The organism is Pectobacterium peruviense (assembly GCF_003312355.2).
In the GTDB taxonomy this organism is placed as follows: domain Bacteria; phylum Pseudomonadota; class Gammaproteobacteria; order Enterobacterales; family Enterobacteriaceae; genus Pectobacterium; species Pectobacterium peruviense.
Genome location: NZ_CP161826.1, coordinates 1,786,160 through 1,843,830, shown reverse-complemented (window position 1 = coordinate 1,843,830; position 57,671 = coordinate 1,786,160). Strand labels below are relative to the sequence as shown.

Below are 57,671 nucleotides of genomic sequence, written 5' to 3'. Positions count from 1 at the left end.
GCTGCATGTGCGTTGGTTGCGTTCACTCACCCGAATCACTTACTTGTGTAAGCTCATCGGGATTCTTTTTCTTGCCGCCTTCCTGCAACTCGAATTATTTGAGGTATAGACTTAATCAAAATGCATTAATAGTCTTTATGTTCAGTTAATCTATTTCCCTGCCTCCTTTTATCTCGACATGTTTAACTTATTGAAGTCATGCATCTCGTATAATTATTTCAGACATAATATTTGTGGAAAATGATAAATTCATATTTATCCGCCTGACCATTGATCGTCGTCATGCTTTCACGCTCGGACAAGTCCCGGAGTAACGCAGTGTTTATTTATCTTATAGACTGGTTTTATGCGTATGATCGACTAAAGTTAACTAACCATTTCTTCATGTCTGGCGGACAGCGAATTTGTCCTGTCTGGCAGTGTGTGCATTAACCATGTCAGAAAGCGCGAAAGGGAGGAGAAACAATGCATTCAGAGGTGCCCCAGAACGAGCTTCCGATATCTGATGTCCTTGCCCTAGACTCTCAGGTCAGCGATATGGAAATGCTCGGCAACATCGTAGAAGAGATCATCCAATCCGGCCATTCCGTCAGCAACAAGGCCATCATTGCTAAATTAATTCACAAAATTGAAACAGAGGCCAATACGGCGTTTCAGGAAAAGTATCGCACATTGCTGGATTTGATAGTTTATAAAACTCAGGATGACTTCCTGATTTAATACCTCGTAAATACATTCGACCATCACCTCGGTAAGATCTTTGTATTGCCGGAATACGCTTTTATTTAAAGAACGATGCCGTCGATAATGAATAGCATGGTGCATAATAATGAAAAGACACGCATTACTATGCTTTGGTTATCCATTACGAATGAATGTATTTAAAACCCGGCATGATATATATTTATTTTTTGCTAATCGTTAGTATTCATTTCTAAATGAATACGCGATGAAAAATTCCCGCATGACACTCGCGCAGCGTTAAGCCACTTAGTACATTCCGACTCAAACAGAAGTAAAAACACCACAATGCAAAACGCGATGTTGGATTCAACAGCAGAAACGAAAACGGGCTAGCCTAAGCTAACCCGTTGAATTTTTTTGGCGGAGGAGTAGAGATTCGAACTCTAGAACACTTTCGCGTCGCCGGTTTTCAAGACCGGTGCCTTCAACCACTCGGCCACTCCTCCGCAATGACGCGAACTATAAACAGTGTGTGGGATCTTGTAAAGCATCACAGCGCTCAATTGCCTGAAAAACAACCTAACGCAACGCAATTGAACGCAAAATCGTCACGCGATGCATGAAATAGAGCAATTTCCCTCCACCATCATATGAATTGCAGGACAAAACACGAGCACTGGCACGGAGTATGACGAATTTGCAGCGTAAAGAAGGGTAAACCATCTTTAATAACGTCCTGCAACTATTTATTCTTTGACATTGGATAATAGCACCCTGAAGAGAGAGTCGCTGATATGGATCGTATTGTTGTTTCCTCTACCCGTGAAAGTTCGCTACTCAGCACTCACAAAGTGCTGCGTAATACGTATTTCCTGCTGTCGCTGACGCTGGGTTTTTCCGCCGTTACCGCAACGGCAAGTACTGTACTTAACCTGCCCGCTCCTGGCTTAATTCTGATGCTAGTTGGGTTTTATGGTCTGATGTTCCTGACGCATAAACTGGCGAACAGCCCAGCGGGTATTTTAGCCGCATTCGCACTGACCGGATTTATGGGTTATACGCTGGGCCCGATTTTAAGCTCGCTGATTTCTTCCGGCGCAGGCGACATTGTCATGTTAGCGCTGGGCGGTACGGCAGTGGTGTTCTTCTGCTGTTCAGCCTATGTATTAACGACACGTAAGGACATGTCCTTCTTATCTGGCATGATGATGGCTGGGTTTGTTGTACTGATTGTTGCCGTCATTGCCAATCTGTTCCTACAGATTCCAGCGTTGCATCTGGCGATCAGCGCTCTGTTTATTCTGTTCTCTGCGGGTGCCATCCTGTGGGAAACCAGTAACATTATTCACGGTGGCGAAACCAACTACATCCGGGCGACGGTTAGCCTGTATGTCGCGATATACAATACCTTCGTTAGCCTGTTAAGTATTCTGGGCATCATGCGTAACGACTAAGTCTCGTTGAGTACCGCACTGAGAAAGCCCCAATTTGGGGCTTTTTTTATTCCGGCGCAGACAAAAAAATTTGTTAAACTGCGGGCTGAGATATTGCAGGCGGAGAGAAGATGTTGGAGTTTGAAGGGCGAACGATCGCCACAGACGCACAGGGTTACCTGATGGACAGTACCGCGTGGAGCGAAGCGTTGGCTACCGTGCTCGCTGAGCAGGAAGGCATTGCGCTGACAGAACCGCATTGGGAAGTCGTCCGGTTTGTGCGAAATTTTTATCAGGAGTTCAACACCTCACCCGCTATACGTATGTTAGTTAAAGCGATGGCGCAAAAGTACGGTGAAGAGAAAGGAAATAGCCGCTACCTGTATAAACTGTTTCCGAAAGGTCCAGCAAAACAGGCAACCAAAATCGCCGGCTTACCCAAGCCAGTGAAATGCATCTAACTCAACAGTTTCAATAGCGGATCGTAAACCCTTTATAGTCCGTCTTGCCATGTGGCTCAATAAGCACCTTATCAACCCTGGCGCTTCGTGGGCCACCTTGCTTCAGCCACTCAATCAACATCTCCACCGCATGAGGCTCGCCACTTGCCACGACTTCTACGCTGCCATCATCACAATTACGCGCATACCCACTGAGTCCCAGTAGCGCAGCTTGACGTTGCGTACTGTAACGAAAGCCCACTCCCTGAACCACACCGTAGACATAAGCCGCTGTCGCTATCTTTTCCATATTTTCCCCTTCTCGGCACAAGCAGCCAAACAACATTTCATTAGCCGGACTGTATCTTCTAAAAATTTACACCATACTGTTAATAATGTGTTCAGCCAGCGCTCAACGAGCACATACGTCATCGCTTGAAAAACCTCTGTACGCTACAAGACGTTATCGGATGCGGTTGTCCTCTCTCAGAAAAATCCGCAGCGAGTAGAAAGTGTTATCAACTTCCAGGGGGCTATATGATCATTAGTAAATTTGGCATCGGACAACAGATTCGTCATAGACTCCTAGGGTTCCCAGGCGTCATTATCGATATCGATCCCGAATACTCATTAGAAACGCCCACCTGGGAAGAAATCAGCGGCAATGACACGCCGCGCTCCGAACCGTGGTACCACGTTGTGATGGAAGATGACGAAGGCCAACCAATACACACTTATCTGGCGGAGGCACAGTTGATGAAGGAAGAGCTTTCTGAGCACGACCACCCTTCACTAAACGAATTGGCTGAAGTCATACAACGCCGCGCCCCACAGTTGCGCCACTAACATTCACCAACGTAGATACGGTTCACCACAGTCAAGCATTGGCGATGCTGTGATATTCAGCATCGCCCTGCGTCTACGACTTATTTACCCAAACCCAGTCGTGGGATTTCAATTTTCGGGCAGCGATCCATCACGACTTTCAGCCCTGCATCGTGAGCCAAAATTGCCGCCTGCTCATTAATAACGCCGATCTGCAACCACAGTACGGAAGCACCGATGGCGATAGCCTCTTTGGCGACCTCATAAGCCGCTTCCGGCTGACGAAAGACATCGACCATATCAACGGGTTTAGGAATATCCGCTAAGCTGGCATAGGCTTTTTGGCCCAAGAGTGTCTGACCAGCCAGCTTGGGGCTGACGGGGATAACGTCGTAGCCTTGCTCAAGTAAATACGCCATTACGCCATAACTTGGACGAGATAAGTTATCGCTAGCGCCCACCAATGCAATGGTTTTTACCGTTTTCAGCACAGACTCAATATCACTGTCATGCATGCTATTCAGCCTCTTTTACGTGATTTATTTGAGTGTATCGCACATTCCAGAAATAGCGGGAAATGGTGTAGAAAATCCGCAGTCGGATGCCGCACGGAACGAAAAATGCCATAACAGCCTGTTTCAAATTGAAACCTTTGACACATTCAGACAATTCCTCAACAATACTCGAATTACGTACCATCTGGGAAAATTATGAAATTCGGCTTCATCACTGTTTGCCTGTTTATTGCGGGTTTAAGCACCTCAGCAATTGCGGCAACAACGTTGAAATTAGATCAGAAGATCGATCTCCTTATGGTTGACGGGCAGAGAATGTCAGGCTCGTGGCTGAAAGGTGCCGATAGCCTCGAACTTGGCAGTGGGCAACACCAAATTCTGTTTAAAGTTGTTGATACTGTCGATGCCCAAACGGGTGCACCAGCGACCTATTTCCCTTCGACATTTATTGCGGCCTTTAACACAGAAAAAGTAGCATCGGTGTCATTTAAGCTGCCGCCGCTGCAAACCCCTCAAGATCGCCAAAACTTTACTGCCCTTCCCCAATATCAATTGCTTGATGAAAAAAATCAGATTATCCCCACGCGTACCGATGCGCTTGTCATTGCTGATAATGAGTTGCTCGATATAGAGCGAAAAATGTCGGAATACAACGCAGCGGCGAAAGGTGCTTCTGTTGCAGGTTTTGCTAGTGCACTGAATGAATCGGTAACCTGGTGATTTTACGCGCAGTCACATCAGATTTTTGATACCCGTTCGCCTTTTCCCGCTTTTATCGCTTTGCACTGAAACAGCGTTTCCGTAATCTGTCCTTACCCTAGCGTCAGCTTTACTACACCAGATTGAAGGACGTAACCATGGAGTTCACCACCCGTACCATCGCCGCGCAAAAACATATTGCGCTGGTAGCACACGACCACTGCAAACAATCTTTGCTGGATTGGGTTGGTACGAATAAACAACAGCTCACAGAGCACACGCTTTACGCCACCGGAACTACCGGAAACCTGATTCAGTCAAACACGGGTCTGCCCGTAAAAAGCATGCTGAGCGGGCCGATGGGGGGTGACCAGCAGGTCGGCGCACTCATCTCCGAAGGGAAAATCGATTTGATGATCTTCTTCTGGGATCCACTTAACGCAGTACCCCACGATCCTGATGTCAAGGCGCTGCTGAGACTCGCGACAGTTTGGAACATTCCTGTTGCAACCAACCGTGCAACGGCGGATTTCCTGGTCAATTCTGCGCTATTTAAAGAACCGGTTCAGATAGCCATCCCTGATTATCAACGCTACCTGCAAGACCGTCTGAAATAATCTCAGCACATCAAAATGGGCCAGCGGCGTGCGGTACATCCGACGCTGGTCTCAGCGGTTAAATGGCATTGTTCCGTTTTAGCTATCCTAGCCGAGTTATCCCAGCAGAATTATCACAGCTTAGCTATCCTGGCTTACGCTGCGTCGGGACGCCTAAACGATGAAGATGTTCAACAAACACCGACGGATTTGTCACGTCCTGTAGCAACCAGACGCGATGTTTCGCCCTCGTCAATGCCACATACAATAAGCGACGTTCCTCTGCATCAGGGAAATCCTCAGGCTCAGGTAGCAGCACCGCTTCAATCACAGACTCTCTTGTCGGAGCCGGGAAACCATCTTTTCCCTCATGCATACCCACGATAATGACGTATTCCGCCTGCTGCCCTTTGCTGGCATGTACTGTCATGAAATCAATGTGCAAGTTCGGCCATTTGGTTGCTGCCTTTTCTAACATCGCTGGGCGCAAATGGTGGTAACGGGCAAGCACAAGAATGCGTTCATCAGCCTTAACAAAGCCGCTCAGTTTATCCAGAAGTGGCTCAAGTTGATCCTGAGGCAGAATGGTTACCGCTTTTTTATCCCCTTTGCTCAGGCTATTCAGGGGTTTCTTTAACTGGTACGGATTCTGCTGTATGAACGTATTGGCAATGTCACCGATGCGTTCATTAAAGCGATAAGTCGTATCCAACGCGCACTGTTCACCTACGCCGAAATGCTGTTCAAACGCCGTTGTCAACGCCAGCTCAGCGCCACTAAAACGGTAAATTGCCTGCCAGTCATCCCCTACAGCAAAAAGACAGGTACGACTATTTTGTCGACGCAGTGCCGCTAACAAACTCGCACGCTGTGGCGAGATATCCTGAAATTCATCCACCAGAATGTGTTTCCAAGGGCTCACAAAGCGCCCTTTATCCAGCAAATTCACCGCCTGATGGATGAGGCCAGAGAAGTCGACCGCGTTTTCGTCCTTAAGCGCTTTTTTCCAGGCTTTCAACAACGGCGCCATTAGGCGAATGCGTTGCTGAAACTCCGCTCGAATGGATTCTGGTGCTTGTTCAACCATTTCACTTTGGCTGCCACCGTGCATACGCATCAACCCTAACCAGCGCTCAAGCCGCCCCGCCAGCCGCCCCGCCAGCTTCGGATCGTTCCAGAAATCACCGTCTGGCACATCCCACTCAAGCTCTTCCGTTAACCAGCGTCGCCATCCGTTAGCCTGTGTTTTTTTCTCAGCACATTGCTGTTGCCAGTGAGAAATCAGTAGTTCACGACGCTGTTTTGCATCACTTTCTAGCTGGCTTATCATCGGAGCTTTACGACTAGCCTGCTGAATGATGTGCAGTGCCAAAGCATGGAACGTCTTAGCTTGAATGTCATCCGTGTGGAGCCGCTCATGGATACGCTCATTCATCTCTTCTGCCGCTTTACGACCAAATGCCAGCAGCAAGATCTGATCGGGCGTCGCCTCTTGTCGATGTATTAACCACGCCGCCCGAGCCACCAGCACGGAAGTCTTCCCACTGCCAGCTCCCGCCAGCACCAATACACCGTCTTCACCATTAATCACAGCTCTACTCTGCGACATATTTAATGGCGAACTCTCCACCGTATCAAAGAAAGGCTGCTCTGCCGCCAGCGTGCGATCCATCCATGCCTGATTCGCCGCAGTGCGCATGTCATCGCCCTGCTCAAGCCAGCGTAAGCAGTGCTGGTAGTTATCACGGCAGTTATCGAAGGTTTCTAATCGGGAAACCGGCAGAGGCAGTGCCGCCAGCGAATCGCGGATGGCACTCTGCAAAATTGACAGAGCCTGACGACTGAACCATTTATCCTGCTGCATCAGTGTTTGAATACTGTCCGTTTGACGCTGTAAAACCTCAGCGCCGATCAGACTCATCTCCTCGCTCCAGTCAAGCCAGGATTTGAGAAGATGCCGGTAGAAAGCCTGCGTTTCCTGCCACTCCGTGCCGTGCAAACGCACTACTTTTCCAGCTGGCAACTCAAACTCCAGCTCTCCCCACACCAGGCCTCTTTTACAGTGAATACTCAGCAGTTGATTAAAGGGGATCAGGTATTCATGCTTATCGCCACTCACTTCGACACCGGCATTCAGTAACCGCACCCGATTGTAAGGATGTTGGGCCAGATGTTTACCTAACGAGGTAGATTTCAGTTCCATGATGTTCGCGCCATGACTATGTGAGAGGATATTTGTCTATGCTTTGTCGTTTCTCTGTTACCTAGTTTACCCGTTATCGGACTTCACGCTCTAGCCTTAAAAACAGGTTAGGATATCCTGATGCTTAATGTGATAATTCTTTTACCATCAGCAAGTTTGGTTACCTTATAAGTGCAGGAGAGACTATGCGTACTGTGTTGAACATCCTTAATTTCGTACTGGGTGGTTTTTTCACCACATTAGCCTGGCTTCTGGCTACCGTGGTCAGCGTGCTGCTGATTTTTACCTTACCGCTAACGCGTTCATGCTGGGAAATCACCAAGCTGTCGTTCTTGCCTTATGGCAATGAAGCCATTCATGTTGATGAGCTACGTCCGGATGAAAAGAGCGCAATTCTGAGTGCTGGCGGTTCTCTGCTGAATATCTTCTGGTTCATTTTCTTTGGCTGGTGGCTTTGCCTGTCGCACATCATTACCGGCATCGCTCAGTGCATTACCATCATTGGCATTCCTGTTGGCATCGCCAATTTTAAAATTGCCGCCATCGCGCTGTGGCCAGTAGGCCGTCGTGTAGTTTCCGTCGAGCTGGCGCAGGCCGCGCGGGAAAATAATGCTCGCCGCCACTACCGCTAACGGCACCTAAGGATATTACGTTGCTCACCTTTGCCCCAGGAATTCGTCGCTATGTGTATAACAGCAGTTGGCTGTATACCATCCGCATTCTCATTGCACTCAGTGGTGCAGCAGCCATTCCCTGGTGGTTAGGTCAGCCAACATCAACCATTCCTGTGACGCTTGGCGTCGTCGCGGCCGCCCTCACCGACCTTGACGATCGCCTCACTGGACGTCTGCGTAATTTGTTCATTACGCTGACGTGTTTTTTTGTCGCTTCCGTTTCAATCGAACTGCTTTTTCCCTATCCCTGGCTGTTCGGCCTTGGCCTCGCAGTATCGACCTGTGGCTTTATCCTGCTCGGGGCATTGGGGCAGCGCTATGCAACTATCGCATTCGGCGCACTGCTGATCGCGATTTATACCATGCTAGGCATTTCGCTTTACGACAATTGGTATCAGCAACCCATCATGCTGCTGGTCGGGGCATTGTGGTATAATTTGCTTACGCTGTTTGGTCACCTGATATTCCCAATCCGCCCGCTACAGGACAACCTCGCGCAGTGCTATCAGCAGTTGGCTCGCTACTTAGATGCAAAAGCCAACCTATTCGATCCTGATATTGAAGAAGAAACCGACAAGCCGCTTATTGACGTCGCGATGGCAAACAGCCAACTGGTTGCGACACTCAATCAGACTAAATCATCGCTGTTAACACGTCTGCGTGGCGATCGCGGCCAGCGTGGGACGCGCCAAACTCTGCATTACTATTTTGTCGCGCAAGATATTCACGAACGAGCCAGCTCATCGCATGTTTACTATCCGCAATTGCGTGAAAAATTGCGCTATAGCGACGTCTTATTTCGCTTTCAGCGCCTGCTGAGCATGCAGGCCAAATCCTGTCAGCAACTGTCACAATCCATTCTGTTGCACCAAAAATATCAGCATGACAGCCGTATTGAGCGGGCTTTTGTGCATCTCGAATCCGCTATTGCGCGTATTGCCGCCAACAAAATGGCGGATTCCGCACAAATCAAAGCACTGACGTATCTATTGAACAATCTGCGCGCCATTGATGCTCAGCTATCAACCATCGAATCCGAGCAAGCTATTGAGCAAGAAAACAACCCTGAAAACACATTGGCAGATGACAAAATCACGGGTTGGAGCGATATCCGCTTACGCATTAGCCGCCATCTGACGCCTCAGTCGGCGCTGTTTCGTCATGCCATCCGTATGTCAGTACTGCTTTGTAGCGGCTACGCGTTGATTCAGATAACGGGTTTGCAACACGGTTATTGGATTCTGCTGACCAGTTTGTTCGTTTGCCAGCCCAACTATAACGCCACTCGGCGGCGGCTGACGTTGAGGGTTATCGGGACATTGACCGGTATTTTGCTCGGCCTGCCCATCCTGTACTTCGTCCCTTCACTGGAAGGACAACTCACGCTGATCGTCATTAGCGGCGTACTGTTTTTCGCCTTTCGCAACGTGCAATACGCGCATGCGACCATGTTTATTACGTTGCTTGTCCTGCTCTGTTTCAACCTATTGGGTGAAGGCTTTGAGGTCGCAGTACCACGTATTATTGATACATTGTTAGGGTGTGCGATTGCGTGGGCAGCGGTGAGTTTTATCTGGCCAGACTGGCATTTCCGCGGTTTACCAACCGTTATCAATAAGACATTGAATGCCAATTGCCGTTATCTTGATGCGATCATGATTCAGTATCATCAGGGGAAAGATAATAGCTTGCCTTATCGCATTGCCCGCCGCGATGCACATAACTGCGACGCAGAACTGGCGTCTGTTGTGTCAAATATGTCTTCTGAACCTCATGCCATCAAAAATAAGCTGGACGGTGCATTCCGCTTCATGTGCCTGAACCATACATTGTTAAGTTATATCTCAACACTCGGCGCACACCGTGGAAAAATCACCTCATCGGAAACATTGCAATTGTTGGATGATGCCGTGTGTCATGTTGATGACGCGCTACACGGCGGAGAAGAGGACAGTTGGCGTATCAATCAGGGATTGAAAACCATTACCACCAGCATTCAATCCCTTTCACCCGAGTCAGACAGCAAAGAATCATTAATTACTCAGCAAATCGGCCTGCTGATCGGCCTCTTACCTGAACTCGTACAGCTAAAAAATGACATGATGACACAGTAAAAACATGCTGTGTTTCTTAGTGCTTTGGTCCTTTGGATACCGCATTGTTTTTATACCATTCCAGTAGTTCGTTGCGGATACCGCGAGGAAGTGCCGCCTGATGCGTGCCACAAATGGCACCAGCGAGCGCCAATAACACATTAACGCTCAGATTAGCCCGGACTTTCCGCAACTCAAGATAGCTGTTTTTCGCGCCATGATGCTGTAATTCATCAACATTCTTTATCCCCGCTTTCCACAGCAGGCGTTCAATATCATGATTAAGATTCGGAAGATCCTTTAATCGCCCGTTTGTGCTTCTGACGGCTTTATCGTACTGGGCGCCCAGCAGCGCCATACGGGCAAAATATAATAGCAGCACAGGTTCTTGCCATAAGGTTTCGTCGACAAGAAAGTAGTTCAACGGGACCGGCATCCCGCGTTTGGTATAAATCAGATTAGGCATATCGCGCTGCTGAAAATATTCTTCATCTTTCTTACTAGCACGAAGATAAAGTTCCCCTTCCGACACCAGTCCAAAAATCATTTTATTTGCTGCGATGCTGTAGCCACCAAATTGGGAACGTGAAGTAATATCCCCCAAAGATGAAAAAGATTGCTGAGATTGCAAAATCCTTTTTTTGCATAATTGCTTCATTGCCGTAATCCTTAGTATTGAAATGATCTCTTCCTGAACAATTAAAATATTCGTAGCAGGAACAAATAATTAAACACAGCCCCGAGGTGGCTTCAAACATAAAATGTGTTTACTGTCTCTTGCATAAGGAATATGCGAAGCGCTTTCAAAAAAATCAGGTTGATTTTCACGCACACAGCGGATACTGTATGTTCATACAGTGTCACTATGGGTAGGACTCATTATGCGTACGCAATCAATCAGCTCTCACAACATCGAGTTGTCATCTTTTTCTGCAAATCAACACGCTGCGGAACCCTCGGTTGCCACGGGCGGAATTATCAGCGAAATCGTGTACAACGCCGATCAGCCCATAGTCACACACCTGTTATTACCGCTCTTACAGCAGTTGGGCACACAGTCTCGTTGGCTGCTGTGGCTTTCTCCTCAGCAAAGATTGAGCCGTCCATGGGTCCAGCAATCTGGGTTACCACTGGATAAAATGGTGCAACTCCACCACATCAACCCTCTATTTACGGTAGATGCCATGGAAAAGGCTTTGCTGACAGGAAATTACAGCGCCGTTTTGTGCTGGCTGCCGCACGAATTGACGGAAGAAGAGAAGGTTCGGTTACGGCACGCGGCGCAGGCGGGAAATACGTACGGCTTTATTATGCGGCCAGAAAATGCTGCAGGGGATGCCTATAGACTGTTTCCTAGCCTTAAAATTCATTCGACATTGTATCATTAAGTAAATTAAGAATTTTCTCAGCTCATCCAAACTATATGTCTTGGCGATCGCCGCAGAGCGGTATTCTGCGGGCTTTTTGGGTATATTTAATACAATCAAAAGGCGTAAGATCTGTCAAAAGCATCTACTATTTGTTAGCAAGTATGTATGAATCGTGCGGTTTTCTTATGACACAAATCACATCATACTTGTAACTTTCTCATCAGGTTGTAGACTTTAACTCGCTGGAGTTGCTCTTTTATAACGTCAGTTGACTGACAGTGAGTCATAAATAAGGGCAAAGTCTCCGACTAAAGGATTTTAACCAAAGGTTTATTAGCCCTCCAGGTTAATTGCCGATTTGGATGATAATGAGGCGTAAAATGAAAAAAACAGCTATCGCAGTTGCAGTGGCACTGGCTAGCTTCGCGACCATCGCGCAAGCAGCTCCTAAAGACAATACCTGGTACACCGGTGGTAAACTGGGTGTGTCTCAATTCCATGATACTGGCTTCTACGGCAATGGTTACACTGGTGTCGTTAACAACCCAATCAAAAGCAAGTTAGGCGCTGGTGCGTTTGTTGGTTATCAAGCCAACCCGTACTTGGGCTTTGAGCTGGGCTACGATTGGCTGGGCCGCATGAAATATGCAGGCTCAACTGCATCAAACGATGACAGTGCTAGCTTCAAGGCACAGGGCATCCAACTGGCAGCTAAATTGAGCTACCCAGTTATGCCAGATCTGGACGTTTATACTCGCCTGGGTGGTATGGTATGGCGCGCTGACAGCCATGCGGCCACATCTGTAAACACGGGTACAAGAGCTGACATCAACAACGACGACACTGGTGTTTCTCCGCTGGCTGCGATCGGTGTTGAATACGCTATCGACAAAAACTGGGCTACCCGCGTTGACTACCAGTGGGTAAGCAACATTGGTGATGCTGGTACCGTTGGTGCCCGTCCAGACAACCTGTTGATGAGTGTTGGCCTGTCTTACCGTTTCGGCCAAGATGATCGCGTAGCACCTGTTGTTGCTCCGGCTCCGACCCCAGCGCCAGCTCCAGTTGTTGAAACCAAGCGTTTCACCCTGAAATCTGACGTCCTGTTCAACTTCAACAAAGCAACGCTGAAACCAGAAGGCCAGCAATCACTGGATCAACTGTACACCCAGCTGAGCTCTCTGGATCCGAAAGACGGTTCCGTTGTTGTTCTGGGCTTCACTGACCGTTTAGGTTCAGAGCAATACAACCAAGCGCTGTCTGAAAAACGCGCACAGAGCGTAGTTGATTACCTGGTTTCTAAAGGTATCCCTGCGAACAAAGTCTCTGCTCGTGGCTTGGGTAAATCTCAACCAGTTACTGGTTCTACCTGTGACAACGTGAAACCTCGTGCTGCGCTGATTGACTGCCTGGCACCGGATCGTCGCGTAGAGATCGAAGTTAAAGGCATCAAAGACGTTGTAACTCAGCCTCAGGCTTAAGTTATTAACGAAAAAAACCTCGCTTCGGCGAGGTTTTTTTATGCTTTTTTACCAGTGGGATAGATGACAAAAATCGATCAGTTTTCGTCATTATTCAGAATGGCTTTAAGATCCTGTTTAAGCAGCGACATCTGGCTGGCATACTTCTCTTTGTGCTCAGCATCTTCGATTAACTGCACAATCGTTTCTGACAAGGTAACTCCACGCCTCTGAGCAAGAGCAGCAAGACGCTGCCAGACCAGATATTCCAGATCGATCGATTTCTTGCGAGTATGCTGGTGCTCCGCATTGAAATGACGCTTACGCCGTGCGCGAATCGTTTGCTTCATCCGATTTTCTAAGGTGAGATTCATACATTGCGCAATCCACTCCAGCACTTTTATCGGCTGGTTTTCCATTTTAAGCAATGCCTGTACGGCATCATCCGCAGCACTTTGCTCCAGAAAACGCGTAATTTCCTCTCCCTCCCGATGCTTCTTCACCAGGTATTTCCATTTCCATCCGCACTCAAGATTTTCTAGTTGTTGATATTTCATATTAAATTCTTCAGTGACCGCGTAACGTTACTTTAAGCATAACAGTTTTCCCTGATTTTGACCGCTTTCTGGCGGCTTTCGGGCAGCTTTTAAGACGATTAACCAAACACGGTTTGAGCTTCAACGTGTGAAAGATGACGGAGAGATGACTCTCCTTATGCGCAGTCCGCATTATTCTTGTATAATCACGCTTTTCCTTTAGACGATTACATTGATACTTTGACCAGTAACCGACTCTCATGGCAGCATTTACTGCCCAATAATACGCCTTATCAAACGCTATTCACTCAGGCAGCTCAACTTGCTCCTGCTGAATTCTCCGCTATTCAGTCGCGTCTGGCAGACAGTCTGACGCTCTTTTGCCACCCTCGTTCCCCTTCCCGCTTTATGCTGTTGAAAGCGCAAGAGAACGATGAATATATGGCATTGATCGCCCGTGCGCTGAGCGCCATCAGGCTAGACTCCGGGGCGATACATGGCAGTAAATATATCATTGAGGGTCGTCATATCCGGGTCGAACCCGCCACGCAGCCTTCGGATAACTTTGCTGCGCAGCAATCCTGTGGCTATCAGGAATGGATTGAACCCGAACAACTCTTCGGCTGTGTACGCAATTTTCACGATGAAATCACCTTGCATCCAGGGCTGATTCATCAGGTTAATGGCGGCACATTGATCCTGTCTGCCAGAGCGTTGCTGGCTCAGCCTTTGATGTGGCTGCGTCTGAAACAGATTATGGCAGAGGGGCTCTATCGTTGGTTGTCTCCAGATGAGCGCAAACCACTTCCTGTTGATGTGCCACCGATGCCGCTTGATATTCGCCTGATTATTCTCGGTGACCGGGAAAGCCTGGCAGATATTCATGATATGGAGCCGGACTTAGGCGAACACGCGATTTACGGTGAGTTCGAAGCGCAACTGCAGTTGATTGAAACAGATGATATGGCGCGCTGGTGTACCTACATCAATGCACTATGCAGCGAGAATCAACTGCCGCTACTGGACGCGGATGCCTGGCCGGCATTAGTCAACATTGCCGTACGCTACAGCGGCGATCAGGGTAATTTACCATTATGCCCACGCTGGTTAATCAGCCAGTTAAAATACGCATCGCTGTACGCCAGAGATGGTCAGATTACCGAGCAGGCGCTGATTGACGCGATTGCCGCTCGCCAATGGCGTGAAGGCTATCTTCGTGAGCGCATGCAGGATGAAATAGAACTGGGCCAGATTCTGATCGAAACAGAAGGCGAAGTCGTCGGTCAGGTTAACGGGCTTTCCGTGCTGGAATTCCCAGGCTACCCCGTTGCCTTTGGTGAGCCGACACGCATCACCTGCGTGGTTCACGCTGGCGACGGCGAATTTACTGACGTCGAGCGCAAAGCCGAACTTGCTGGCAATTTACACGCTAAAGGCATGATGATCATGCAGGCGTTCCTGATTACCGAGCTAGAGCTTGATCAACAGCTTCCTTTCTCAGCGTCCATGGTCTTCGAGCAATCGTATAGCGAAGTTGATGGTGACAGCGCCTCACTGGCAGAGTTGTGCGCACTGATCAGTGCCCTCTCCTTGCGACCAATCAACCAGCAGTTCGCCGTTACCGGCTCCGTCGATCAATTTGGTCGTGTTCAGCCAATTGGCGGCGTGAATGAGAAAATCGAAGGCTTCTTCGAGGTTTGCCAGCGTCGTGGGCTGACGGGTACCCAAGGTGTGATTTTACCTGCGACTAACTTACGCCACCTCTGTTTACAGGAAGATGTCGTTGAGGCTGTACGCGAAGGGAAATTCCACTTATTCCCAGTAGAAACCGCGCCGGAAGCAGTGTCATTACTGACCAATTTCGCTTACGACGATGAGCAGCAGCCAAACCTGTTAGCGGAGATTCGTGAGCGAATTGGGCAACTTTTACCGCAAGAGCGTCGACGTTTCCCTTGGTTTTTCCGTTAAACCAACTGGTTCAACCAGATGCAACAGACTTGCTCAGCGTACAGGTGTACGCTAATCTGCGTGCTTCATTAAAACAAGGCTTACAGAGACCATGGTAGATAAACGCGAATCCTATACAAAAGAAGACCTCCTTGCCTCCAGTCGTGGTGAGCTGTTCGGCCCGCAAGGCCCTCAGTTGCCCGCTCCTAACATGCTAATGATGGACCGCGTCGTTAAAATGACAGAAGACGGCGGTAAATATGGCAAAGGCTTCGTGGAAGCCGAATTGGATATCTCGCCTGACCTGTGGTTCTTCGGTTGCCATTTCATCGGCGACCCGGTGATGCCAGGCTGCCTTGGTCTGGATGCCATGTGGCAGCTAGTCGGCTTCTATCTGGGCTGGTTGGGTGGCGAAGGTAAAGGCCGTGCACTCGGCGTGGGTGAAGTTAAATTCACCGGACAAGTACTGCCAACCGCGAAGAAAGTGACTTACCGCATTCACTTCAAACGCGTAATCAATCGCCGTCTGGTGATGGGGATTGCTGATGGTGAAGTGCTGGTTGACGGTCAACAGATCTATACCGCTGACGAACTGAAAGTGGGTCTGTTCAAAGACACCAGCTCTTTCTAAGCGCCAGACGACACTGCGGGCGAAAAATTTTCGCCCGCGTTATCCCTTCCATTTGTTCGATCGCACCTAACTGCAACCTAAACCACTCGACCTATTATGATGGACTTTTAAGTTCATTGGTGATCGACTGCCGCACATCTTGCGGTATCTTCAATTCCGTCGCTAACGCATCCAAATAACTTTTTTCCATGAAGTGATCGACATCGATTACAGCACAGCTCAGGAAGTAGACCTCAAGTGCTTCTTCTTCATTCTTTACGCCTTTCGCCAGCAAAATCGGGTCAAGCGGTTGTTCTATCGCTTCCTGTACCCAGCGGTGCGCGTCACTTCCTAATTGCAGTTGCTGAATATTGTCATCAATACGTTGTTTCTCGGTCGCATCAATATGACCGTCACTCTTGGCAGCAAAAACCAGAGCCTGAATCAGACGTCGGGCGCGAATATTATCAGCAGAGGATTGGGTACCAAACTGAGGATCATCCTGATGTGTGTCGCGAACGCGTTTCTTATACTGGTTCCACAACACCACGCCAGCCGCCGCACTCCCACCGATGATCAATGCATTTTTACCCAATGAACCCATAATTTTCCGCGCGGACTTATTCGATAGCAACACACCCGCCAAACCGCCCAGCGCCGCAGGCTTCAACATATCGCCAAAATTGCCTTTTTTACCGCCTTGCTGATGATTATCCTCCTTACTACCGGAGCCTAATAAGCCCTGAATTTGTTGCAGCCAATTATTCATTTTCATTCCTCAAGGAAAAGTGACATCACTGATGTGTTGTCACCCATAGTAATGGTGCGGAAGGCGTTTGTTTGTCAGATTGTGTATAACAATGAAAAGTATGGACCGCGGTTTCTACGCGGTCCATTTGAGCGGTTTATCTGACTCTGGCGATGCAGAGAACGTCAGGAGGCAGGTTTCAACGGCGCTTTTCTCACTGGCGTGTTTCCAGCGACATAATAGCGTGCTTTGCTGCGTGGCAGCGGCTGACGGCGGCGGATTCGATCGGCAATTTTCTCAGCGATCATGATAGTCGTCGCATTCAGGTTACCGGTAATAATCTGCGGCATGATGGAAGCATCGACAACACGCAAGCCTTCCATGCCGTGGACACGGCCTTGCCCATCGACGACTGCCATTTCATCCTCTCCCATCTTGCAGGAACAGGAGGGATGGAACGCCGTCTCAGCATGAGTGCGGATAAACTCATCCAGTTCCTCATCCGTCTGAACCTCTAGGCCAGGACTGATCTCTCGCCCACGATATTTGTCCAGCGCGGGCTGCGCCATAATTTCACGCGTAATGCGGATCGCGTCACGAAACTCCTGCCAATCTTGTTCCGTCGACATGTAGTTGAACAGGATGCTGGGGTGCTCGCGGGCATCTTTAGATCGTACCTGAACACGCCCCCGGCTGAGTGAGCGCATAGAACCGACGTGCGCCTGAAACCCGTGTTCTTTCACCGCATTACTGCCGTTGTAATTAATCGCGACGGGTAGGAAATGGTATTGAATATTCGGCCAGGTGAATGCGTCCCGACTACGAATAAAACCGCCTGCCTCAAACTGGTTACTAGCACCAATGCCCGTGCCGTTGAACAACCATTCCGCGCCGATTTTCGGCTGATTAAACCATTGCAACGCCGGATATAGCGATACCGGTTCTTTGCAGGCATATTGCAAATACATTTCCAGGTGATCTTGTAAATTCTCACCGACACCGGGCAGATCGTGTACCACGGGAATATCGAGTCCCTGGAGCAAATCTTTCGGCCCCACACCGGAACGTTGCAGGATTTGCGGTGAGGCAATTGCGCCAGCGCATAGCAGCACTTCGCGACGGGCCTTCGCCGTCTGGGCATTTTCGCCTTTAAAGTAGGCGACACCAACGGCACGTTTTCCGTCAAAGAGAATTTTGTCGGTTAAGGCGTGCGTCACGATAGTCAGATTCTTACGGCTTTTCGCCTGATCCAAATAGCCACGCGCGGTGCTGGCACGACGCCCCTTCGGCGTGACGGTTCTGTCCATTGGCCCAAAACCTTCCTGCTGATACCCGTTGAGATCGTCCGTACGCGGATAACCCGCCTGCACGCCCGCTTCTACCATCGCGTGGAATAGTTCGTTGTTTCCCATCTTCGGTGTTGTCACCGAAACAGGGCCAGCCGCCCCATGGTAGTCATTCGATCCCACATCCCGCGTTTCCGCTTTGCGGAAATACGGCAGGCAGTCGAGGTAACTCCAATCTTCCAGACCCGGCATGGTCGCCCAATTATCAAAATCCATCGCATTACCACGGATGTAACACATGCCGTTAATCAGCGACGAGCCACCCAATCCTTTTCCTCGGCCACATTCCATCCGGCGATTATTCATATGCGGTTCGGGATCGGTTTCATAGGCCCAGTTATAGCGTTTCCCCTGTAATGGGAAAGCTAACGCGGCAGGCATCTGTGTACGAAAATCCAGCCGATAGTCAGGACCACCCGCTTCAAGCAGCAGCACGCTCACATCGCTTTCTTCTGTTAAACGCGCAGCCAACACATTGCCAGCGGAACCGGCTCCGATAATGATGTAATCATATTCCATTAGGCTTTCTCCCCTTCGTTTAAAATACCGAGCGGAATTCACCCAGTTCAACCTGTACAGATTTAATTTGCGTGTAGTGTTCCAATGTTGTTATGCCGTTTTCACGCCCGACACCCGAATGTTTGTAGCCGCCCACAGGCATTTCAGCCGGAGATTCTCCCCAGGTGTTGATCCAGCAAATCCCCGCGTCCAGTTGATGAATAACCCGATGTGCCCGATTCAGATCTTGGGTCACAATGCCAGCCGCCAGCCCGTACTCACTATCATTAGCGCGGCGGATAACTTCATCCTCGTTCTGATACGTCAGAATACTCATGACTGGACCGAAGATTTCTTCTCGGACAATCTTCATGTCGTCTCGACAGTCAGTGAACACCGTAGGAGCAACGTATGCGCCCTGTGCATAATCACCGTCTGTTATAGGTTCACCGCCCACCAGCACGCGAGCGCCCTCTCGTTTTCCGCTTTCGATATAACGCAGTACGGATTCCCTGTGCGAGAAGCTAGCCAGCGGACCAAAATTCACCAGCTCGTCAGTCGGATCGCCGATACGGATCCGCTGAACGCGCGCTAGAATTTTTTCCTCAAACTGCGTCTGCAATACCAGTGGTACGAAGACACGCGTGCCGTTGGTACACACCTGCCCTGAACTGAAAAAGTTCGCCATCATGGCGATATCCGCCGCCTTATCCAGATCGGCATCATCAAAAATGATCAACGGCGATTTCCCGCCCAGCTCCATCGTGACCTCTTTTAGCGTCGAACCTGCGGCATTGGCCATGACCGTTTTCCCACTGGCGATCCCTCCAGTGAAAGAGACTTTGGCAATACCTGGGTGAGTGGTCAGCGCCTGACCAACGGATTTCCCGGTTCCGGTCAGCACGTTAAATACGCCTGCCGGTAACCCAGCCTCAGTGTAGATTTCCGCCAGTTTCAGCGCGGTGAGCGATGTGACTTCACTGGGTTTGAAGATCATCGCGTTGCCTGCCGCTAGCGCGGGTGCAGATTTCCACAACGCAATCTGAATGGGATAGTTCCAGGCACCGATGCCAGCGACAACACCAAGCGGTTCACGGCGGGTGTAGGCAAACGAGGTATCGCGTAGGGGGATCTGCTGGCCTTCCAGCATAGGAATCAACCCCGCGTAGTACTCCAGAACATCGGCACCGGTCACGATATCGACGGTACGCGTTTCCGAGAGCGGCTTACCAGTGTCATGCGTTTCAAGCAACGCGAGCTCATCATTGCGCTCACGCAGGATATCAACGGCGCGGCGTAAAATGCGCGAACGCTCCATCGCCGTCATCGCCGCCCATACCTTCTGCCCTGCGGTAGCGGCGCTGACCGCGCGATCAACGTCAGCAGCAGTGGCCGACTGGATGCAGGCAATAATGTCACCATTCGCGGGGTTCACCGCATCAAACGTATCGTTACCCGTGCTATCGACATAGGTGCCGTTGATATAAAGTTGTTGTAAACCGTAGCGAGACATAAATTCTCCTGTCTGATGACTGCCCGATCACACCTCCGGGCAGAGAAGGCAAAATAATAAGGAAGGATTACGCGCGAGTGGGCTGCCGATCGATAGTAAGTTGTTGATCAATATAGTCGTAGGTAATACTCAGTGCTTCTTCGCAGTTGAAGGCGTTATGACTTAGCGCTCCGCGCAGCCACAAGCCATCGATCAACCCCGCTAGCCCTTTTGCCGCAATGCGTGCGTTATTTTTCGGCAAACAGCGGCTGAACTCGACACTCAAGTTGGAATAAAGCCGCCGATCGTTGACCTGCTGCAGTCGATGGAGCATGGGGGAATGCAGACTACTAGCCCAGAACGCCAGCCAGGTTTTCATCGCCGCGCTGTTTGTCTGGCTATCATCAAAATTCCCCTGAACAATCGCCCGCAAACGAGCACGAGGCGTATTTTCTGCCAGGTTCAGCAATCTTGATTTCACCGCCAGCCCCAGATGGCTAATCAGATAACGCATCGTCGCTTCCAGTAAGCCATTTTTATCGCGGAAGTAATGGCTGATGATCCCATTCGACACCCCCGCGCGTCGGGCAATCTGTACGATCGAGGCGTCATGCATCCCAACATCGTTAATCGCTGCCAGCGTCGCTTCGATGAGTTGCTGCCGTCTGATGGGCTGCATTCCGACTTTAGGCACCGCGTTCTCCCTTCATTTTTTGTGTTATGAATCACGGTAAAAGACGATGATTCGTGATCCGATTTATCCTATTAAACTTTTTTTTGATTGAACGTTCAATAAAAAATGAATATCTTTTATTGCTGAAAGGTTAAAAATTCGTATCAATTATCACAAAAAGTGGCTTTAGTTCAGACGATAACGCCGCCTTAAAATAAACGACTTATTTTTTGTTCTGACAACCATCTTCAACGGAAAGCGTACTCAGCGGATGTCCTGCGCCTTGTTATTGGTATGGGATAAGCTCTTGATATGCGCTAAGCGCGCTTCGTGGAGAGAGGAGTCAGAGTATCGATTCACATAACGCAAGGGATAACGATGCCAGCCTCAGAAACCACCACCCAGCAGGATCGCCTGAATCCTGTCGTGTTCTATACATCAGCGGGATTAATACTGACCTTCTCGCTGATGACAATGCTGTTTAACAAAGAAGCGAATGAATGGATTACCCACGCACTCAACTGGGTTTCTGCCACATTTGGTTGGTATTACCTGCTAGCCGCCACGCTCTACATCGTTTTCGTCATCTTCATCGCCTCGTCTCGGTTTGGTTCAATCAAGCTCGGGCCGGAACAATCGAAACCTGAATTTAGCCTGATGAGCTGGGCGGCAATGCTGTTTGCAGCGGGGATCGGCATCGATTTAATGTTCTTTTCCGTCGCGGAACCTATCACGCAATACATGATGCCGCCGGAAGGACAAGGCCAAACGATGGAAGCAGCGCGACAGGCCATGGTCTGGACGTTGTTTCACTATGGGCTGACGGGCTGGTCAATGTACGCCCTGATGGGAATCGCGCTGGGTTACTTCAGCTACCGGTATAATTTGCCGCTGACTATTCGCTCTGCCCTGTACCCTATCTTTGGTAAACGCATCAATGGCCCGATTGGGCACAGCGTCGATATTGCAGCCGTACTCGGCACCATTTTCGGTATCGCGACCACGTTGGGTATCGGCGTCGTTCAGCTTAACTATGGGCTGAAAGTCCTGTTCCAAATCCCAGAGAATCTCACCGTTCAGGCTTCTCTGATCCTGCTTTCCGTGATCATGGCGACCGTTTCCGTGACGTCCGGTGTCAATCGCGGCATTCGCTTCCTCTCCGAGCTTAACGTTCTGCTCGCGCTGGGTTTAATTCTCTTTCTGCTCTTTTGGGGCGATACCGAGTTTCTGCTAAACGCGCTGGTACTTAACGTCGGGGATTACATCAATCGCTTTACCGGTATGACGCTCAACAGTTTTGCGTTCGATAGACCGACAGAATGGATGAATAGCTGGACGCTGTTTTTCTGGGCATGGTGGGTCGCATGGGCACCGTTTGTCGGGCTATTTCTGGCACGTATCTCACGCGGCAGAACGATTCGCCAGTTCGTCGTCGGTACGCTGATCATTCCATTTGTTTTTACGCTGCTGTGGCTCTCCATTTTCGGCAACAGCGCGCTTTATCAGGTGATCCACGGTAATCTGGACTTTGCGAATGAAGTCATGCAGCACCCGGAACGCGGATTCTACAGTCTGCTGGCACAGTACCCAGGTTTCAGCCTGAGTGCCTCTGTCGCCACCATTACCGGCCTGCTGTTTTATGTCACGTCTGCCGATTCTGGTTCACTGGTGCTGGGCAACTTTACCTCTCGCCTTGCCGACATCAATAATGATGCACCAAACTGGCTGCGCGTTTTCTGGTCAGTCGCTATTGGTCTGCTGACACTGGGTATGCTGATGACAAACGGCGTTTCAGCATTACAGAACACCACCGTCATCATGGGGTTACCGTTTAGCTTTGTGATGTTCTTTATTATGGCAGGCTTATATAAATCACTTCGGGTCGAGGACTACCGTAAAGCCAGCTCCTTACAAACGTCGGCACCTATGCCAATATCCGGTGACGATCGCTTGAACTGGAAACAGCGTCTCTCGCGCGTCATGAATTTCCCCGGTACGACGCATACACAGAAAATGCTGGATAACGTCTGTAAAGTCGCGATGGATGATGTTGCGCGTGAACTACGTCTACGAGGCACCAGCGTTGAAGTCAACGAATTGCCTCCTGTCGAAGATGAGCGCTTGAACCATCTCGAACTGTTGGTTGATTTGGGCGATGAACAGAACTTTCTTTATCAGATTTGGCCACAGCGTTATAGCGTCCCGGCTTTTACCTACCGTGCGCGGTCAGGCAAATCAGATTATTACCGGCTTGAAACCTTCTTATTAGAAGGAAGTCAGGGGAATGACTTGATGGATTACAGCAAAGAACAGGTGATTAACGACATTTTGGATCAGTACGAACGACACCTGAATTTTCTTCATCTTAATCGAGAAGCACCGGGCAATACGCTCACCTTCCCCGACGCGTAATCATCAACCCAATGGCGCTGAAATACAGCGCCATTTTTCAATCACTTACCCTCTAGTTACTCATTTTCTCTGCATCGTGTTTTTCCCGAATTTATGGGCTGTGCCGCATTCTTTGCTTCCACGATTTGCGCTTTATTTTTGAAACGGTATACTGCACACATCAAATTGAAATACAGTTTTAAAAAATGTATTTGTCCGTCACAGAAAAGGAACGAACATGAAAATTGCACTGATTAACGAGAACAGCCAGGCTGCCAAAAACGCCATCATCGCCGAGTCTCTGACCAAAGCTGTTGCACCGTTGGGCCACACTGTACACAACTACGGCCAATACGCAGTTGAAGATGCAGCACAGCTGACCTACATCCAGAACGGTATTCTGGCAGCTATCCTGCTGAACTCTGGCGCAGCTGATTTCGTCGTAACCGGTTGCGGTACTGGCCAAGGCGCAATGTTGGCTTGTAACTCCTTCCCAGGCGTAATCTGCGGTCTGGTTGTTGACCCATCTGATGCTTACCTGTTCTCTCAGATCAACAACGGTAACGCGGTATCCGTTCCTTACGCTAAAGGCTTTGGCTGGGGCGCTGAACTGAACCTGGAAAACCTGTTTACCCAGTTGTTCAAAGAAGAAGGCGGCAGAGGCTATCCAAGCGATCGCGTTGCTCCTCAACAACGTAACAAGAAAATCCTGGATGCCGTGAAAGCTGTGACCTACAACGATCTGATCACAATCCTGAAAGGTCTCGATCAGGATCTGGTTAAAGGTGCAATTGCTGGTCCTAAATTCCAGGAATACTTCTTCGCTAACAGCAAAGACGAAGCACTGACCAGCTACATCAAAACGCTGCTGGCGTAATCGTCCAATCGCTGCAAAAAAACCACAGGTCATTGCGATCTGTGGTTTTTTTATGCGTTTTTTTCACTGATTTTGTCTACATGTTGACGACACGGTTACGCAGACTATCCGTTACCGTTCAATGCTTAGCCAGACGCACTGATAGCGCTAAATACTGCTTGACCGGAGCTAAGTGACTCCCTATAGTAGCGCCCCGTTGCCCCTTGTAGGCAACCCCCGGTGAGGTGTCCGAGAGGCTGAAGGAGCACGCCTGGAAAGTGTGTATACGTGAAAACGTATCAAGGGTTCGAATCCCTTCCTCACCGCCATATAAAAGAAAACGCCCTTGACGCAAGTCAGGGGCGTTTTCTTTTATGGTGTTGGCGCGAGAATTTTCATTCCCGCGCCACACAAACATCAGCCATAGGCATGGAGCGTACGCTGGCACAGTGCCGAACGAACGCAGTCCTCTTTACCGAAAGAGACCACGCCAATCATGTCATCGTCAACAAAACGCTCCAGTGCATCGCGCAGGCCGGATTTAACCCCAGCAGGCAAGTCACACTGCGTCACATCACCATTCACGATAACGGTAACATTCTCGCCTAAACGCGTCAGGAACATTTTCATTTGGTTCACCGTCACGTTTTGCGCTTCATCCAGAATCACAACTGCATTTTCAAACGTCCGCCCGCGCATATAAGCAAAAGGCGCGATTTCAACTTTGCCTATTTCCGGCCGTAAGCAATACTGCATAAAAGATGATCCCAGCCGACGCAGGAGTATGTCGTAAACTGGGCGGAAATAAGGCGCAAACTTCTCCGAAATATCACCGGGTAAAAAGCCAAGATCCTCATCAGCCTGTAATACTGGCCGCGTAACAATAATGCGCTCAACCTCTTTATGGATTAGTGCCTCCGCCGCTTTCGCAGCGCTCAGATACGTTTTGCCGCAGCCAGCTTCGCCTGTGGCAAAAATCAACTGTTTGTTTTCTATCGCAGACAAGTAATGTTCCTGGGCGGCGGTACGAGCTTGAATAACAGAATTATCACGATTCTCACGCGCCATTCCGATTGCTTCAATCCCGCCCATCTGTACCAGAGAAGTGACCGATTCTTCTTCACGCTGACGATGGCTACGCGAATCACGACGGATAACGCGTTTTGCTTCACGACGAGCTTTGATCACTGCTTTTTGTCTTCCCATAGTGGCACCTTACAGTTTGTTTCACTTACCGCACTGCTTTGCAGCGCGTGACGTTTAACTCACTAACGAGGTTAGGCTTCCTTATTAAGCCAATAGCGGACAGAAAATACACATGAGTCATCCACGAACCGTGTAAAAAACGGGCCGAACATTCATGGATAGGAAAAGAAAATAAATGGGGAACTTGGGTAAAGAGAGAATGGAGCAGTGTTGAAAATAAGTGGGAGGAAAATCCCTCGCATCGGCGAGTCAGCAGCGTAGAATCTTGACATCGATTACAAAGTCCACAAGCGGACATTACCATGCGCGTTCCTCACTGTGACAACAACTATTCCACTGAATAATGATTGATCGCATCGTAGAACTACTGCTAACCATTCCCTAAAAATTAGTGCCGAATGATTTCAGTAGTATGACAGTGCAATAATTTGCCCCTACAACGCAAGCATTTTTTACACTGTCATAACATTTACGTATAGTCAGTATCCCATGGATTAGCAATGTCAGCCTGAGAAATACGCACTATGCGCGTTAAAAATGCCGCTGCCAGTCCAGGTATTGATCGTATTTTCGTAGGGCGCTGCGGTAGATATTTTGCTCAATGTCAGGAAGGTAGTCGCATACACGCTGCTGTACCCCATCACGGTGCCCGGAAAAAGTTTCTGCAGGATAATTATTTGCGACCAGCAGTTCATCCAACCGCCGCAGACGAATGACATACTCGCGCATCGTGCTATGACGAACTTCGGTTTGTTCGATCAGATATTGTGTGAAAGCTTTAATATCGAAATAGCTAGCAGTGGTATTGCATAATATTTCGCTACAAAAGCGGCAAAGTGGGATTAATTCCTGTTGCAGACCAGACCATATTTCGTCATCGATAAGCCTGTCGATGCTGCCAATTGATTTTTTATTGATAAGCTGATTGCGAAACACCAGTGAAACGCGGTCAAGTTCTTTATCACACTGGGAACAGTTGGTCTGTCTATGTTTGAAGTCTTTCAGATAACGGCTTAGCAGCTGTTTCTTCCGAATTGATGGGTGCATGAATCCATTCCATGACAATATATAACTTCAATGTGAAGCCATAGCACCTCTCATTACGCTAGAGGATCCGGTGCTACAAAACAGACAGTATTGACTATTCAGATACTGAGGCAAAATGCTCATCAATATTCAAAAAAATTGTCATGGTCCTGCTGCTGCTTCAGTGGCTGAAGATATATTTTGATAACAGTATTCCTACGCAGCGCAATTAAACATCGTTCATTAATTTCACGCGCAGGCGCTTTATCGCCTGGCTATGCAACTGACTGACTCTTGATTCTCCAACCTCAAGAACGGCACCGATTTCTTTCAGGTTCAACTCTTCCTGATAGTAGAGCGTCAACACCAACTTCTCACGTTCTGGCAGGTTTTCAATGGCGTCCATCACACGATGGCGCAAATTGCCTTCCATCAATTGATGCAATGGGTTGGCATCTTCGTTGCCTTCCAGTAACGCCTCTGCGCTATCGCCATGTTCTTCACGCCATTCATCGTAAGAGAAAAGCTGGCTATTGTTCGTATCCAGCAATATCTGACGATAATCCTCAAGCGTGATGTTCAAGGTCTGCGCAACTTCCTGCTCCGTTGGAGTACGACCGAGTTGTTGTTCAGTCTGTTGCATTGCTTGTGCCACTTCCCGCGCATTACGCCGTACACTGCGTGGAGCCCAATCACGACTGCGTAATTCATCCAGCATCGAGCCACGAATTCGTTGAACGGCATAGGTGGTAAACGCCGTGCCTTGCAACGAATCATAACGTTCAACTGCGCTTAGCAAGCCAATACCGCCAGCTTGTAGCAAATCGTCAAGTTCAACACTCGCGGGGAGACGAACCTGTAAACGCAAGGCTTCATGGCGCACTAGTGGGACATAGCGCTTCCAGAGGGAATTTTTATCCATTGTGCCTTCGGCGGTATACAAATCGCTCACAGTGACAAATACCTACGATGATAATGTTATCGACACTATTATGCTTTTAGGTAGGGTAGCCAATCGCCTGAATAGCGTCAAAAAAGAAGGGTTATTCCTGCCATGTATGACAAGATTAGGTAAAGAATATGCGGTTAGAAGCAAAAATGCCAGTCGCATGGAATGCAATGAGACACTAAATTTGTGATGTACATCTCTTTCGAGGGGGATGATTCTAGCGCAGGTTCTACGCAGAGAAAAGGATGTTTTATGGGCGAGAAAACCATTTTCAATACATGGCCCCCTGTGCCTAAAATCAGGCTAAAGATCGGACTTATGTACTTTTACTACCACTTAACCAAATGACTCAGTGGCTTTACGTGTTTCCTTTATAAGGATCTAGCACCGAGTCTTGCAATCTCAGTGGTTCACTATCAAAAGTGATTGGATTGAACGACACGGCTTACATATCTCAATTTCTAGTACAGATAAAAACACACTGCGGCCTCAGTATTTAAACGATGGAAAATGATATTAATCATTCACCACAGATTAAACTTTCACACCATAAACAGCCAAAATTGATCTCGGATTGATGCTACTAAAAGTTTGGTATAATATCTTGTAACATCTACATTTTCAAAACCCGGTGCACAATGATATCAGTCTGCATGATCGTGAAAAATGAAGCTTTGCACTTGAGTAGCTCGCTGAAAGAAATTGCAAAATATTTTGATGATATTATTGTTGTTGATACTGGATCCAGCGATGACTCAAAGAATATTGCTAGGGATTTTACTGACAAAATTTATGATTTTGAGTGGATATCAGATTTCTCAGCTGCGAGAAATTACTCACTACAATTCGCTAAGTATGATTGGGTTTTAGTGGTGGACGCTGATGAAATAATTAATAAATTTGATATCGAGCTACTCTCTGAACTGATTAACGCTCACCCTACGCAGGTCGGTACCGTAGAGGTCGCAAGTATCACCAATGATGAAAGCTCGGAAGACATAGATTTAATCCAAGAACGAATAAGCCGAATTTTCAACAAAAAATATTATGAGTTTTTCGGTATTATCCATGAGCAAATTTGCAAGAAAAATACTGGAGAAGCGCCTGATGGACGTTTTGATACTCCATTATCATTCACGCACAGTGGTTACACGAAAGAAACGATAGAAAGCAAAAATAAGATCGCCCGCAATATTACATTACTCGAGAATGCTATCGATAAAACGAGCGATGATCCCTATCTGCATTATCAGTTAGGAAAAAGTCACTACTTAGGAAAAAATTACGAGCAAGCAGCACAAAGTTTTGAAACATCATTACGTCTGCAAAAAGATATGCACCAGGATTACAATGAAGTTCTGATTGAATGTTACGGTTATTGCTTAATTAATACCGAGAAATATGAAAAAGCCTTAGGTATTTTACAATATGAAAATCTCTGTCACTCTACTGATTTTATGTTTTTAAAAGCATTAATACTCATGAATAACGCTGATTTTCAGAATGCGATTGATACATTTCAGTTATGCACAAAAATGGGACCAGGTCGAAAACAAGGCGTTGGGACGTATAAGGCCAATTACAACATAGCGGTTATACTTGAGTGTTTTGGTATGAAGTCTGAAGCTCTCGACTATTACCAACGATGCGGGAATTATAAGCTAGCGCTTGACGGAATAATAAGAGTTAAAACATAATTTTTTATGACAAGATAATGGAATACCTGCACATTACTAAAAATGATATTCCATTTAAATAATATTTAATTTAAAAATTCATATATTCATCATTTAGAAGGTTATAGTAATTTGAGCTAATTAATGCTTTCGTCAGATCAGCTCGACTATGCTTATCAAAAAATGAATAATTAATTTTGCAAGCAAGCGGCAATCCAGAATCCCTCATCATATAATAACTTTCATCGCCACTACCAAGTCTAGGTGCTCTATAATTACTCAGTAACTCTTGGCCATTAAGATTAAAACTTTCATGGACACCAAACGTATTAAGATGTATTGACTCAAACAATAAACTTAAATGTTTATTACTCGGATGGCTAACCGTTGAAAAACAGTCTTGATCTTGGGACAAAGAAGATAAATAGTAATCTGAGAAATCAAAAATCAACTTTCCTGAATTATATAATCTTTTGTATTTATCAGCATCCTCGATCAGAGCAGCATGTTTTTTATCTTGGGATAAACTTACATTGTGATATTGAAAAATAGCATCCTGATAATTAAAGCCTGAGAGATACAAATGCAGAAACCGGTAGTCTACATAAACCATAAGGTCAGGTAGATCTTTATCTATGTAGGCTAATTGCGGACTAGATATTCGAGACTCCATTGTAGGCAGCATTTTTATATCAAAATATCGTTCCAATGAGGAAGTAGAGAACCGCCCCCATCGTTCAGAGTGATACTGCATAAAGATAACATCACAAGACTCTAATTCATGGTAGAAGTTTATAACATCAGTTTTTTCATTTAATTTATATATTGGCGTATTAAAAATATAATCATACTGATTTCCGCTTATATTTTTATTACCTTTCAATAACTCACCAATTATTTCAAGCTGGCAATTTCCAACTAAGGCGACTCTCATAAAATACCTATGTAAAATATATGAAAATAACGAATAACTTATTAAATCATTGAATGGGGCTATTTCTAAAAACTCATCAAATCTATATTATTCTTAGTGAAGGTAGAATTAACCACGCCTACCTACCGCTATTATTTATTGGGAAGGATAGAAAAATAACTATAAAAAAAAGCATAAAATTATGGTTTTCTTTTAGATATTTCAATTAGAAAATCTTTCTCTAACTTGAGTAATTCCTTATTTCTTTCTTTTATTTTCTTTACTGGGCTACCAAAATAAACCCCCCATTCAGAAAGGCTTTTTGTTACAAGGGAGAGAGCCCCCACAGAGGTGCCTTCACCAATAGTCAACTTGGGTAAAATTACTGTTCCTGAACCGATAATTGAATGTCTTCCTAAAATCACCTCACCTGAAGTGACTCCTGTATACTCTGGGCTTACAGTAGGATTAGTCAAATACTTCCCAGTATAATCATCTGTTTTACTATAAATTTTAACACCTTGAGATATACCACTGAAATCATTCATTGTTATACCTGCACCTGCAGATAATAGTGAATAACCACCTATATGTATAAATGATCCTAAGTTCAAAAAACCATTATCGCTTGCGATTATCGTCGTATATCCATCGATTCTCACATTACTTCCAATTGATATATTCTCTAAACCTAAGATAGTGCAATTTTTTGCAATGCATACATTTTTGCCTAATGATTTAAAACCAAAATTAATCAGTTCATTTTCTGTAAAGAAACCAACATTAAAAGGATTCATAAAGAACCTACCTACGTTAGGTTAAACTAATAAAAAGCCACTCTCTTAGCAGAATTACTTAAATAACCACTCGATATTAATTCTCATTACTCAGGAAAGCATTGGTCATTTAAGTAAAACTAATCTGCTTGACAAGCTATGCTATGAATTAAGTCAATAATTCCCCTTTGCTCATTTTCTTGTAAGTCTGCATAAATGGGTAAACAAAGTACAGATTCAGCAACAATGTGAGACTCAGGTAAATTTTCGGTTTTCGCACTATCCAAACCACGATACATTGGGAATGTACTAATTAAGGGATAAAAATAACGTTGTGTAAATATACCTGCCACTTTCATTAAGAGATACAGCTCATCTCTACTACAGGGAAAACCCTCCCCAACAAAGATAGGACAATAGGCATAATAGCAGAAGTATTTGACGTAATAGCTTGCTCAATCTTATCAGGATCGAGGTTACAAGTCAGAGGATCAATATCTACAAATACGGGTTTTAGCCCATTCCACAAAATTGAGTGTGAGGTAGCCACAAAGGAATACGGAGTCGTGATAACTTCACCAGCAATGCGTAATGTCTGTAATGCCGTCAATAGTGCTAAGGTGCCATTTGAAAAAAGACTGATATCCTTAACTCCTAAGTATTTTGCCAGTTCTTCTTCAAATTGCTCATTTAAAGGCCCACCATTTGTTAATCTTTTATTTTCCCATATCTTTCCAAATAAAGGATAAATTCTTCAAGTGGAGGAAGCAGTGGACTGGTAACATATATTTAATTTTTCACAAACAGCCCTTAATATAATAAATTAGCGAGGCAGCCAAGTTTTCTTTATAATTTCTAGATTTTTTTGATTAAGCATCCAGTTCTCCTGAACCTCACTTTTCAACACAGCACCAACCGTTCTGGCCGAATCAACATCATGGATATATTGACTCATTGCAGCAGACCAGTCTTTATATCTATTTTTCGCAAAGTTAACGGAAAGATTACCTTTGTAACATAGAACATCGCTGCATATAACTGGTATACCACATATACAAAACTCTAATAGGCGAATATTACTGCGAACTCGATTAGCATTATTATCAACCAGCGGTGCTATTGCAAAATCGAGATTGAGCGAAGCTAGCTGTTGAGGGTAATGAGTAAAACCGTGATAGCGATGATATTCGTGAATAAACGGTTTCAGTTTAGGAGGGTAAGTCCCTAGGAATACCCATGTAACGAGGTGAGAAAAATCGCGGATAACGTTAGAGACTAACTCAATATCTTCATCATTGAGATCAAGCGTTACACATCCAACCCGTGGTTTTTCGCTAGCCCTTCCGGTCAAGACCAGCTCATTCCAAAAATGAGGTAAATATGTAGGCAAAATTTTAATATCGTGATGCATTCTGCCATATTGCTCAGCTAACACTTCAGAACCTACAATCACTCTATCAAAAGGAGCTAAATCTTCTTTTATTTTTTTCAAGTGCTCTTTTTTATTTTTAATATCATCAAATTTACTTGATTCATAATAGTTCATATCATAAATAGAAAAACAATCTTTTATCGATTTGAAATCGGTTATTTTCCCACTTTGAATACAGTTCTGTGTGATAATTACATCAGGTTCTATTTGTAAAAAATCAGATATAACGAGAGATTCTGAAGCAACGGCTCCGTCAACCATTCCATGGTATCGCATGTTATAAAAAGGTTCTTCTAAACGATATCTCTCCATCGAATTGCTACCGCCAGAAAACACCATTGCACGAGACAGTCGTTGAGGCTCTGGCGATAACTCACATGGTCTGAGATTTTTTTCTATTCTATAACATTGAGTTAATGACAAGTTCTTATTATATGCAGGATCATTAGCAATGACCCCTCCCCACTTGTGGTAGATAACTCTCTCTTGTTCTGAGCAAGTTTCTTTGCTTTTATAATTTTTTTCTGGAGATAAATCAGTCGCAACAATAGAGTAAGGCGTCCAAACAGAAAGATAACCCGCTTCACGAATTTTTAGACATAAATCGATATCAGTAAGATATCCTTCTGTCAGCGACTCATCTACGCCACCAACATCGTGATAAATAGAGCGCCTTATAAGTAAGCACAATGAGGGAAGCGCACTATAGTTTTGTTCTATGGCCAAACGGTTCATATAACCCGAATCTGCATAGTGACTCCCAACGAAAGGCGTTTCCGCTACACCATTGAGCCCAAGAACCATACCTGCGGAATAAATTTTCTCATTTAGATTAATAACCTTGCTGCCAACACACCCAACATCATCACGCAGACAATGATTAACTAAATTTTCCAGCCATTCATCGTGCGCTGGAAAAACTGCGACATCAAGCAAGAGAAGATAATCACCCGATGCTTGATTAGCAGCAATATTGTTGAGCTTAGCGCGACTTTCCTGATGTGGAAATATAATAGTCTTTATTCTATTAGGATCAATTTTACTTACTTCTTCCAACCAGTAACGATTCTCTTCAATCTCAGCATAGCAACTCAGAATTAAAATTTCATAATTGGTATATTTAGATTTTTCCAGCAATCCCATCACACAGCGTTGCAATACATTGACATCACCGTTATCGATGATAAAGATACTAATTTTAGGTAAATCTTTGTTATGGCCATAAACAACCCGACACCCACCTGATGAATTAGGTAAAATTAAGCTATTCACATAACCTTTTGCGTTTAAGTAGTTACTAATCAGTTGCTCTACTTTGCTATTATCTAATTCTTTTTTTGATTCACTGATTAATAATGGCTCAGGAAAATGACCGATATTCCCCTTTCCTTTCTCTGTAATCAAACGCATCAGAACATCGAAATCAAAAAACTCAGGGGAAATATCATTGTAATAATTCGTATCTATAAAAATACTTTGATGGAAGAAACAGCCAACAAAAAATGCGCTTGGGAAACCAAGAAAGTAATCAATACTAAAATCTGGTAAAAAAGCCGATTCTAATTCACCACAATCATTAATGAATATTTTGTCAGGATAGACTGCGCTATAGTCACTTTCTTTATTTAAGAAGCATATTACAGAAAAAAAGCTGTCTGCGATGAATGTGACTCCCGCTCTCACATACTGAAACCAGTTAACACACTGCTGCATCGCTATATTTTTTATAGTAGAGTGTAGTTTTTCTGTTTCGCACAATGAAACCCAAGACTCAAAATCTTTAGAAAGAGTATATTCCCCATCAGTAAAAACAATACAGCGTAATCTTGAATACATCCCCTTTACAGGTAATAAAGATTCTAATGTAGTTAAAACCTCATGCCAAGATTCCGAACGATCATAGATGCAAACATAAATAGCTTGGGGTGATACTAATTCATCAATATTCCTAGAAGCTAGGGCAACTCTTTCCGGAGAAAGCGTCCTCTGTTCAACCCATTTCACTATGTTTTCTTTACAGTTATTATAATAACTCTGCGCTTTATCTTGCGTAATATCTAAAAAATTGGAAAGTTGCTGATTTGATACACTCTCCAACCCTTCATAAAACTCTTTATATTTATAAAGGTTTTCCTTTGCTCGCTCCAATTCATACGGGGAATCATCCCAAGCGACATCAGCATTACCTACATCTTTAGATGTCTTCTCCGTAATAGCATATTTTTCATATCCTTCAGCAACTCTGGCCACCACAGGACAGCCACACAATCCTGCTAAAACACAGGTGCCAGATGCTTCATAAGAATACATAACGCGCCCACGCTTAAGGACTTTAGCAAGCTCATTCAACGATAATGGCTGCTCCATCGATAAAATTTTTATATTCTCGGGCAACGTTGAAAAGTCGACAGAACTTCGTGGAACTCGATTTAAATATAAAATATCAAGATCTTTTTCTGTAAAATCGTCACAAAATACTGATAAATCATAAGTTGATATTGTCAGTAAATCCACATTCGCTTCATTTTCAGCAAACTCTTGTCGATAAAAGAAAAAGAGATCATCCTCACCAGCATTAATACTATTGCCGTTCAGGACACCCTCTCTATTCAGCATATACCTGACACAGAGAGGCGCTTCCAGAGGGTTGCCTGACTCTATTTCAGGGTAAACCGCGATGAATATTTCTCCAGAGTCTTTATATTCGTTAAATTTACCAGACGTTAATTGCGGTGTATTCCATTCAGGGTTGGTTATAGGAGAAACAATATATGCCTCTCCCCCGTGTTGGTTAATAAGATGGCAAAGGCGATGCATAACCTGAATCCCAAGAGAGGATTCAATATAACCTGGAACAGTAATTACATAAGGATATTTAAATTTTTTACTCATCGTTTATCCTAAAAATCAAACACTCATATATGCAGTTCACAAAAAATCTATTGTTACTATCTAAAGCGGGGAAAGCTACCGCCCTTGGCTCTTCAGCAACCAATGCGCTATCACACCTTCATGTTGTGTTACTACGTTATCTCGCTACTTTGGCAACCAGGCCTGCAACCAATCAGTCAACCCATCACCTTCTAGCATCCAATCTTTATACACAGCATCTCTGAGCTCATCACCCATTCTTGCAGTTGCATCCATATCCGAGATGTGCGTACGTATCGCATCTATCCAATCTTTAAAACGATTATCAACCCGCGTTACTGGCAGACCACAGCGGTAAGGCTCTATGTCAGTACAAATTACAGGTACCCCACAAGCACCTAGCTCCATGAGTCGTAAATTACTTTTGCATTCATTGAACAGGTTATGTTCTAACGGCACCAGTGCCAAATCGAGATTCAGGCTCGCTGTTTTTTGTGGGTAATATTCGATAGGGACACCAGCATGAAATTCACATTTCACACCTTCAGGTTTCATGCCCATGAAAACCCAGTCAACTTCATCCTCCAACGCTTTCACTACCGAACGGAGAATAGCCAAATCGCCTTTATGACTACTTCCCCCAGCCCAACCAACCCGAGGTTTACGTCCTTGCTGGCGTAGGCTCGTTAACCCTTTCCACCAAGATGCAGGCAATCGGTTGTAAGCGACACGAATATCTGAGTGGTAAGCTGAATAAGCTTCGGCCAATGCTGGCGTAGAAACCACGACCCAATCAACAGATTCCAAAGAACGGCGAAAATTTTTAATTAATTGTTGTGAGAATGATTTTCTATTACCGCTATTGATCGGAACATTAAGGATATAGTCATCGAATTCCGCAACAATCGATGAACGTGTATATTTGCGATACTGTGCCACCATCTCTGGCGTCTGGGCTCCCGCGGCAGATTGAACAATCACAACATCAGGTTCCATATCAACAGCATCGACCAATTTTGGCACGCCGTGTTTCAGCCCCCCCTCTATATGCATCTCTCGTTCTAATGCCTGAAAAGGAAAAATAACACGATAGTGTCCACACCCATGCCAATCACTATGACTCCCAATAACCACAGGCAACGGTCGCCCTGGTAATGCACGCTGACACCTAGCCATTTCTGGCGTTAAAGAAAAGCCTGGAGCATGTTTGCCATAGGCAGGGTGATAGCATGGATCGTTCGCTAACTGCGGTAGCCAGCGATCATAAAGTGAGTCAATCTCTGATTTTTGCGGTAATGGTGGTAGCTTGAAATACTGCTGTAATAAGCGCGATGCACCACCTAAATGCATCACTTGTGCATCTGGCGTCCACACAACCAGATATCCTTGTTGTCGTGCTTTAAGCGCAAGATCAACATCACCAAAATAGGTAGGATATTGCTGCTCATCAAACCCACCGAGTTCAACATAAACGTCACGCCGCATCATCATACAAGCCGCGCTAACCGCACTTACGTTATGAGTCGTGCGTAAACGACTCATATAACCTTTAGATTCCGCCCCCATCCCCTGAAACGCAATCGCGGCACTATCATTCATACCTAATACGATGCCGCCATGCTGAATTCGGCCATCATCAAACACCAGCTTAGCCCCAACAATACCCACCTCAGGACGTAGTGCATGATTTAAGAGGGCATTCAACCAATCTCCATTCGTGATTTCAGTGTCATTATTAAGGAAAAGCAGCATATCGCCTTTCGCTTTTTGAGCAGCAAAATTATTAATGGCGGAAAAATTAAATGGATGTGGCCACGACAAAACCTGAACTTGTGTTAACTTCATTGCAGAAAGTTGTCTTAAATATTGACAAGCGCCAGCCTCTGTCGACTGGTTATCTACAATTAACAATTCATAGTTGAGGTATTGCGTACGTTCCATAAGCGTTTCGATGCACCGGCTAATAACAGGCAGATGATCGCGCGTAGGAATAATAATAGAAACAAGCGGCTTACTTAGGTGCTGATATTGAATGTGGCATATCCCATCGTCATCGTTTGCTGAAACAACAGCATCAACATGACAACGAGCAAGATGGCGTTGAATAATATCAGGGTAGTATTGCGCCACACCATCACTGTGCAACCAATCGAACAATGAATTTGTGGTATAAACCAGTACTTCCGGAATGTGGCCAATAGCCTGCGGCCCTTCTTGCTCTATCAGTTGCCAAATGACATCGTGCAACTCAAGAGATTCACCAATAGAAGGAATTATGCCTTGCTGGCGCAAAGTTGATGCATCAACAGCCAAGTTTCGACCTATGTAAGGGAAACTACGCAACATATCAATATTACATTCAGGCTTAAGCATTGGGTTTTCTGCTTTACCCTCTTTCATAATCGCTTCGTCAAAATAGAATGCTTTTGCCGAAGGAAAACGCAGGCGATGCTCAGCTAATAATAATGACGCATGTGGCAGTAAACGTTCACCGGCACGTAAAACTAACAGGTAGGATGCTGATGTTTGAGCCAGTACAACATTCAGTGGGCTTTCTTCAACCGAGTCAGATGATAGCCATGTGACTGACCTGTCAGCATCAGCATAAGTGAAATCATTAGAGGTCAATACATAGACCTCACTGGCTGCATAAAATTGTTCATGAATACTAGCTAATGACACATTTATGGCGTCTTTATCATTAGATTGTGCCAGTATTGCAATACCTATATTGCCAATTTCTGGATAGGCCTGAATAAACGCTTGCAATAAATCACGACGCGCAGGGCTAATCAAGCGCTCACTTAACCACTTATCGACAGAATAAAAGGGCTTCGTTTTATCCTGTAAGGTTAAATTATGAAGAGCAAGTCGTTGCAGTTCTTGATCGGTTATCGTTTTAAGCGTCGGTTCTGGCAAACTGCCAAGCAGTGATAGTAACGTATTTGATAACCGCCAGGATTCATTATAATAACCTGAGCGTTTCTGGGTATATTTAGCCGCTTGCTCATAACCCTTATAAATGTTTTCTGCTACTTCCTCTGAAGAAAGAGCTTTACCGGCCGTTTCATTACGAAATACATTTCCTTCAATCAACTCGTCGGTAATATATCCGATGAAAAAATTGTCTTGATACAAATAGGCAGGTTTTCCTGCACATAGTGCATATTGTGCAATAATTCCACTAGCAACAATAGCATCAAAATCAGTCACCACATTATTATGAACCCATTGGTCTCGACTCATAATTTCGCAGGCTATTGAAAACTTCTCCAGTTCACTTATCAATGCCTTGAGCATCGGTGTTGTTTCTTCCACGACAATAAGTATCTTTTTTAGGCTATTGTCATTTTCCGGTGAAGAGTGATTGAAATAAAAATCAGGAGCAGAATGAGGAAACACGGATATCAGCGAACTAGTTATCCCACTCTCATTCAAAAAATCAGTCAAACGCGGCAATGTAACTAACGCTCGATCGCATAAGCGATTTTCAAGCAAAATATCAGCCGATGCGGCCTCTCGGCTATCCAATGACTGGTGATCGAATATGATATTCGTTGTAACGCCACCATTCAGAAATCTATCTAATATACTTGTATTTAATGAAAAATACTGAATCCAGAATAGATCATAATGCTCGTTAAAAATATAACTGGTGTCGTCAGTGGCGAAAATGTCTTTACCTGCAAATTTTTTCTCTATCAGAGTTTTTATGCGAACATCATATTGATGGCAATAGACATCTACACTCCAGCCGTTATCGATGAATCCACCAATCAGATCCAAAATGGCCAGTGTTTCATCTCTGTAGTCGATAAGTTGAAGTGTGCTGATAAAGACGCGTGGCATAGAAAGGAGCCTTGTAGACAAAACAGATATATAAATACTTCCATTTTAAGGCTAGAAAATCAAACTAAACGATAAATAAACCAATCAATTACCATGCTATTTAAAGCATTAGAATCAAAACTGCAGCTTCCTCTCCTGACAACTTTACTGGAATCTACTCTTTTATTGCCTGCTTACCTAATCGCATGATAAATAATCATTTATAGCTATTTTTAAAACCAGAAACAGGAAAAAACTTGCTCAAAAGGTACATATACCAAATTGAAAGGCAAAAAACGGAGGAAATTAAGATAGAAGAATCATGAAGATACTATTAAAAACTCAAGAAAGTACCGAGACGTTGGAGCGACTGATAAATTTAACCCGGCACATGGCCGGGTTAAATTTCATGCCATATTGCTTACGATTAACGTAGCAGAGACAGAACGGTCTGAGGAACCTGGTTCGCCTGAGACAGCACTGATGTACCAGCCTGTTGCAGAATGTTCGCCTTGGTCATGTTCGACACTTCCACCGCATAATCCGCATCCTGAATTCGGCCACGGGCGTTAGACAGGTTGTTGATGGTGTTGTTCACGTTAGTGATCGTGGATTCGAAACGGTTCTGGATCGCACCCAGGTTACTACGCGCGGTGTCTACCGCTTTCAGTGCAGTATCAACGCTGCTAATAATTGTTGCAGCCAGACCACCTGACCCACCGATAGTACCAGTACCACCACTGATTGCAGCAACGGCAGTTGATACGCCTGAAGCCAGACCGCCAGAAGTTTTAGCGTTAACCAGCGCGCCAGAGTCAATTTTAATGACTTCATTTGCACCAGTGTTTGCACCAACCTGAATGTTGATACCGCCGCTTGCCGTACCGTCCAGCAGGTTCGTGCCGTTGAAAGAAGCGGCGCCAGCAACACGGTCGATTTCGTCCAGACGTTGCTTCATTTCAGTGTAGATTGAAGTACGGTCAGTACTGCCATTGGTGTCACTTGCTGCCTGAACCGCCAGCTCACGAACACGCTGCAAGTTGTTGTTGATTTCGTTCAGGTTACCTTCTGCGGTCTGAGTCAGAGAGATACCGTCGTTCGCGTTACGCGCAGCCTGCGTCAGGCCTTTAACCTGTGCAGTCATACGGTTGGCAATCGCCTGACCAGCAGCATCGTCTTTTGCACTATTGATACGCAGACCAGAAGACAGACGCTCAATAGCGGTGCCCAGAGAAGATTGTGACTTGTTCAGGTTGTTCTGGGTAACCAGAGACATGATGTTAGTATTAATCGATGCCATGATAATCGTTCCTTTATCAATGAGATGTTAACTGTCGGGTTCAGCTCATTGGCTCATCCCGTCCTTATTAATTATCGGAACTTTTTTTAAAATCTTTAATTTTTTGTCTATGTATATTTTTTATTCAAAAACATCTGATTCAGAACGAAAAAAACCCAGCACTTGGCTGGGTTTAACATCATACTGTGTTGCTTACGATTAACGCAGCAGAGACAGAACGGTCTGAGGAACCTGGTTCGCCTGAGACAGCACTGATGTACCAGCCTGTTGCAGAATGTTCGCCTTGGTCATGTTCGACACTTCCACCGCATAATCCGCATCCTGAATTCGGCCACGGGCGTTAGACAGGTTGTTGATGGTGTTGTTCACGTTGGTGATCGTGGATTCGAAACGGTTCTGGATCGCACCCAGGTTACTACGCGCGGTATCTACCGATTTCAGCGCAGTATCAACGGCATCAACAATTTTCTGAGCCAGACCATTGTCACCACCAATGCCGCTTACTGCGCCACTTGCAGTCGTTCCGCTGATTGCAGCAACAGCCGTCGATACACCAGATGACAGACCGCCAGAGGTTTTAGCGTTAACCAGCGCGCCAGAGTCAATTTTAATGACTTCATTTGCACCGGTGTTTGCACCAACCTGAATGTTGATACCGCCACTTGCCGTACCGTCCAGCAGGTTCGTGCCGTTGAAAGAAGCGGAGCCAGCAACACGGTCGATTTCGTCCAGACGTTGCTTCATTTCAGTGTAGATTGAACCACGGTCAGTCTGACCATTGGTGTCACTTGCTGCCTGAACCGCCAGCTCACGAACACGCTGCAAGTTGTTGTTGATTTCGTTCAGGTTACCTTCTGCGGTCTGAGTCAGAGAGATACCGTCGTTCGCGTTACGCGCAGCCTGCGTCAGGCCTTTAACCTGTGCAGTCATACGGTTGGCAATCGCCTGACCAGCAGCATCGTCTTTTGCACTATTGATACGCAGGCCAGAAGACAGACGCTCAATAGCGGTGCCCAGAGAAGATTGTGACTTGTTCAGGTTGTTCTGGGTAACCAGAGACATGATGTTAGTATTAATCGATGCCATGATAAGCGTTCCTTAATCAATGAGATGTTAAGTGTCGGGTTCAGCTCATTGGCTCATCCCCGTCCTTACTAATTATCGGAACCTTTTTTAAAATCTTTAATTTTTTGTCTATGTATATTTTTTATATAAAAGCATTTGTTTCAGAAAGAAAAAACCCAGCACTTGGCTGGGTTTAACATCATACTGTATTGCTTACGATTAACGCAGCAGAGACAGAACGGTCTGAGGAACCTGGTTCGCCTGAGACAGCACTGATGTACCAGCCTGTTGCAGAATGTTCGCCTTGGTCATGTTCGACACTTCCACCGCATAATCCGCATCCTGAATTCGGCCACGGGCGTTAGACAGGTTGTTGATGGTGTTGTTCACGTTGGTGATCGTGGATTCGAAACGGTTCTGGATCGCACCCAGGTTACTACGCGCGGTATCTACCGCTTTCAGTGCAGTATCCACGCTGCTAATAATTGTTGCAGCCAGACCACCTGACCCACCGATAGTACCAGTACCACCACTGATTGCAGCAACGGCAGTCGACACACCAGAAGCCAAGCCTGCACCAGAAGTTGTCGTTGCGTTAACCAGTGCGCCAGAGTCAATTTTAATGACTTCATTTGCACCGGTGTTTGCACCAACCTGAATGTTGATACCGCCGCTTGCCGTACCGTCCAGCAGGCTTGTGCCGTTGAAAGATGCTGCTTTAGCAACACGGTCGATTTCGTCCAGACGTTGCTTCATTTCAGTGTAGATTGAAGTACGGTCAGTACTGCCGTTGGTGTCACTTGCTGCCTGAACCGCCAGCTCACGAACACGCTGCAAGTTGTTGTTGATTTCGTTCAGGTTACCTTCTGCGGTCTGAGTCAGAGAGATACCGTCGTTCGCGTTACGCGCAGCCTGCGTCAGGCCTTTAACCTGTGCAGTCATACGGTTGGCAATCGCCTGACCAGCAGCATCGTCTTTTGCACTATTGATACGCAGACCAGAAGACAAACGCTCAATAGCGGTGCCCAGAGAAGATTGTGACTTGTTCAGGTTGTTCTGGGTAACCAGAGACATGATGTTAGTATTAATCGATGCCATGATAAGCGTTCCTTAATCAATGAGACGTAAATTCGGGTTAGACCCACGGGGTCATCCCCGTTGTACTTCTTTATCGGAAGGCTTTTCAAAAGCTTTAATTTTTACTGAAGTAAGTTTTATGGCCATCAAAACGTTCTGATACGCCATTTCGGGCGAAGTTCTCCACACAGGTCAACAACGTCTACCTTTAGTAGATAGGACTAAAACAATCTCAATTGCAGTGCTCGGCAATAACACAGACTTAAAATGCTAAACTTATTATTCGTACTGCCGATAATCGTCATATAGACCATTGGCTCTGGACAAATAAAGGATTCGATCATGGCAAGCATTTCTTCATTAGGTGTAGGTTCAGGTTTAGATTTGGCCGGTTTGTTGACACAATTGAGAACGGCTGAAAACCAACGTTTGACGCCCATTACAACACAACAATCCAGTTACAAAGCCCAACTGACCGGTGTCAGCGCACTGAAGAGCTCACTCGACAGGCTCAATACTGCTACCAATACCTTAGCCAAATCTCAATCATTCGGTGTTGTCACTGGCTCTATTGATGGAATCACCAACACAAAAGTATCCAGCACTAATAAGGCATTTACTGCAACAACCAACAGCAAGGCCGTCGCAGGCAGCTACAGTATTGAGGTACAGCAGTTAGCTCAAGCTCACTCCATTACTTCCAGCGCTAAAACGAGTGCCACAACAGCGCTAAGTTCAGCAGATAGCTCTCTCACTATCGCTCAGGCAGATGGTAAGTCATTGACGGTTGATATCAAAGGCGGAGAAACCTCGCTGAACGACGTCCGTGACGCTATCAATAAAGCAAACGGTGGTGTAAGCGCCAGCGTAGTCAAAGCCAAAGATAACGAATATTACCTGATGCTAACAGCCAGAAACAGTGGCGAAAAAGGTGAAATTACGCTAACTGACGGCGGTAATGTTCTGGGCTCAACAACCGAGAAAGTGGCAGCGCAGAATGCTGTAATCATTGCAAACGGCATCACCATTGAGCGCCAAAGCAATACGATTGATGATGCATTTGAAGGTGTCAGCTTAACACTACAAGCTAAAACAGAAGCGAGTAAACCAGAAACACTAACCGTTGATCAAGACATCACGGGCATGAAAGATGCTATAAAAGCATGGGTTGATGCTTATAACGGCCTTCAAGATACTATCGCGTCACAAACCAAATACACCGCAGTTAAAAAAGGGGAAGATCAATCCAGCACAAACGGTGCATTAATCGGTGACTCAACTGTCCGTGGTATACAGAACAAACTTAAAGGCCAACTCACCACAGTACAAAGCGACAATGGTCAATTTAATATTCTCGCCGATTTAGGCATCAAGCAAAATTTTAAGACAGGCAAACTTGAAATAGACAACACTGTCTTGGATAAAGCGCTTAAAGAAGAACCAGGAAAAGTTCAAGCCTTTTTCGTGGGTGATAATGACAAAACTGGTTTTGCGACACAAACCCGTGGTTATCTGAAAGAACTCCTTGATACCGTCGATGGTACTATCAAAACGAAAGAAGATAGTATTAATCAAACGATTAAAAGTCTGGATACCCAATCTCAGCGAATCAAAGACGGTATTGAAGAAACAATTGCTCGCTACCAGAAACAATTTACAGATCTAGATAAAGCGATGTCTCAGATGAGTTCAACAGCTGCTAGTTTAACCAGTATGTTCTCCAAGCTCTAAAATTTGCTGATTAAGTAGATAGGTAGCGTGATGTACAATATGAAAGGTAGTCAGGCCTATGCTCAGGTAGGCCTTGAAAGCAGTGTGATGAGCGCCAGCCCCCACCAGCTTATCGTCATGCTGTTTGATGGTGCGCGCAGTGCGATGGTGCGCGCGCGCATTCTCATGGAGCAAGGCGACATCCCAGGTAAAGGTATGGCGTTATCTAAAGCAATCGACATTATCAATAACGGACTAAAAGCCGGGTTGGATATGGAAAGAGGGGGTGAGTTGGTTGAAAACCTGTCCGCTCTCTACGACTACATGTCTCAGCGTTTGTTGATTGCCAATTTACATAACGATGCAAAAGCGATAGAAGACGTTGAAGCGTTGCTAGAAAATATCGCTGATGCCTGGCGGCAAATCGGCCCTAATTACAAACCAGAGCAGGAAGTACGTTAATGGTCTCCCCCCATCGGCTTCTAAAAGATTACCAACAGCTTTTGTCTCTGAGTCAAAAAATTCTTCACTTGGCCGTAGGTGGTCAATGGGATACGTTGGTTGAGCAAGAGATTGTTTATGTTCAGTCCGTCGAAGGCTTGGTCAACACGCCAATTCCTGACGAAATCGACAGTATGATGCGACTGCACCTACGACAGATTTTGCAGGAAGTGATGGATAATGAAGCGAAAGTAAAACAACTACTGCAGAAGCGGATGGATGAGTTAAGTTCGTTAATGGGGCAATCACTAAAGCAAAAGTCAATTAATACGACTTATAGCGAATTTGCAGGACAGCGACTGCTGCCTGGAGAACCGTTGCCTGACGAAACACGTTCATAGCGTTCTATGAATTACATCGATCTCGACGCGCTTCTTTTTTATACGAGGCGCGTTTTTTATCCATCGTTGAAATTTTTAATACACTTATTCAATGATGAGTACAACGAGAAGTCAGTACAAAACGAAGGAAAGGAATTGCAAGGCAGGCTATAGAGATAAAGATTGTGCCTAGCCTCATTGAGTTAACAATGAGGCTAGGCACAATACTTTACTAATTACAGTTTGATGCCATCAGGCAACATCAAACGGACATATTCATCACTTCCTGATACGCAGATACCAGTTTATTACGCACCTGAATGCCCATCTGCATTGAAATTGATGATTTCTGTAAATCCACCATCACATCATTCAATGCAACACCTGGTACACCCATGGTAAATTTTTCGCCCTGCGTACGAGCAGCCTGCTGCGTGTCGCTGATCTTATCGATCGCGGCTTTCAACTCACTGGCAAAACCAGGCTCTACGGATGGTCTGGCTATAGGCGTGTCGGCAGCCTGCAGAGCCTTGACTTGCATTTGCTGTAGAACGCCATCAATACCTTGAATCGACATAATACCTCACTAAACCATACTGCTTAGGTTTTCACATACATTTATGACAGCGATAACCTATCACACCCCATTTAGTCTAAATGGGGTAATTAGCGTGAAAAATGCTACCTTATCGACCCATCGATTTTTCTTTTACGGAAAATAATGACATGCCGATAAACCTAGGCGAAATGTTTTATTGATTGCGCAATCAGGGAGTTCTGTTTTGTCACGTAACAATGCTAAGTATATCGTTCAACAACCAAGCAGAGATAGAGTATGAACGCCTCATTAACCGGTTCCGCTACCGGTAAAAACAGCTTTGGCGAAATACTCAACCGGTTACGCGCCAATCCGAAGATTCCGCTCCTGATCGCTGCAGCCGCAACGATTGCGATTGTTGTCGCATTAACGCTATGGGCCAAAGGCCCAGATTATCGGGTTCTTTATAGCAATATAAATGATCGTGATGGCGGTGCGATTGTCAGCGAGTTAACAAAGCTGAATATCCCTTACCGCTTTGCGGAAAACGGCGGCGCTATAATGATTCCCGCCGAGAATGTCTATGAAACTCGGCTACGACTTGCCCAATTGGGACTACCCAAAGGCGGTGCCGTTGGCTTTGAATTGCTCGACAAGGAAAAATTTGGCATCAGCCAATTCAGCGAGCAAATTAATTACCAGCGTGCGCTGGAAGGCGAGCTATCCAGAACGATAGAAACACTAGGTCCGGTCCAGAATGCGCGAGTTCACCTTGCCATACCGAAGCCTTCATTGTTCGTACGTGAGCAAAAGTCCCCCTCATCTTCTGTCACTCTGACATTACAGCCGGGCCGTGCATTAGATGAAGGTCAAATCAACTCTATCGTTTACATGGTTTCCAGCAGCGTTGCTGGCCTGCCACCGGATAATATTACTGTCGTCGATCAAACTGGGCGTCTGTTAACTCAAGCGGGTAGCAGCAGCCGCGACCTGAATGCTGCGCAGCTTAAGTACAGCAACGAAGTCGAGGCAATGTACCAACGCCGAATAGAATCAATCATTGCCCCAATGGTTGGTATGGGCAACGTACATGCTCAGGTTACCGCACAAATCGATTTCTCAGCTCGCGAACAAACTGACGAACAGTATCAACCTAACCAGCCGCCGGATAAAGCGGCCGTTCGCTCTCAACAAACCAGCCAGAGTGAGCAGAAAGGGGGCCCGAACGTAGGTGGCGTCCCTGGTGCATTGACCAACCAACCCGCACCCGCACCGACAGCACCTATCGCGACTCCGCCAAATAATGCCAACGCTAATGCGAATAATCAGGCAGGCCAGCAGAACCAAAACAATGCGGCTGGCACGCAAGCGAATGCAGCGAATGCCAATACCGTCGTTCAGACCTCGAACGTCCGCAATGATGCAACGACAAACTATGAAGTCGACAAGACTATTTTACACACCAAGCACAGCACGGGTGGTGTGAAGCGCTTGTCTGCAGCCATTATCGTTAACTATCAGGCTCCTGGTGAGGATGGTAAACCGGTTGCGCTGACAGAAGATCAGATCAAACAAATTGAAACAGTAGCGCGTGAAGCAATGGGCTTCTCTGCTGAACGTGGCGATACATTAAATGTCGTTAACACGCCATTTATGGATACCACCGACAGTTCTGGCGAACTCCCCTTCTGGCAAAAACAGGCATTTCTCGATCTCCTGATGGAAGCCGGTCGTTGGCTGTTGGTCCTGATCGTTGCCTGGATCTTGTGGCGTAAATTGGTCCGTCCACAATTGCAGAGAAAAGCGCAGCAACAAGAAGCGGCACTGGCAGCTGCCACCCTTTCTCAAGGTGCAGATAACGATGTTATGGTCAATCTGAGTAGCTCGGAAGTTGAGCAGCAGCGGAAATCGCAACAACGTGTCAATGCAGAAATGCAAAGTAACCGTATACGTGAAATGGCAGAGAACGATCCACGCGTCGTCGCTCTGGTCATTCGCCAATGGATGAGTACTGAACTATGAGCCTGACAGGAACAGAAAAAAGCGCCATCTTATTGATGACCATTGGTGAAGACCGTGCTGCGGAAGTGTTTACTCACCTTTCGACCAAAGAAGTACAGCATCTCAGTTCTGCAATGGCAAACATGAGACAGGTATCGCAACAGCAACTACTCGAAATCCTGAGAGAGTTTGAATCTGACTCTGAGCAATATGCTGCTCTCAGCGTGAATGCTGGCGACTACCTTCGTTCAGTGCTTGTCAAAGCCCTTGGTGAAGAGCGAGCGTCTAGCCTGCTGGAAGATATTCTTGAGAGCCGCGACTCCACAAGTGGAATGGAAACACTCAACTTTATGGAACCGCAGATTGCCGCAGACCTTATTCGCGACGAACATCCGCAGATTATCGCCACAATCTTGGTGCACCTGAAGCGTGCCCAAGCTGCCGATATCTTAGCCCTGTTTGATGAACGTCTTCGTCATGACGTCATGCTGCGTATTGCGACCTTCGGTGGCGTTCAGCCTTCTGCATTGGCAGAGTTGACAGATGTTCTGAATGGCTTGTTGGATGGTCAGAACCTCAAACGCAGCAAAATGGGTGGTGTTCGTACTGCGGCTGAGATTATCAACCTGATGAAAACCCAGCAGGAAGAGGCCGTTATCGATGCTGTACGCGAATTCGATGGCGAATTGGCACAGAAAATCATCGACGAAATGTTCCTGTTCGAAAATCTGGTGGACGTGGACGACCGCAGCATCCAGCGTCTTCTGCAGGAAGTCGAGTCCGAATCTCTGCTGTTGGCATTGAAAGGCGCCGAAGAACCGTTACGCGAGAAATTCCTGCGCAACATGTCTCAGCGTGCGGCAGAAATTCTTCGCGACGACCTATCAACTCGTGGTCCGGTACGTATGTCGCAGGTCGAAAACGAACAGAAAGCGATTCTGCTTATCGTTCGTCGACTGGCAGACAGTGGCGAGATGATTATCGGTGGCGGCGAGGATGCATATGTCTAATGCCCCCAAAAATCTGGCTTGGCAGCCCTGGAAGCTCAATGACCTGGCTGAACCAGTTTCAAAGTCCGTATCCGCATATCAGGTAAATGATGAACCTGAAGTGCCTGCGCTGGAGCGTTTCAACGAAGAGAACGCCGTCCCCACTTTAGAGGATGAACTCGCGTCTCTGCGTGAAAGTACGATGCAACAGGCGCGAGAAACAGGTTTTGCTCAAGGCCACCAACAAGGCTATGACGCAGGTTATCAGGAAGGTTTAGCAAAGGGGCAACAGCAGGGGTTGCAAAATTCCTTACAGCAGCAGCAGCCGATCATCGAACAGATGCAGCAAATGGTCACCGAATTCCAACAGACGTTGGATACGCTCGACAGCGTGATCCCTGCTCGCCTGATGCAGTTGGCTTTGACTGCGGCCAAGCAGATCCTGGGGCAGCCTCCGGTGTGCGACGGTAATGCCCTGCTTGGTCAAATACAGCAATTGATCCAGCAGGAACCGATGTTTTCAGGTAAGACTCAATTGCGCGTTCATCCTTCAGATCTGGAACGCGTTGAACAATATTTGGGCCCAACACTCAGCTTACATGGTTGGAGATTGCTTGCTGATAGCCAGCTCCATCCTGGTGGTTGCAAGGTGAGTGCAGAAGAAGGCGATCTGGATGCCAGCCTGGCAACACGCTGGCATGAGCTTTGCCGTTTAGCCGCCCCAGGAGAATTATAATGACTTCACGCCTCGGACGCTGGCTCTCTTCTCTCGATTCATTTGAGAAGCGAATTGACGACACACCTTCAGTGCGTCGTTACGGCCGCTTAACCCGGGCGACAGGTTTGGTATTGGAAGCAACGGGGTTGCACATGCCGCTGGGCGCAACCTGCCTCATCGAACGGCAAAATGGCGCTAAAGTTGAAGAAATCGAATGTGAAGTTGTCGGTTTCAACGGGCAAAAACTCTTTCTCATGGCGTTGGAAGAAGTTGAAGGTATTACCCCTGGTGCTCGTGTTTACGCCCGCGTCGGCCAAGACAGCAGCAGTCAGGGAAAGCAATTACCATTAGGCCCAGAGTTACTTGGTCGTGTGCTAGATGGCAGTGCAAAACCGCTGGATGGTTTACCTGCACCCGATACAGGCTATCGCGCGCCGCTGATCACGCCACCTTTCAACCCGTTGCAAAGAACGCCAATCGAAAGTGTTCTGGATGTAGGTGTTCGAGCCATCAATGCCTTGCTCACCGTAGGTCGAGGGCAGCGAATGGGCTTGTTTGCTGGTTCAGGAGTTGGTAAAAGTGTGCTGTTAGGCATGATGGCGCGCTATACTCAGGCTGACGTCATTGTGGTTGGCCTTATCGGTGAACGTGGCCGAGAAGTAAAAGATTTTATCGAGAATATCCTGGGCACGGAAGGACGAGCACGCTCTGTTGTTATTGCCGCCCCGGCTGATGTTTCTCCATTACTAAGGATGCAAGGGGCAGCGTATGCCACGCGTATTGCTGAAGATTTTCGCGATCGCGGTCATCACGTTCTGCTCATCATGGATTCGCTCACGCGATATGCCATGGCACAGCGTGAAATTGCTTTAGCAATTGGCGAACCGCCGGCAACCAAGGGTTATCCCCCTTCTGTCTTTGCCAAATTACCCGCACTGGTAGAACGCGCAGGAAATGGTATTCATGGAGGTGGTTCAGTCACCGCCTTCTATACTGTTCTGACAGAAGGTGATGACCAGCAGGATCCTATAGCCGACTCCGCTCGTGCCATCCTTGACGGACATATCGTATTATCCCGTCAACTCGCGGAGTCTGGCCACTATCCGGCAATTGATATTGAAGCATCGATTAGTCGTGCGATGACAGCGCTGATCGATGAAGGCCACTATGCTTCTGTAAGACAGTTTAAACAGTTACTATCCAGTTACCAACGTAACCGTGATTTAGTCAGTGTTGGTGCTTACGCCGCAGGCAGTGACCCTATGCTTGACAAAGCAATTCGGCTCTATCCGCACTTGGAAGCCTTCTTGCAGCAAGGGATGTTTGAACAAAGCAACTATGAAGAAGCCTGCCAGGCGTTGCACACTATTTTCCCTCGTAATGAGTAGGAGAGCAGATGAAAACCCAGTCACCGCTGGTTACACTACGCGAACTGGCGCAGAAGGATGTTGAGAAAGCTGCTGGGCAGTTGGGCCAGGTACGACAGGCGCACCAACAGGCTGAGCAGCAACTCGATATGCTGTTAAACTATCAGGATGACTATCGTCAAAAATTGAACTCGACGATGTCCTCTGGTATGGCGAATAATAGCTGGCAAAATTATCAGCAATTCATCCGAACGCTGGACAGCGCAATTGAGCAACACAGACAACAGCTCTCGCAATGGACATCACGTTTAGATTTAGCAATGAAGACTTGGCAAGAAAAACAGCAGCGATTGAATGCATTTGAGAAATTGCAGGATCGCGAAGTGACAAGACAACTTGCCAAAGAAAATAAAATAGAACAAAAACAAATGGATGAATTTGCCCAACGGGCCTCACAGAGGAAAACAGAATCATGAATCTGTCCGCGTTACCTATAGCTACCACTGCCAGTGATACAAGCAGTTCTTCTGCTTCTTTGCTGACACAGGGTGAGCTACCAAAAGATTTTGTTGATCTGTTGAGCAAACGCATATCACAAGTAGCCGATACTTCGGGTAAAAAGACACTCGACAAAGTAGATGAAGAAGCCCTGCTAAACGCTTTAGGGAAAGATAACGCTTCGCTTAGTCGTGACGATTTAAATGCCCTGCTTTCTTCATTCAGTTCTCTGACTGGAGCAACCATTACAGCAGGTAAGCAAAATCCAGAAATTGCAGAACAGGCAAAGTTAAAAGGTCTGGATAAGAAAGATAACGACAATACTGCAGACGATGCGATTGCAATGCAGGCACTGCTTGCCATGTTGCAAACTGCGCCACTACCTGCGCCAACTGCCGTCGATAGTATTGCTGCGACTGTCGTTAATACGACGGGTTTAAATATTCCGGGGCTCATTGACGCTAAACGCCAGAACGAGGCTCCCGCATCTGTACTAAACAATACGGGTGAAAGCGCCAAAGGCATGCTGGCAAAGCTGCTCGACACATCAGTCATGCCAGATAAAAATGCGGATATCTCACGCGATCTGCATCATGCAACCAAACAGGCCTCATCGACAACGACTGAGTCTGCGGACGATGCTGCAAAATTTGCGCTGACGACACCGCACTCTCTTGCTGGCGATCGCAATGCGTCTGAATCGGCTTCTAACTTGGGCAACGGCGCGTCTCAAACAACACCACCAGTGGTGCAGGCTATGCACGTTCAACCTGCATCAGTTGGAAGCACCGCTCCAGCCCCTCAGGCAACAAGTGCTCAGTTGAATGCACCGTTTGGCTCTCCACAATGGCAAGACGCATTGGGTCAGCAAATCATTATGTTCAGCCGTAACGGTCAGCAAACTGTAGAGTTACGTTTGAATCCACAAGAATTGGGCGCATTGCACATCAGTCTAAAACTTGATGATAACCAGGCACAAATTCATCTGGCTTCAGCAAGCAGTCAGGTTCGTTCAGCGCTGGAAGCGGCGCTGCCTCATTTGCGTAATGCGATGGCAGAAAGTGGAATTAACCTTGGTCAGAGCAGTGTAGGTAGTGATTCCTCTGCCTGGCAGCAGCAAATGGCTAGCAATAACAACGATGGCAACAGCCGTGGCTCGTCTTACCAACAGCAATTTGGCCATTCATCAGAAAGCACGAATGAATTATTAGACGTACCAGAACAGTTGAAATCGATGGCGTCATCGGTCAACGGCGTTGATATCTTTGCCTGAAAGTGAAGTAAACGAATAAGTTAGCACGATTTTCCCTGCCTATTCTCTGTATTGAACATTGCAATAGGCAGGATAATCATCGACATTACGCATTTATTTATTGCTGGTTTCATCCAGCAGTAAATATCGATAAGTAACGGGAACTATCTTTGGCTATGTCTGATATGCAAGTTCGACCAGGACGTAAACGGTCTATTTGGCTAATACTACTGATTATCGTTGCTCTCGCTGCAACTGGTGCCGCGGGCGCCGCCTGGTGGCTATTAAATCAGAAGAACGCGGCAACGGCTGAGCAGGAAGCACCGCCACCGCCAGAGCCTGTTTTCATGCCACTGGATACTTTTACCGTTAATCTAGTCAATGCAGATAATGACCCTGACCGCGTGTTATATGTTGGATTCACACTGCGTTTGCCAGATGAGGCAACGCGCACACGTTTTACGAATTATCTGCCAGAAGTTCGCAGCCGTCTGTTATTGTTGCTTTCTCGTCAGGACGCAATTGCGCTTGCCAATGAGCAAGGTAAACAGAAGCTGATCGAGCAAATTAAGCAAGTGCTAAGCCCACCATTAGTTCCTGGTCAACCTAACCAGGTCGTTACTGATGTTCTGTTCACGGCCTTTATACTGCGGTAACCATTATGGGCGATAGTATTCTTTCACAAGCAGAAATTGATGCACTATTGAATGGCGACAGCGGCGATAGTGACGCTGATGCCAATGCGGCATCAAAAACGGATGGGGGCGTAAAACCCTATGATCCGAATACTCAGCGACGCGTTATCCGTGAGCGTTTACAAGCATTAGAAATTATTAATGAACGTTTCGCTCGCCAATTCAGAATGTCGTTGTTTAACCTGTTGCGTCGTAGCCCCGACATTACCGTGGGTGGAATCAAGATCCAGCCTTATCACGAGTTTGCCAGGAACCTTCCGGTACCGACAAACCTGAATCTTATTCACTTAAAACCGCTACGTGGTACTGCGCTATTCGTATTTTCGCCAAGTTTGGTATTTATCGCTGTAGATAACCTCTTCGGCGGTGATGGACGTTTCCCGACGAAGGTCGAAGGTCGCGAATTTACCCACACAGAGCAGCGCGTGGTTAAACGCATGTTACGTCTGGCTCTGGAAGCGTATGGCGAAGCGTGGAATGCGATTTATAAACTTGATATCGAATACGTACGTTCAGAAATGCAGGTCAAGTTTACCAATATTACAACGTCGCCTAATGATATCGTCGTGACTACACCGTTTCATGTTGAAATCGGTTCACTAACTGGCGAATTTAACATCTGTATTCCTTTTTCAATGATAGAGCCGCTGCGTGAACTGCTCGCGAATCCACCATTGGAAAACTCGCGTCAGGAAGATCAGAGCTGGCGGGACACCTTAGCCAAACAGGTACAACATTCTGAATTGGAATTAGTTGCAAGCTTTGTTGATATTCCGCTGCGACTGTCCAAAATTCTGAAGTTACAGCCCGGCGATGTGTTACCGATCGACAAACCAGACAAAATCGTTGCTCATGTTGACGGTGTGCCTGTGCTGACCAGCCAATATGGCACATTGAACGGGCAATACGCCCTACGTGTTGAACATTTGATTAACCCTATATTGAATTCTCTGGATAACGAGGAACAGCCCCATGAGTGACACCAAGAAACCGTCCGACGACAAGGAATCAGTGGACGATCTGTGGGCTGATGCATTTAACGAGCAGCAGGCTGCAGAAAAACCGGCAGCGACAACAGAAGGCATTTTTAAGTCGCTAGACGGCCATGACCCGTTGGGTGCCCTACAGGATATCGATCTGATATTGGATATTCCGGTCAAACTCACCGTTGAGCTCGGTCGGACAAAAATGACGATAAAAGAGCTTCTGCGCCTAACCCAAGGTTCTGTTGTTGCACTTGATGGCTTAGCGGGTGAACCGTTGGATATTCTGATCAATGGCTATCTGATCGCCCAAGGTGAGGTCGTCGTCGTCTCTGACAAGTATGGTGTTCGTATTACAGACATCATTACACCATCTGAACGTATGCGCCGCCTGAGTCGTTAATGGCAACAGCCTCGATATCATCCCCTACTTCAGTAGCAAGCCAGCAGTCGACTCTTGTTACTGAACCACCACTTACCGGCAGCATGTTACTGACACAAGTTGGTAGTGTGCTTGCTGGTATTTTATTGTTTATTCTACTAATTGCCTGGTTTGCCCGTAAACTCGGTTTTGCCCCGCAAGCCAAGCAAAATAAGTTGCTAAAAGTCGTATCCAGTTGCCCTGTAGGGCAGCGTGAGCGAGTAGTTATTGTAGAAGTTGATAATACTTGGTTGGTACTAGGTGTTACGGCTCAGCAAATTACACCGTTGCATACGCTTCCAGCACAACCAATCAACGACAGTTCCTCCACTGGCGACACCAAGCCAGTAGATTTCAATCAACTGTTAAAGAAAGTTTTAAAGCGTCCGGAAAAATCGGAATGAGTGCCTTGCCTAACTATTTTCGTATCACCGCCTTGCTTCATACGCTTCGCTATGGTTTAGCCATCGGTTTACTGTTCATTGCACCATCAGTATGGGCACAGCTTCCCGGAATTGTGACGCAACCACTACCTAACGGTGGACAGAGCTGGACGCTATCAGTACAAACGCTGGTTTTCCTCACGTCATTAACGTTTCTTCCTGCTGCATTGCTAATGATGACCAGCTTCACCCGCATCATCATTGTACTTAGCTTGTTACGTAATGCGATGGGCACGCCAACCGCGCCACCGAATCAGGTATTGCTCGGATTGACACTGTTCTTGACATTCTTTGTCATGTCACCGGTATTAAACCGCGTTTATGACGAAGCCTATCTTCCATTTAGTCAGGATCAAATCAGCATGGAAGTCGCCATCGAACGTGGCGCGGAACCTGTACGCGAATTCATGTTGCGGCAAACCCGGGAAACCGATTTGGCATTGTTTACCAGGCTGGCAGAAATCCCAGAAATCCAGGGACCTGAAGCGGTACCCATGCGTGTACTTCTTCCTGCGTTTGTGACAAGTGAACTAAAAACCGCTTTCCAGATTGGTTTTACCGTATTTATCCCTTTCCTCATCATCGACCTCGTTGTTGCAAGCGTATTGATGGCTCTGGGGATGATGATGGTTCCTCCGGCGACAATTTCCTTGCCTTTTAAACTCATGCTTTTCGTACTAGTCGATGGCTGGCAACTGCTACTCGGTTCATTAGCCCAAAGTTTTTATAGTTAGAGGAATGCGACTATGACACCAGAATCGGTGATGGCACTGGGCTATGAAGCAATGAAAGTCGCATTGGCGCTGGCAGCCCCTCCCCTAATGGCTGCGCTGGTCAGCGGGCTGGTTATTAGCCTTTTGCAAGCAGCAACCCAAATAAACGAAATGACATTGTCATTTATCCCTAAAATCCTAACAGTATTCTTCACGTTAGTGATCGCAGGGCCGTGGATGTTAAACCTCATGCTGGACTATATGCGTACGCTATTCGGCCAGTTACCTAATATTATTGGGTAAGCATGCTGACGTTTAACAGTTGGGACATGGTGAATTGGGTTAGCCAGTTTTTCTGGCCCTTTGTCAGAATTCTTGCATTGCTCAGTACCGCACCAGTCTTTAACGAAAGAGCGATCGGCAATCGGGTAAAAATCGGCCTAGGTGTACTAATTACCCTGCTCGTTGCACCTTATTTACCATTAAACACCACGCCTATTTTTTCTGTTGCAGGCGTCTGGCTGCTAATACAACAAATACTTATCGGCGTGGCTCTAGGCTTGTCAATGCAGTTGGCATTTGCCGCTATTCGCTACGCGGGAGAGCTTATTGGCTTACAGATGGGACTCGCTTTTGCGACCTTCTTCGATCCAACGGGCGGCCCGAACATGCAGGTAATAGCCCGTTTCATGAACATTCTCGCAATCCTGCTGTTCTTAACTTTTAATGGGCATCTCTGGCTTATTTCGTTGTTGGCGGATAGTTTCTATATCCTGCCTGTCAGTACCAATCCAATTAATAGCCATGCCTTCCTCTCGCTTGCGCGCGCTGCTGGATTGATTTTTATTAACGGATTAATGTTGGCACTGCCTATCATAACCCTCTTGCTAACAATCAACCTAGCGTTAGGCATACTTAACCGTATGGCACCTCAACTCTCAATATTTGTTATTGGTTTTCCGATTACACTCACCGTCGGAATCATGACGCTAGGCTTATTACTCCCGCTACTCCCACCATTCGCGGAACATTTATTCAGCGAGGTTTTCGATTTACTCGCGGATATTCTCAACCAATTATCAGCATCCTAATTACCTCTAAACCCATTAGGCAAAAAAGATAAAGCAATGCGAATTTCGTATCCGTAAACTTGCCTATCATTTCAGCATACTACTACGGACTCGCTGTCAGATTCGGCATATATTTATAAAATAAATGACGGTGGTAAATAGCATTTATAAATGCTGCATCAGATATCGGTGCAATAAAGCGGCTGCGTATATAACAGTAGGTATTGTATAAAACAGTGAAAGAGGAATTCAGAATAGCAGGGAATAAAAAATGGCATGTCATCCATTCAATATAATGAGTGACACGCCTAAAAAACACGCCCGGTTTAAGCGTATTCAAATCGTAGAGTAGAATAGATGAATATCGTCCATTACTACTATTTCATTTGGAACAATGACATTCCCTGCATGTTCTGGAAAGAAGTATAAGAAGCTTGCAAGGAAGACTGCTGCATAATATAAGACGAGATCGCCTCATACCAGTCGGTATCCTGCAATTGTGATAACGTGGTTTTATTTGCCACATCGCGATCTTTACCAATTGCATCAAGGTTATCAATTTCATTGAGTTGAATACCTAACTCTGCTCGGACGGCAGAAATATTATTCAATGAATTTTTTAAACCACGGTTTGCAGTCTCTAACGCTGCCGCCACACCAGCTTTTGTTGCATCATCAGCATCTGCGATAGGCGTTTCAAGTGCTTTAATTGCAATATCCAGCGTCTCAAATAAATCCGATTGAATGCTACCATCAGGCTCTTTTTGGGCATCACCGGTTATCCCATTGAACACCGCAGAGCCAACATGGCTGACCGCCATATCTCGGGCCGAATCTACCCGTTGTGAAATAGCTTTGTTTCCGCCCAAATACTCAACACCTGCTGCCCCTTCAACAAAAGGAGCATCGTCCGTTTCGTAACCAGCAAAAATATAATTGCCGTTACCGTCAGTACTGTTAGCCATATTCAGTAACTCAGCTTTCATGCCACGCAGAGAAGCTGCAACCGATTTGCGATCGTCATCACTCAGAACACCGCCGCCTTTGATTACTTCAGTCAATGCGCTGGTAACCGTAGTCACGCTCTTATCTAAGATAGACTCTTCCAGAGACATGCTTTGTTTGGCAAATGTACGTGCTAGCGTGTACTGACCGTTCTCCGATTGTGCCTGGCCAAGCATAATGGCACCTGCAGCCGCGATCGGATCATCTGATGGATTGACAACTCGCTTTCCAGTTGAAAG

Annotated in this window: 52 protein-coding genes, 2 tRNA genes and 1 pseudogene (1 of these 55 cut by a window edge); 32 read left to right on the top strand and 23 right to left on the bottom strand. The window is 46.3% G+C overall.

Annotation, left to right across the window (positions count from 1 at the left end; all coding sequences use genetic code 11):
- Positions 1 to 465 precede the first annotated feature (465 nt).
- Positions 466 to 720: a biofilm/acid-resistance regulator YmgB/AriR gene (locus tag DUT67_RS08370; RefSeq protein WP_048259644.1), complete on the top strand. Its 255-nt coding sequence runs from the start codon at positions 466 to 468 to the stop codon at positions 718 to 720.
- Positions 721 to 1,102: 382 nt separating this feature from the next.
- Here DUT67_RS08370 and DUT67_RS08365 read toward each other — a convergent pair.
- Positions 1,103 to 1,190: transfer RNA gene (locus DUT67_RS08365), tRNA-Ser, on the bottom strand.
- A 288-nt stretch (positions 1,191 to 1,478) separates the two neighbouring features.
- Here DUT67_RS08365 and yccA point away from each other — a divergent pair.
- Positions 1,479 to 2,138 (top strand): FtsH protease modulator YccA, encoded by a 660-nt coding sequence (gene yccA, locus DUT67_RS08360; protein WP_113632544.1) that lies wholly within the window; start codon positions 1,479 to 1,481, stop codon positions 2,136 to 2,138.
- 110 nt (positions 2,139 to 2,248) lie between these two features.
- Complete coding sequence (gene tusE, locus DUT67_RS08355; protein ID WP_113632545.1) at positions 2,249 to 2,578, top strand: sulfurtransferase TusE; 330 nt, start codon at positions 2,249 to 2,251, stop codon at positions 2,576 to 2,578.
- A 10-nt stretch (positions 2,579 to 2,588) separates the two neighbouring features.
- Here tusE and yccX read toward each other — a convergent pair whose 3' ends face one another.
- On the bottom strand, positions 2,589 to 2,867 hold the full coding sequence (gene yccX, locus DUT67_RS08350; protein ID WP_113627752.1) for an acylphosphatase: 279 nt from the start codon (positions 2,865 to 2,867) through the stop codon (positions 2,589 to 2,591).
- Between the two features lie 227 nt (positions 2,868 to 3,094).
- Between yccX and hspQ the strand changes: the two genes are divergently transcribed.
- Entirely contained in the window at positions 3,095 to 3,403 is a 309-nt protein-coding gene (gene hspQ / locus DUT67_RS08345) for a heat shock protein HspQ (protein ID WP_048259641.1), read from the top strand.
- An 80-nt stretch (positions 3,404 to 3,483) separates the two neighbouring features.
- Here the strand turns inward: hspQ and DUT67_RS08340 are convergent, their stop codons facing one another.
- A complete protein-coding gene (locus tag DUT67_RS08340; protein WP_048259640.1) occupies positions 3,484 to 3,897 on the bottom strand; it encodes a CoA-binding protein in 414 nt (137 codons plus the stop codon).
- Positions 3,898 to 4,092: 195 nt separating this feature from the next.
- Here DUT67_RS08340 and DUT67_RS08335 point away from each other — a divergent pair, with 195 nt between their 5' ends.
- Both DUT67_RS08335 and DUT67_RS08330 read left to right on the top strand, forming a co-directional pair.
- Positions 4,093 to 4,617: a DUF2057 family protein gene (locus DUT67_RS08335; protein ID WP_113632546.1), complete on the top strand. Its 525-nt coding sequence runs from the start codon at positions 4,093 to 4,095 to the stop codon at positions 4,615 to 4,617.
- 137 nt (positions 4,618 to 4,754) lie between these two features.
- Complete coding sequence (locus DUT67_RS08330; RefSeq protein ID WP_048259637.1) at positions 4,755 to 5,213, top strand: methylglyoxal synthase; 459 nt, start codon at positions 4,755 to 4,757, stop codon at positions 5,211 to 5,213.
- A gap of 124 nt (positions 5,214 to 5,337) precedes the next feature.
- Here DUT67_RS08330 and helD read toward each other — a convergent pair whose 3' ends face one another.
- Positions 5,338 to 7,395 carry a DNA helicase IV gene (gene helD, locus DUT67_RS08325; RefSeq protein ID WP_113632547.1) on the bottom strand — a complete coding sequence of 686 codons (2,058 nt, stop codon included), beginning with the start codon at positions 7,393 to 7,395 and terminating at the stop codon, positions 5,338 to 5,340.
- A 185-nt stretch (positions 7,396 to 7,580) separates the two neighbouring features.
- Between helD and DUT67_RS08320 the strand changes: the two genes are divergently transcribed.
- Both DUT67_RS08320 and yccS read left to right on the top strand, forming a co-directional pair.
- Positions 7,581 to 8,027: a YccF domain-containing protein gene (locus DUT67_RS08320; protein ID WP_048259634.1), complete on the top strand. Its 447-nt coding sequence runs from the start codon at positions 7,581 to 7,583 to the stop codon at positions 8,025 to 8,027.
- Positions 8,028 to 8,047: 20 nt separating this feature from the next.
- A complete protein-coding gene (yccS, locus tag DUT67_RS08315; protein ID WP_113632548.1) occupies positions 8,048 to 10,183 on the top strand; it encodes a YccS family putative transporter in 2,136 nt (711 codons plus the stop codon).
- A gap of 16 nt (positions 10,184 to 10,199) precedes the next feature.
- Here the strand turns inward: yccS and DUT67_RS08310 are convergent, their stop codons facing one another.
- Complete coding sequence (locus tag DUT67_RS08310) at positions 10,200 to 10,820, bottom strand: TfoX/Sxy family DNA transformation protein (protein ID WP_113627748.1); 621 nt, start codon at positions 10,818 to 10,820, stop codon at positions 10,200 to 10,202.
- Between the two features lie 223 nt (positions 10,821 to 11,043).
- On the opposite strand from DUT67_RS08310, the gene sulA reads away from it, so the two are divergent.
- Together sulA and ompA are read left to right on the top strand one after the other, a co-directional pair.
- Positions 11,044 to 11,550 carry an SOS-induced cell division inhibitor SulA gene (gene sulA / locus DUT67_RS08305; protein ID WP_113627747.1) on the top strand — a complete coding sequence of 169 codons (507 nt, stop codon included), beginning with the start codon at positions 11,044 to 11,046 and terminating at the stop codon, positions 11,548 to 11,550.
- Positions 11,551 to 11,912: 362 nt separating this feature from the next.
- On the top strand, positions 11,913 to 13,013 hold the full coding sequence (gene ompA, locus DUT67_RS08300) for a porin OmpA (protein ID WP_113627746.1): 1,101 nt from the start codon (positions 11,913 to 11,915) through the stop codon (positions 13,011 to 13,013).
- A 77-nt stretch (positions 13,014 to 13,090) separates the two neighbouring features.
- Here the strand turns inward: ompA and matP are convergent, their stop codons facing one another.
- Complete coding sequence (matP, locus tag DUT67_RS08295; RefSeq protein WP_113627745.1) at positions 13,091 to 13,549, bottom strand: macrodomain Ter protein MatP; 459 nt, start codon at positions 13,547 to 13,549, stop codon at positions 13,091 to 13,093.
- A gap of 177 nt (positions 13,550 to 13,726) precedes the next feature.
- Between matP and DUT67_RS08290 the strand changes: the two genes are divergently transcribed.
- Together DUT67_RS08290 and fabA are read left to right on the top strand one after the other, a co-directional pair.
- Positions 13,727 to 15,496: a Lon protease family protein gene (locus DUT67_RS08290; protein ID WP_113627744.1), complete on the top strand. Its 1,770-nt coding sequence runs from the start codon at positions 13,727 to 13,729 to the stop codon at positions 15,494 to 15,496.
- A 91-nt stretch (positions 15,497 to 15,587) separates the two neighbouring features.
- The gene (fabA, locus tag DUT67_RS08285; RefSeq protein WP_048259627.1) at positions 15,588 to 16,106 is read left to right on the top strand and encodes a bifunctional 3-hydroxydecanoyl-ACP dehydratase/trans-2-decenoyl-ACP isomerase; all 519 of its coding nucleotides are present in this window, start codon (positions 15,588 to 15,590) and stop codon (positions 16,104 to 16,106) included.
- A gap of 94 nt (positions 16,107 to 16,200) precedes the next feature.
- Here the strand turns inward: fabA and DUT67_RS08280 are convergent, their stop codons facing one another.
- The 4 genes from DUT67_RS08280 to betI form a co-directional block, all read right to left on the bottom strand.
- Positions 16,201 to 16,854 (bottom strand): tellurite resistance TerB family protein, encoded by a 654-nt coding sequence (locus DUT67_RS08280; RefSeq protein WP_101781804.1) that lies wholly within the window; start codon positions 16,852 to 16,854, stop codon positions 16,201 to 16,203.
- A gap of 164 nt (positions 16,855 to 17,018) precedes the next feature.
- Complete coding sequence (betA, locus tag DUT67_RS08275) at positions 17,019 to 18,698, bottom strand: choline dehydrogenase (RefSeq protein WP_113632549.1); 1,680 nt, start codon at positions 18,696 to 18,698, stop codon at positions 17,019 to 17,021.
- 19 nt (positions 18,699 to 18,717) lie between these two features.
- A complete protein-coding gene (betB, locus tag DUT67_RS08270; protein WP_101781808.1) occupies positions 18,718 to 20,190 on the bottom strand; it encodes a betaine-aldehyde dehydrogenase in 1,473 nt (490 codons plus the stop codon).
- 67 nt (positions 20,191 to 20,257) lie between these two features.
- Positions 20,258 to 20,863: a transcriptional regulator BetI gene (betI, locus tag DUT67_RS08265; RefSeq protein WP_101781810.1), complete on the bottom strand. Its 606-nt coding sequence runs from the start codon at positions 20,861 to 20,863 to the stop codon at positions 20,258 to 20,260.
- A gap of 357 nt (positions 20,864 to 21,220) precedes the next feature.
- Here betI and DUT67_RS08260 point away from each other — a divergent pair, with 357 nt between their 5' ends.
- The 3 genes from DUT67_RS08260 (at position 21,221) to DUT67_RS08250 (ending at position 24,418) form a co-directional block, all read left to right on the top strand.
- Positions 21,221 to 23,254 carry a choline transporter gene (locus DUT67_RS08260; RefSeq protein WP_048259622.1) on the top strand — a complete coding sequence of 678 codons (2,034 nt, stop codon included), beginning with the start codon at positions 21,221 to 21,223 and terminating at the stop codon, positions 23,252 to 23,254.
- Positions 23,255 to 23,471: 217 nt separating this feature from the next.
- Entirely contained in the window at positions 23,472 to 24,110 is a 639-nt protein-coding gene (locus DUT67_RS08255) for an RpiB/LacA/LacB family sugar-phosphate isomerase (RefSeq protein ID WP_010287191.1), read from the top strand.
- Positions 24,111 to 24,328: 218 nt separating this feature from the next.
- Positions 24,329 to 24,418, top strand: a tRNA-Ser gene (locus DUT67_RS08250).
- An 88-nt stretch (positions 24,419 to 24,506) separates the two neighbouring features.
- Here the strand turns inward: DUT67_RS08250 and phoH are convergent.
- The 3 genes from phoH to DUT67_RS08235 form a co-directional block, all read right to left on the bottom strand.
- Positions 24,507 to 25,295 carry a phosphate starvation-inducible protein PhoH gene (gene phoH, locus DUT67_RS08245; protein WP_048259621.1) on the bottom strand — a complete coding sequence of 263 codons (789 nt, stop codon included), beginning with the start codon at positions 25,293 to 25,295 and terminating at the stop codon, positions 24,507 to 24,509.
- Positions 25,296 to 25,826: 531 nt separating this feature from the next.
- Positions 25,827 to 26,342: a flagella biosynthesis regulatory protein FliZ gene (gene fliZ / locus DUT67_RS08240; RefSeq protein WP_048259620.1), complete on the bottom strand. Its 516-nt coding sequence runs from the start codon at positions 26,340 to 26,342 to the stop codon at positions 25,827 to 25,829.
- 208 nt (positions 26,343 to 26,550) lie between these two features.
- On the bottom strand, positions 26,551 to 27,273 hold the full coding sequence (locus DUT67_RS08235; protein ID WP_011093316.1) for an RNA polymerase sigma factor FliA: 723 nt from the start codon (positions 27,271 to 27,273) through the stop codon (positions 26,551 to 26,553).
- Positions 27,274 to 27,923: 650 nt separating this feature from the next.
- Here DUT67_RS08235 and DUT67_RS08230 point away from each other — a divergent pair.
- Positions 27,924 to 28,967 carry a glycosyltransferase gene (locus DUT67_RS08230; protein WP_317616506.1) on the top strand — a complete coding sequence of 348 codons (1,044 nt, stop codon included), beginning with the start codon at positions 27,924 to 27,926 and terminating at the stop codon, positions 28,965 to 28,967.
- Between the two features lie 70 nt (positions 28,968 to 29,037).
- Here the strand turns inward: DUT67_RS08230 and DUT67_RS08225 are convergent, their stop codons facing one another.
- From DUT67_RS08225 to DUT67_RS08190, 8 genes and pseudogenes are all read right to left on the bottom strand, one after another.
- On the bottom strand, positions 29,038 to 29,880 hold the full coding sequence (locus DUT67_RS08225; protein WP_189339525.1) for a WcbI family polysaccharide biosynthesis putative acetyltransferase: 843 nt from the start codon (positions 29,878 to 29,880) through the stop codon (positions 29,038 to 29,040).
- A gap of 179 nt (positions 29,881 to 30,059) precedes the next feature.
- Entirely contained in the window at positions 30,060 to 30,656 is a 597-nt protein-coding gene (locus tag DUT67_RS08220; protein ID WP_113627736.1) for an acyltransferase, read from the bottom strand.
- A 119-nt stretch (positions 30,657 to 30,775) separates the two neighbouring features.
- Positions 30,776 to 31,424: pseudogene (locus DUT67_RS08215) on the bottom strand (DegT/DnrJ/EryC1/StrS family aminotransferase).
- A 34-nt stretch (positions 31,425 to 31,458) separates the two neighbouring features.
- A complete protein-coding gene (locus tag DUT67_RS08210) occupies positions 31,459 to 34,959 on the bottom strand; it encodes a glycosyltransferase (protein ID WP_113632551.1) in 3,501 nt (1,166 codons plus the stop codon).
- Positions 34,960 to 35,103: 144 nt separating this feature from the next.
- Positions 35,104 to 38,787, bottom strand: a complete 3,684-nt coding sequence (locus DUT67_RS08205) for a glycosyltransferase (protein WP_113632552.1) — start codon at positions 38,785 to 38,787, stop codon at positions 35,104 to 35,106.
- A 406-nt stretch (positions 38,788 to 39,193) separates the two neighbouring features.
- Positions 39,194 to 40,066, bottom strand: coding sequence for a flagellin (locus tag DUT67_RS08200; protein WP_368350118.1), 873 nt, complete (start codon positions 40,064 to 40,066; stop codon positions 39,194 to 39,196).
- Between the two features lie 198 nt (positions 40,067 to 40,264).
- Positions 40,265 to 41,152, bottom strand: a complete 888-nt coding sequence (locus DUT67_RS08195) for a flagellin (protein ID WP_368350117.1) — start codon at positions 41,150 to 41,152, stop codon at positions 40,265 to 40,267.
- Between the two features lie 198 nt (positions 41,153 to 41,350).
- Complete coding sequence (locus tag DUT67_RS08190; protein ID WP_368350116.1) at positions 41,351 to 42,229, bottom strand: flagellin; 879 nt, start codon at positions 42,227 to 42,229, stop codon at positions 41,351 to 41,353.
- 321 nt (positions 42,230 to 42,550) lie between these two features.
- Here DUT67_RS08190 and fliD point away from each other — a divergent pair, with 321 nt between their 5' ends.
- From fliD to fliT, 3 genes are read left to right on the top strand one after another with little or no spacing between them, the layout of a single operon-like run.
- Positions 42,551 to 43,939, top strand: a complete 1,389-nt coding sequence (gene fliD, locus DUT67_RS08185) for a flagellar filament capping protein FliD (protein ID WP_113632553.1) — start codon at positions 42,551 to 42,553, stop codon at positions 43,937 to 43,939.
- A 30-nt stretch (positions 43,940 to 43,969) separates the two neighbouring features.
- Positions 43,970 to 44,380, top strand: a complete 411-nt coding sequence (gene fliS, locus DUT67_RS08180) for a flagellar export chaperone FliS (protein WP_048259611.1) — start codon at positions 43,970 to 43,972, stop codon at positions 44,378 to 44,380.
- A complete protein-coding gene (gene fliT, locus DUT67_RS08175) occupies positions 44,380 to 44,760 on the top strand; it encodes a flagella biosynthesis regulatory protein FliT (RefSeq protein WP_113626254.1) in 381 nt (126 codons plus the stop codon). Before fliS ends, fliT begins: the two co-directional genes overlap by 1 nt.
- Positions 44,761 to 45,001: 241 nt before the next feature.
- Here fliT and fliE read toward each other — a convergent pair whose 3' ends face one another.
- Positions 45,002 to 45,316 (bottom strand): flagellar hook-basal body complex protein FliE, encoded by a 315-nt coding sequence (gene fliE / locus DUT67_RS08170; RefSeq protein WP_048259609.1) that lies wholly within the window; start codon positions 45,314 to 45,316, stop codon positions 45,002 to 45,004.
- Positions 45,317 to 45,574: 258 nt separating this feature from the next.
- On the opposite strand from fliE, the gene fliF reads away from it, so the two are divergent.
- The 13 genes from fliF to fliR all read left to right on the top strand — a co-directional run bounded on the left by fliF (position 45,575) and on the right by fliR (position 56,448).
- The gene (gene fliF, locus DUT67_RS08165; RefSeq protein ID WP_048259608.1) at positions 45,575 to 47,299 is read left to right on the top strand and encodes a flagellar basal-body MS-ring/collar protein FliF; all 1,725 of its coding nucleotides are present in this window, start codon (positions 45,575 to 45,577) and stop codon (positions 47,297 to 47,299) included.
- A complete protein-coding gene (gene fliG, locus DUT67_RS08160) occupies positions 47,296 to 48,288 on the top strand; it encodes a flagellar motor switch protein FliG (RefSeq protein WP_048259607.1) in 993 nt (330 codons plus the stop codon). Before fliF ends, fliG begins: the two co-directional genes overlap by 4 nt.
- The gene (fliH, locus tag DUT67_RS08155) at positions 48,281 to 49,003 is read left to right on the top strand and encodes a flagellar assembly protein FliH (protein WP_113626253.1); all 723 of its coding nucleotides are present in this window, start codon (positions 48,281 to 48,283) and stop codon (positions 49,001 to 49,003) included. The genes fliG and fliH overlap by 8 nt, the downstream gene beginning before the upstream one ends.
- Positions 49,003 to 50,373, top strand: a complete 1,371-nt coding sequence (gene fliI / locus DUT67_RS08150; RefSeq protein ID WP_048259605.1) for a flagellar protein export ATPase FliI — start codon at positions 49,003 to 49,005, stop codon at positions 50,371 to 50,373. Before fliH ends, fliI begins: the two co-directional genes overlap by 1 nt.
- Before the next feature lie 8 nt (positions 50,374 to 50,381).
- On the top strand, positions 50,382 to 50,828 hold the full coding sequence (fliJ, locus tag DUT67_RS08145; protein WP_048259604.1) for a flagellar export protein FliJ: 447 nt from the start codon (positions 50,382 to 50,384) through the stop codon (positions 50,826 to 50,828).
- Entirely contained in the window at positions 50,825 to 52,123 is a 1,299-nt protein-coding gene (locus tag DUT67_RS08140) for a flagellar hook-length control protein FliK (protein ID WP_113626252.1), read from the top strand. The genes fliJ and DUT67_RS08140 overlap by 4 nt, the downstream gene beginning before the upstream one ends.
- Before the next feature lie 155 nt (positions 52,124 to 52,278).
- Positions 52,279 to 52,758, top strand: coding sequence for a flagellar basal body-associated protein FliL (fliL, locus tag DUT67_RS08135; RefSeq protein WP_010279620.1), 480 nt, complete (start codon positions 52,279 to 52,281; stop codon positions 52,756 to 52,758).
- 5 nt (positions 52,759 to 52,763) lie between these two features.
- Positions 52,764 to 53,777, top strand: a complete 1,014-nt coding sequence (gene fliM / locus DUT67_RS08130; RefSeq protein WP_011093296.1) for a flagellar motor switch protein FliM — start codon at positions 52,764 to 52,766, stop codon at positions 53,775 to 53,777.
- On the top strand, positions 53,770 to 54,183 hold the full coding sequence (gene fliN / locus DUT67_RS08125; protein ID WP_010279616.1) for a flagellar motor switch protein FliN: 414 nt from the start codon (positions 53,770 to 53,772) through the stop codon (positions 54,181 to 54,183). The genes fliM and fliN overlap by 8 nt, the downstream gene beginning before the upstream one ends.
- A complete protein-coding gene (gene fliO / locus DUT67_RS08120) occupies positions 54,183 to 54,605 on the top strand; it encodes a flagellar biosynthetic protein FliO (RefSeq protein ID WP_048259601.1) in 423 nt (140 codons plus the stop codon). The genes fliN and fliO overlap by 1 nt, the downstream gene beginning before the upstream one ends.
- The gene (fliP, locus tag DUT67_RS08115) at positions 54,602 to 55,378 is read left to right on the top strand and encodes a flagellar type III secretion system pore protein FliP (RefSeq protein WP_113626251.1); all 777 of its coding nucleotides are present in this window, start codon (positions 54,602 to 54,604) and stop codon (positions 55,376 to 55,378) included. The genes fliO and fliP overlap by 4 nt, the downstream gene beginning before the upstream one ends.
- 12 nt (positions 55,379 to 55,390) lie before the next feature.
- Positions 55,391 to 55,660: a flagellar biosynthesis protein FliQ gene (gene fliQ, locus DUT67_RS08110; RefSeq protein ID WP_048259599.1), complete on the top strand. Its 270-nt coding sequence runs from the start codon at positions 55,391 to 55,393 to the stop codon at positions 55,658 to 55,660.
- 2 nt (positions 55,661 to 55,662) lie between these two features.
- Entirely contained in the window at positions 55,663 to 56,448 is a 786-nt protein-coding gene (gene fliR, locus DUT67_RS08105) for a flagellar biosynthetic protein FliR (RefSeq protein ID WP_113626250.1), read from the top strand.
- Positions 56,449 to 56,804: 356 nt separating this feature from the next.
- Here the strand turns inward: fliR and flgL are convergent, their stop codons facing one another.
- A protein-coding gene (gene flgL / locus DUT67_RS08100) for a flagellar hook-associated protein FlgL (protein ID WP_048259597.1) crosses the window boundary here: on the bottom strand, positions 56,805 to 57,671 show its 3' portion. Its footprint extends 87 nt past the window's final position; the window shows 867 of its 954 coding nt (coding positions 88-954); its start codon lies beyond the right edge, outside the window — the gene reads right to left on this strand; it ends in the stop codon at positions 56,805 to 56,807.

Bases quoted from the DNA above. Each gene is read 5' to 3' on its own strand.
- DUT67_RS08370 (WP_048259644.1), top strand. From the start codon at position 466: ATGCATTCAGAGGTGCCCCAGAACGAGCTTCCGATATCTGATGTCCTT.
- yccA (WP_113632544.1), top strand. From the start codon at position 1,479: ATGGATCGTATTGTTGTTTCCTCTACCCGTGAAAGTTCGCTACTCAGC.
- tusE (WP_113632545.1), top strand. From the start codon at position 2,249: ATGTTGGAGTTTGAAGGGCGAACGATCGCCACAGACGCACAGGGTTAC.
- yccX (WP_113627752.1), bottom strand. From the start codon at position 2,867: ATGGAAAAGATAGCGACAGCGGCTTATGTCTACGGTGTGGTTCAGGGA.
- hspQ (WP_048259641.1), top strand. From the start codon at position 3,095: ATGATCATTAGTAAATTTGGCATCGGACAACAGATTCGTCATAGACTC.
- DUT67_RS08340 (WP_048259640.1), bottom strand. From the start codon at position 3,897: ATGCATGACAGTGATATTGAGTCTGTGCTGAAAACGGTAAAAACCATT.
- DUT67_RS08335 (WP_113632546.1), top strand. From the start codon at position 4,093: ATGAAATTCGGCTTCATCACTGTTTGCCTGTTTATTGCGGGTTTAAGC.
- DUT67_RS08330 (WP_048259637.1), top strand. From the start codon at position 4,755: ATGGAGTTCACCACCCGTACCATCGCCGCGCAAAAACATATTGCGCTG.
- helD (WP_113632547.1), bottom strand. From the start codon at position 7,395: ATGGAACTGAAATCTACCTCGTTAGGTAAACATCTGGCCCAACATCCT.
- DUT67_RS08320 (WP_048259634.1), top strand. From the start codon at position 7,581: ATGCGTACTGTGTTGAACATCCTTAATTTCGTACTGGGTGGTTTTTTC.
- DUT67_RS08310 (WP_113627748.1), bottom strand. From the start codon at position 10,820: ATGAAGCAATTATGCAAAAAAAGGATTTTGCAATCTCAGCAATCTTTT.
- sulA (WP_113627747.1), top strand. From the start codon at position 11,044: ATGCGTACGCAATCAATCAGCTCTCACAACATCGAGTTGTCATCTTTT.
- ompA (WP_113627746.1), top strand. From the start codon at position 11,913: ATGAAAAAAACAGCTATCGCAGTTGCAGTGGCACTGGCTAGCTTCGCG.
- matP (WP_113627745.1), bottom strand. From the start codon at position 13,549: ATGAAATATCAACAACTAGAAAATCTTGAGTGCGGATGGAAATGGAAA.
- fabA (WP_048259627.1), top strand. From the start codon at position 15,588: ATGGTAGATAAACGCGAATCCTATACAAAAGAAGACCTCCTTGCCTCC.
- DUT67_RS08280 (WP_101781804.1), bottom strand. From the start codon at position 16,854: ATGAATAATTGGCTGCAACAAATTCAGGGCTTATTAGGCTCCGGTAGT.
- betA (WP_113632549.1), bottom strand. From the start codon at position 18,698: ATGGAATATGATTACATCATTATCGGAGCCGGTTCCGCTGGCAATGTG.
- betB (WP_101781808.1), bottom strand. From the start codon at position 20,190: ATGTCTCGCTACGGTTTACAACAACTTTATATCAACGGCACCTATGTC.
- DUT67_RS08260 (WP_048259622.1), top strand. From the start codon at position 21,221: ATGCCAGCCTCAGAAACCACCACCCAGCAGGATCGCCTGAATCCTGTC.
- DUT67_RS08255 (WP_010287191.1), top strand. From the start codon at position 23,472: ATGAAAATTGCACTGATTAACGAGAACAGCCAGGCTGCCAAAAACGCC.
- phoH (WP_048259621.1), bottom strand. From the start codon at position 25,295: ATGGGAAGACAAAAAGCAGTGATCAAAGCTCGTCGTGAAGCAAAACGC.
- fliZ (WP_048259620.1), bottom strand. From the start codon at position 26,342: ATGCACCCATCAATTCGGAAGAAACAGCTGCTAAGCCGTTATCTGAAA.
- DUT67_RS08230 (WP_317616506.1), top strand. From the start codon at position 27,924: ATGATCGTGAAAAATGAAGCTTTGCACTTGAGTAGCTCGCTGAAAGAA.
- DUT67_RS08225 (WP_189339525.1), bottom strand. From the start codon at position 29,880: ATGAGAGTCGCCTTAGTTGGAAATTGCCAGCTTGAAATAATTGGTGAG.
- DUT67_RS08220 (WP_113627736.1), bottom strand. From the start codon at position 30,656: ATGAATCCTTTTAATGTTGGTTTCTTTACAGAAAATGAACTGATTAAT.
- DUT67_RS08210 (WP_113632551.1), bottom strand. From the start codon at position 34,959: ATGAGTAAAAAATTTAAATATCCTTATGTAATTACTGTTCCAGGTTAT.
- DUT67_RS08205 (WP_113632552.1), bottom strand. From the start codon at position 38,787: ATGCCACGCGTCTTTATCAGCACACTTCAACTTATCGACTACAGAGAT.
- DUT67_RS08200 (WP_368350118.1), bottom strand. From the start codon at position 40,066: ATGGCATCGATTAATACTAACATCATGTCTCTGGTTACCCAGAACAAC.
- DUT67_RS08195 (WP_368350117.1), bottom strand. From the start codon at position 41,152: ATGGCATCGATTAATACTAACATCATGTCTCTGGTTACCCAGAACAAC.
- DUT67_RS08190 (WP_368350116.1), bottom strand. From the start codon at position 42,229: ATGGCATCGATTAATACTAACATCATGTCTCTGGTTACCCAGAACAAC.
- fliD (WP_113632553.1), top strand. From the start codon at position 42,551: ATGGCAAGCATTTCTTCATTAGGTGTAGGTTCAGGTTTAGATTTGGCC.
- fliS (WP_048259611.1), top strand. From the start codon at position 43,970: ATGTACAATATGAAAGGTAGTCAGGCCTATGCTCAGGTAGGCCTTGAA.
- fliT (WP_113626254.1), top strand. From the start codon at position 44,380: ATGGTCTCCCCCCATCGGCTTCTAAAAGATTACCAACAGCTTTTGTCT.
- fliE (WP_048259609.1), bottom strand. From the start codon at position 45,316: ATGTCGATTCAAGGTATTGATGGCGTTCTACAGCAAATGCAAGTCAAG.
- fliF (WP_048259608.1), top strand. From the start codon at position 45,575: ATGAACGCCTCATTAACCGGTTCCGCTACCGGTAAAAACAGCTTTGGC.
- fliG (WP_048259607.1), top strand. From the start codon at position 47,296: ATGAGCCTGACAGGAACAGAAAAAAGCGCCATCTTATTGATGACCATT.
- fliH (WP_113626253.1), top strand. From the start codon at position 48,281: ATGTCTAATGCCCCCAAAAATCTGGCTTGGCAGCCCTGGAAGCTCAAT.
- fliI (WP_048259605.1), top strand. From the start codon at position 49,003: ATGACTTCACGCCTCGGACGCTGGCTCTCTTCTCTCGATTCATTTGAG.
- fliJ (WP_048259604.1), top strand. From the start codon at position 50,382: ATGAAAACCCAGTCACCGCTGGTTACACTACGCGAACTGGCGCAGAAG.
- DUT67_RS08140 (WP_113626252.1), top strand. From the start codon at position 50,825: ATGAATCTGTCCGCGTTACCTATAGCTACCACTGCCAGTGATACAAGC.
- fliL (WP_010279620.1), top strand. From the start codon at position 52,279: ATGTCTGATATGCAAGTTCGACCAGGACGTAAACGGTCTATTTGGCTA.
- fliM (WP_011093296.1), top strand. From the start codon at position 52,764: ATGGGCGATAGTATTCTTTCACAAGCAGAAATTGATGCACTATTGAAT.
- fliN (WP_010279616.1), top strand. From the start codon at position 53,770: ATGAGTGACACCAAGAAACCGTCCGACGACAAGGAATCAGTGGACGAT.
- fliO (WP_048259601.1), top strand. From the start codon at position 54,183: ATGGCAACAGCCTCGATATCATCCCCTACTTCAGTAGCAAGCCAGCAG.
- fliP (WP_113626251.1), top strand. From the start codon at position 54,602: ATGAGTGCCTTGCCTAACTATTTTCGTATCACCGCCTTGCTTCATACG.
- fliQ (WP_048259599.1), top strand. From the start codon at position 55,391: ATGACACCAGAATCGGTGATGGCACTGGGCTATGAAGCAATGAAAGTC.
- fliR (WP_113626250.1), top strand. From the start codon at position 55,663: ATGCTGACGTTTAACAGTTGGGACATGGTGAATTGGGTTAGCCAGTTT.